The 56266-nt window shown below is 68.3% G+C and carries 59 protein-coding genes, 2 pseudogenes and 1 CRISPR repeat array (2 of these 62 only partly in view); of the genes and pseudogenes, 39 read left to right on the forward strand and 22 right to left on the reverse strand.

The window, feature by feature from the left end; translation table 11 throughout:
* The 5 genes in view from cas7e to cas2e are tightly spaced (at most 6 nt apart) and all read left to right on the forward strand, a layout consistent with a single transcriptional unit that may run on beyond the window.
* On the forward strand, window positions 1–34 hold the 3' end of the coding sequence (gene cas7e, locus ACQP1N_RS04220; protein ID WP_433229210.1) for a type I-E CRISPR-associated protein Cas7/Cse4/CasC. Its footprint begins 1106 nt before the window's first position; 34 of the gene's 1140 nt are visible here — the last part of the coding sequence; its start codon lies beyond the left edge, outside the window; its stop codon occupies window positions 32–34.
* Window positions 34–828 (forward strand): type I-E CRISPR-associated protein Cas5/CasD, encoded by a 795-nt coding sequence (gene cas5e, locus ACQP1N_RS04225; RefSeq protein WP_433229212.1) that lies wholly within the window; start codon window positions 34–36, stop codon window positions 826–828. Before cas7e ends, cas5e begins: the two co-directional genes overlap by 1 nt.
* 6 nt (window positions 829–834) lie before the next feature.
* A complete protein-coding gene (cas6e, locus tag ACQP1N_RS04230; RefSeq protein ID WP_433229214.1) occupies window positions 835–1587 on the forward strand; it encodes a type I-E CRISPR-associated protein Cas6/Cse3/CasE in 753 nt (250 codons plus the stop codon).
* A gap of 3 nt (window positions 1588–1590) precedes the next feature.
* Window positions 1591–2610 (forward strand): type I-E CRISPR-associated endonuclease Cas1e, encoded by a 1020-nt coding sequence (gene cas1e / locus ACQP1N_RS04235; protein WP_433229215.1) that lies wholly within the window; start codon window positions 1591–1593, stop codon window positions 2608–2610.
* Window positions 2607–2918, forward strand: a complete 312-nt coding sequence (gene cas2e, locus ACQP1N_RS04240) for a type I-E CRISPR-associated endoribonuclease Cas2e (protein WP_433229217.1) — start codon at window positions 2607–2609, stop codon at window positions 2916–2918. The genes cas1e and cas2e overlap by 4 nt, the downstream gene beginning before the upstream one ends.
* An 18-nt stretch (window positions 2919–2936) precedes the next feature.
* Window positions 2937–3893: direct repeats of the CRISPR family, unit length 28 nt; unit sequence GTCGGCCCCGCGCCCGCGGGGATGGTTC.
* Window positions 3894–3902: 9 nt separating this feature from the next.
* Here the strand turns inward: cas2e and ACQP1N_RS04245 are convergent.
* Window positions 3903–4346 (reverse strand): annotated as a pseudogene (locus ACQP1N_RS04245) (transposase).
* 254 nt (window positions 4347–4600) lie between these two features.
* Here ACQP1N_RS04245 and ACQP1N_RS04250 point away from each other — a divergent pair.
* The 14 genes and pseudogenes from ACQP1N_RS04250 to ACQP1N_RS04315 all read left to right on the forward strand — a co-directional run bounded on the left by ACQP1N_RS04250 (window position 4601) and on the right by ACQP1N_RS04315 (window position 17158).
* Window positions 4601–5227 carry an HAD family hydrolase gene (locus ACQP1N_RS04250; RefSeq protein ID WP_433229219.1) on the forward strand — a complete coding sequence of 209 codons (627 nt, stop codon included), beginning with the start codon at window positions 4601–4603 and terminating at the stop codon, window positions 5225–5227.
* Between the two features lie 62 nt (window positions 5228–5289).
* Entirely contained in the window at window positions 5290–6474 is a 1185-nt protein-coding gene (locus tag ACQP1N_RS04255; protein WP_433229221.1) for a helix-turn-helix domain-containing protein, read from the forward strand.
* Window positions 6475–6523: 49 nt separating this feature from the next.
* The gene (locus ACQP1N_RS04260; RefSeq protein ID WP_433229223.1) at window positions 6524–6757 is read left to right on the forward strand and encodes a hypothetical protein; all 234 of its coding nucleotides are present in this window, start codon (window positions 6524–6526) and stop codon (window positions 6755–6757) included.
* Between the two features lie 97 nt (window positions 6758–6854).
* Window positions 6855–7679: an SAM-dependent methyltransferase gene (locus ACQP1N_RS04265; RefSeq protein WP_433229225.1), complete on the forward strand. Its 825-nt coding sequence runs from the start codon at window positions 6855–6857 to the stop codon at window positions 7677–7679.
* Window positions 7676–9151, forward strand: coding sequence for an ATP-binding protein (locus ACQP1N_RS04270; RefSeq protein ID WP_433229227.1), 1476 nt, complete (start codon window positions 7676–7678; stop codon window positions 9149–9151). Before ACQP1N_RS04265 ends, ACQP1N_RS04270 begins: the two co-directional genes overlap by 4 nt.
* Window positions 9152–9200: 49 nt before the next feature.
* Window positions 9201–9716 carry a roadblock/LC7 domain-containing protein gene (locus ACQP1N_RS04275; protein WP_364545351.1) on the forward strand — a complete coding sequence of 172 codons (516 nt, stop codon included), beginning with the start codon at window positions 9201–9203 and terminating at the stop codon, window positions 9714–9716.
* A gap of 2 nt (window positions 9717–9718) precedes the next feature.
* Entirely contained in the window at window positions 9719–10174 is a 456-nt protein-coding gene (locus ACQP1N_RS04280) for a DUF742 domain-containing protein (protein WP_433229230.1), read from the forward strand.
* Entirely contained in the window at window positions 10164–10805 is a 642-nt protein-coding gene (locus tag ACQP1N_RS04285; protein WP_433229232.1) for a GTP-binding protein, read from the forward strand. The genes ACQP1N_RS04280 and ACQP1N_RS04285 overlap by 11 nt, the downstream gene beginning before the upstream one ends.
* A complete protein-coding gene (locus ACQP1N_RS04290; protein WP_433229233.1) occupies window positions 10802–11395 on the forward strand; it encodes a GAF domain-containing protein in 594 nt (197 codons plus the stop codon). The genes ACQP1N_RS04285 and ACQP1N_RS04290 overlap by 4 nt, the downstream gene beginning before the upstream one ends.
* Before the next feature lie 74 nt (window positions 11396–11469).
* On the forward strand, window positions 11470–12699 hold the full coding sequence (locus ACQP1N_RS04295) for an acyl-CoA dehydrogenase family protein (RefSeq protein WP_433229235.1): 1230 nt from the start codon (window positions 11470–11472) through the stop codon (window positions 12697–12699).
* Window positions 12700–12787: 88 nt separating this feature from the next.
* Window positions 12788–12946: pseudogene (locus tag ACQP1N_RS04300) on the forward strand (BldC family transcriptional regulator); the annotation flags it as partial.
* 297 nt (window positions 12947–13243) lie between these two features.
* A complete protein-coding gene (locus tag ACQP1N_RS04305) occupies window positions 13244–14173 on the forward strand; it encodes an SAM-dependent methyltransferase (protein ID WP_433232573.1) in 930 nt (309 codons plus the stop codon).
* A 74-nt stretch (window positions 14174–14247) separates the two neighbouring features.
* On the forward strand, window positions 14248–14844 hold the full coding sequence (locus tag ACQP1N_RS04310; RefSeq protein WP_433229237.1) for an NYN domain-containing protein: 597 nt from the start codon (window positions 14248–14250) through the stop codon (window positions 14842–14844).
* Between the two features lie 130 nt (window positions 14845–14974).
* A complete protein-coding gene (locus ACQP1N_RS04315) occupies window positions 14975–17158 on the forward strand; it encodes a hypothetical protein (RefSeq protein WP_433229238.1) in 2184 nt (727 codons plus the stop codon).
* Window positions 17159–17202: 44 nt separating this feature from the next.
* Here ACQP1N_RS04315 and ACQP1N_RS04320 read toward each other — a convergent pair whose 3' ends face one another.
* The 14 genes from ACQP1N_RS04320 to ACQP1N_RS04385 form a co-directional block, all read right to left on the reverse strand.
* A complete protein-coding gene (locus tag ACQP1N_RS04320) occupies window positions 17203–20004 on the reverse strand; it encodes a BTAD domain-containing putative transcriptional regulator (protein ID WP_433229239.1) in 2802 nt (933 codons plus the stop codon).
* A complete protein-coding gene (locus ACQP1N_RS04325; protein WP_433229241.1) occupies window positions 20001–20456 on the reverse strand; it encodes a pilus assembly protein TadG-related protein in 456 nt (151 codons plus the stop codon). Before ACQP1N_RS04325 ends, ACQP1N_RS04320 begins: the two co-directional genes overlap by 4 nt.
* Window positions 20453–20845, reverse strand: coding sequence for a TadE/TadG family type IV pilus assembly protein (locus tag ACQP1N_RS04330; protein ID WP_433229243.1), 393 nt, complete (start codon window positions 20843–20845; stop codon window positions 20453–20455). Before ACQP1N_RS04330 ends, ACQP1N_RS04325 begins: the two co-directional genes overlap by 4 nt.
* Window positions 20846–20901: 56 nt before the next feature.
* On the reverse strand, window positions 20902–21297 hold the full coding sequence (locus ACQP1N_RS04335; protein ID WP_433229244.1) for a pilus assembly protein: 396 nt from the start codon (window positions 21295–21297) through the stop codon (window positions 20902–20904).
* On the reverse strand, window positions 21294–21506 hold the full coding sequence (locus ACQP1N_RS04340; protein ID WP_433229245.1) for a hypothetical protein: 213 nt from the start codon (window positions 21504–21506) through the stop codon (window positions 21294–21296). The genes ACQP1N_RS04335 and ACQP1N_RS04340 overlap by 4 nt, the downstream gene beginning before the upstream one ends.
* 31 nt (window positions 21507–21537) lie before the next feature.
* Window positions 21538–22434 carry a hypothetical protein gene (locus ACQP1N_RS04345; RefSeq protein WP_433229246.1) on the reverse strand — a complete coding sequence of 299 codons (897 nt, stop codon included), beginning with the start codon at window positions 22432–22434 and terminating at the stop codon, window positions 21538–21540.
* A complete protein-coding gene (locus ACQP1N_RS04350) occupies window positions 22431–23312 on the reverse strand; it encodes a type II secretion system F family protein (RefSeq protein WP_433229247.1) in 882 nt (293 codons plus the stop codon). The genes ACQP1N_RS04345 and ACQP1N_RS04350 overlap by 4 nt, the downstream gene beginning before the upstream one ends.
* Window positions 23309–24667: a CpaF family protein gene (locus ACQP1N_RS04355; protein WP_433229249.1), complete on the reverse strand. Its 1359-nt coding sequence runs from the start codon at window positions 24665–24667 to the stop codon at window positions 23309–23311. The genes ACQP1N_RS04350 and ACQP1N_RS04355 overlap by 4 nt, the downstream gene beginning before the upstream one ends.
* Complete coding sequence (locus tag ACQP1N_RS04360) at window positions 24664–25434, reverse strand: hypothetical protein (RefSeq protein WP_433229250.1); 771 nt, start codon at window positions 25432–25434, stop codon at window positions 24664–24666. Before ACQP1N_RS04360 ends, ACQP1N_RS04355 begins: the two co-directional genes overlap by 4 nt.
* Before the next feature lie 46 nt (window positions 25435–25480).
* Window positions 25481–26179, reverse strand: coding sequence for an SAF domain-containing protein (locus ACQP1N_RS04365; RefSeq protein ID WP_433229251.1), 699 nt, complete (start codon window positions 26177–26179; stop codon window positions 25481–25483).
* An 8-nt stretch (window positions 26180–26187) separates the two neighbouring features.
* Complete coding sequence (locus tag ACQP1N_RS04370; RefSeq protein WP_433229253.1) at window positions 26188–26718, reverse strand: hypothetical protein; 531 nt, start codon at window positions 26716–26718, stop codon at window positions 26188–26190.
* A gap of 136 nt (window positions 26719–26854) precedes the next feature.
* Window positions 26855–27493 carry a hypothetical protein gene (locus tag ACQP1N_RS04375; protein ID WP_433229254.1) on the reverse strand — a complete coding sequence of 213 codons (639 nt, stop codon included), beginning with the start codon at window positions 27491–27493 and terminating at the stop codon, window positions 26855–26857.
* A gap of 250 nt (window positions 27494–27743) precedes the next feature.
* A complete protein-coding gene (locus ACQP1N_RS04380) occupies window positions 27744–28538 on the reverse strand; it encodes a hypothetical protein (protein WP_433229256.1) in 795 nt (264 codons plus the stop codon).
* 657 nt (window positions 28539–29195) lie between these two features.
* The gene (locus tag ACQP1N_RS04385) at window positions 29196–29432 is read right to left on the reverse strand and encodes a hypothetical protein (RefSeq protein WP_433229257.1); all 237 of its coding nucleotides are present in this window, start codon (window positions 29430–29432) and stop codon (window positions 29196–29198) included.
* Window positions 29433–29547: 115 nt separating this feature from the next.
* Between ACQP1N_RS04385 and ACQP1N_RS04390 the strand changes: the two genes are divergently transcribed.
* The 3 genes from ACQP1N_RS04390 (at window position 29548) to ACQP1N_RS04400 (ending at window position 32807) form a co-directional block, all read left to right on the forward strand.
* Window positions 29548–32043 carry an NACHT domain-containing protein gene (locus tag ACQP1N_RS04390; RefSeq protein WP_433229259.1) on the forward strand — a complete coding sequence of 832 codons (2496 nt, stop codon included), beginning with the start codon at window positions 29548–29550 and terminating at the stop codon, window positions 32041–32043.
* A 187-nt stretch (window positions 32044–32230) separates the two neighbouring features.
* On the forward strand, window positions 32231–32629 hold the full coding sequence (locus tag ACQP1N_RS04395; RefSeq protein ID WP_433229261.1) for a DUF6928 family protein: 399 nt from the start codon (window positions 32231–32233) through the stop codon (window positions 32627–32629).
* Between the two features lie 40 nt (window positions 32630–32669).
* Window positions 32670–32807: a hypothetical protein gene (locus ACQP1N_RS04400; RefSeq protein WP_433229262.1), complete on the forward strand. Its 138-nt coding sequence runs from the start codon at window positions 32670–32672 to the stop codon at window positions 32805–32807.
* 105 nt (window positions 32808–32912) lie between these two features.
* On the opposite strand, the gene ACQP1N_RS04405 is transcribed toward ACQP1N_RS04400, so the two are convergent.
* Window positions 32913–33839 carry a phosphotransferase gene (locus ACQP1N_RS04405; protein WP_433229264.1) on the reverse strand — a complete coding sequence of 309 codons (927 nt, stop codon included), beginning with the start codon at window positions 33837–33839 and terminating at the stop codon, window positions 32913–32915.
* 1 nt (window position 33840) lies between these two features.
* Entirely contained in the window at window positions 33841–35358 is a 1518-nt protein-coding gene (locus ACQP1N_RS04410) for a helix-turn-helix domain-containing protein (RefSeq protein ID WP_433229266.1), read from the reverse strand.
* A 223-nt stretch (window positions 35359–35581) separates the two neighbouring features.
* Here ACQP1N_RS04410 and ACQP1N_RS04415 point away from each other — a divergent pair, with 223 nt between their 5' ends.
* The 13 genes from ACQP1N_RS04415 (at window position 35582) to ACQP1N_RS04475 (ending at window position 48933) form a co-directional block, all read left to right on the forward strand.
* Entirely contained in the window at window positions 35582–36154 is a 573-nt protein-coding gene (locus ACQP1N_RS04415) for an ATP-binding protein (protein WP_433229268.1), read from the forward strand.
* Window positions 36155–36159: 5 nt separating this feature from the next.
* Window positions 36160–36549, forward strand: a complete 390-nt coding sequence (locus tag ACQP1N_RS04420) for a hypothetical protein (protein ID WP_433229269.1) — start codon at window positions 36160–36162, stop codon at window positions 36547–36549.
* Window positions 36550–36706: 157 nt separating this feature from the next.
* Window positions 36707–37003: a hypothetical protein gene (locus tag ACQP1N_RS04425; RefSeq protein ID WP_239067770.1), complete on the forward strand. Its 297-nt coding sequence runs from the start codon at window positions 36707–36709 to the stop codon at window positions 37001–37003.
* A gap of 64 nt (window positions 37004–37067) precedes the next feature.
* Window positions 37068–37526, forward strand: coding sequence for a DUF6879 family protein (locus ACQP1N_RS04430; RefSeq protein ID WP_433229271.1), 459 nt, complete (start codon window positions 37068–37070; stop codon window positions 37524–37526).
* Between the two features lie 23 nt (window positions 37527–37549).
* Window positions 37550–38407, forward strand: a complete 858-nt coding sequence (locus ACQP1N_RS04435; RefSeq protein ID WP_433229273.1) for a helix-turn-helix domain-containing protein — start codon at window positions 37550–37552, stop codon at window positions 38405–38407.
* 158 nt (window positions 38408–38565) lie between these two features.
* Window positions 38566–38742 carry an FxLD family lanthipeptide gene (locus tag ACQP1N_RS04440; RefSeq protein WP_364545425.1) on the forward strand — a complete coding sequence of 59 codons (177 nt, stop codon included), beginning with the start codon at window positions 38566–38568 and terminating at the stop codon, window positions 38740–38742.
* Window positions 38743–38825: 83 nt separating this feature from the next.
* On the forward strand, window positions 38826–41909 hold the full coding sequence (locus ACQP1N_RS04445; protein WP_433229274.1) for a lantibiotic dehydratase: 3084 nt from the start codon (window positions 38826–38828) through the stop codon (window positions 41907–41909).
* Window positions 41906–43174 (forward strand): lanthionine synthetase C family protein, encoded by a 1269-nt coding sequence (locus ACQP1N_RS04450; RefSeq protein ID WP_433229276.1) that lies wholly within the window; start codon window positions 41906–41908, stop codon window positions 43172–43174. Before ACQP1N_RS04445 ends, ACQP1N_RS04450 begins: the two co-directional genes overlap by 4 nt.
* Window positions 43156–44781 carry a methyltransferase, FxLD system gene (gene fxlM, locus ACQP1N_RS04455; protein ID WP_433229278.1) on the forward strand — a complete coding sequence of 542 codons (1626 nt, stop codon included), beginning with the start codon at window positions 43156–43158 and terminating at the stop codon, window positions 44779–44781. The genes ACQP1N_RS04450 and fxlM overlap by 19 nt, the downstream gene beginning before the upstream one ends.
* Window positions 44778–45323, forward strand: coding sequence for a hypothetical protein (locus ACQP1N_RS04460; RefSeq protein ID WP_433229280.1), 546 nt, complete (start codon window positions 44778–44780; stop codon window positions 45321–45323). Before fxlM ends, ACQP1N_RS04460 begins: the two co-directional genes overlap by 4 nt.
* A gap of 176 nt (window positions 45324–45499) precedes the next feature.
* Entirely contained in the window at window positions 45500–46477 is a 978-nt protein-coding gene (locus ACQP1N_RS04465; RefSeq protein ID WP_433229281.1) for a hypothetical protein, read from the forward strand.
* A gap of 195 nt (window positions 46478–46672) precedes the next feature.
* The gene (locus tag ACQP1N_RS04470) at window positions 46673–47104 is read left to right on the forward strand and encodes an ATP-binding protein (RefSeq protein ID WP_433229282.1); all 432 of its coding nucleotides are present in this window, start codon (window positions 46673–46675) and stop codon (window positions 47102–47104) included.
* An 809-nt stretch (window positions 47105–47913) separates the two neighbouring features.
* Window positions 47914–48933 (forward strand): winged helix-turn-helix transcriptional regulator, encoded by a 1020-nt coding sequence (locus ACQP1N_RS04475; RefSeq protein ID WP_433229284.1) that lies wholly within the window; start codon window positions 47914–47916, stop codon window positions 48931–48933.
* Window positions 48934–48965: 32 nt separating this feature from the next.
* Here ACQP1N_RS04475 and ACQP1N_RS04480 read toward each other — a convergent pair whose 3' ends face one another.
* Window positions 48966–49115, reverse strand: a complete 150-nt coding sequence (locus ACQP1N_RS04480; protein ID WP_433229286.1) for a hypothetical protein — start codon at window positions 49113–49115, stop codon at window positions 48966–48968.
* 166 nt (window positions 49116–49281) lie between these two features.
* Between ACQP1N_RS04480 and ACQP1N_RS04485 the strand changes: the two genes are divergently transcribed.
* From ACQP1N_RS04485 to ACQP1N_RS04500, 4 genes are all read left to right on the forward strand, one after another.
* Entirely contained in the window at window positions 49282–50289 is a 1008-nt protein-coding gene (locus ACQP1N_RS04485) for an AAA family ATPase (protein WP_433229288.1), read from the forward strand.
* A 57-nt stretch (window positions 50290–50346) separates the two neighbouring features.
* Window positions 50347–52272 (forward strand): hypothetical protein, encoded by a 1926-nt coding sequence (locus ACQP1N_RS04490; RefSeq protein WP_433229290.1) that lies wholly within the window; start codon window positions 50347–50349, stop codon window positions 52270–52272.
* A gap of 163 nt (window positions 52273–52435) precedes the next feature.
* Window positions 52436–52813 (forward strand): hypothetical protein, encoded by a 378-nt coding sequence (locus ACQP1N_RS04495; RefSeq protein WP_433229291.1) that lies wholly within the window; start codon window positions 52436–52438, stop codon window positions 52811–52813.
* Window positions 52810–53244, forward strand: coding sequence for a hypothetical protein (locus ACQP1N_RS04500; protein WP_433229292.1), 435 nt, complete (start codon window positions 52810–52812; stop codon window positions 53242–53244). Before ACQP1N_RS04495 ends, ACQP1N_RS04500 begins: the two co-directional genes overlap by 4 nt.
* 53 nt (window positions 53245–53297) lie before the next feature.
* On the opposite strand, the gene ACQP1N_RS04505 is transcribed toward ACQP1N_RS04500, so the two are convergent.
* The 4 genes in view from ACQP1N_RS04505 to ACQP1N_RS04520 are tightly spaced (each overlapping or abutting the next) and all read right to left on the reverse strand, a layout consistent with a single transcriptional unit that may run on beyond the window.
* A complete protein-coding gene (locus ACQP1N_RS04505) occupies window positions 53298–53921 on the reverse strand; it encodes a DUF2637 domain-containing protein (protein ID WP_433229294.1) in 624 nt (207 codons plus the stop codon).
* Window positions 53918–54913, reverse strand: a complete 996-nt coding sequence (locus ACQP1N_RS04510; protein WP_433229295.1) for an NlpC/P60 family protein — start codon at window positions 54911–54913, stop codon at window positions 53918–53920. Before ACQP1N_RS04510 ends, ACQP1N_RS04505 begins: the two co-directional genes overlap by 4 nt.
* On the reverse strand, window positions 54913–55827 hold the full coding sequence (locus ACQP1N_RS04515) for a replication-relaxation family protein (protein WP_433229297.1): 915 nt from the start codon (window positions 55825–55827) through the stop codon (window positions 54913–54915). The genes ACQP1N_RS04510 and ACQP1N_RS04515 overlap by 1 nt, the downstream gene beginning before the upstream one ends.
* Window positions 55824–56266, reverse strand: the end of a protein-coding gene (locus tag ACQP1N_RS04520) for a type IV secretory system conjugative DNA transfer family protein (RefSeq protein WP_433229298.1). The gene runs 2092 nt beyond the window's last position; only the last 443 of its 2535 coding nucleotides appear in the window; its start codon lies off the right edge, out of view; its stop codon occupies window positions 55824–55826. Before ACQP1N_RS04520 ends, ACQP1N_RS04515 begins: the two co-directional genes overlap by 4 nt.

A 56266-nucleotide genomic window follows, 5' to 3' on the forward strand; every position in this document is an offset into this window, starting at 1 on the left:
GAACGTCCTTGTCCGAACCTGGAAGCAGGCGTGATGCCCAGAACCCACCCCGGCACCACGGTTCTAGCCCTGCGCCTGGCCGGCCCCCTGCAATCGTGGGGCGACCACAGTGTCTTCAACCGCCGTGAAACACGCCCGGAACCCACCAAGTCCGGCGTCCTCGGCCTTCTGGCAGCTGCTGCCGGACGCCCTCGCGAGCATGCGCTGGACGACCTGATTGCGCTGCGTCTGGGCGTCCGGGTCGACCAGCCCGGCACCATCTTGCGCGACTACCACACCGTTAGCGACCATCGAGGGCGCCCGCTCCCTCAGTCCGGGGTCACCACCAAGGGTGCCCAGAAGCCCACGTCCCCGGCCAAGTACACCCATGTCACACAGCGCTTCTACCTGCAAGACGCCGTCTTCGTTGCTGCCGTCACTGGTGACAAGGCCCTCATCGATTCCCTGGCCCAGGCGGTCACCAACCCCGCGTTCCCATTGGCACTCGGCCGTCGCGCCTGCGTCCCCACCCAGCCGCTCTCTCTCGGCCTGCACCACGGCGATCTCGAGGAGGTGCTGACCACGCTGCCCTGGCAGGTGTCGCAGTATGCCCGGGGCAAACACGCGAGCCGCTACGGGAACCCGTCCCACATTCGGCTGCCCGTCACCCTCGAGGCCGACGACGGCGACGATATCCAGCATGACGTGCCGCTGTCGTTCGACCCGCGCGGCCGCCAGTTCACTAGCCGCCGCGTCCGGCACGACTGGGTATCGGTCTCCACCGGCTTCCCCGCCTCTTCCTCCGCAGACGGCGGCGGCCACGATCCCTTCGCCCTGCTGGGCTGGTGAAATGCGATGACCTACCTCTCCCGCATCCGGATCAACCCCCTGCGCGCCGAAAGCCGCAAGCTCCTCGCCAGCCCACGCGCCATGCACGCCTCCGTCGTCGGCGGGATCCCGACACCGCCTGACGCCGAACGGGCCCTGTGGCGGTTGGATACCGACAACCCTCACCGGCCCATGCTGTTCGTCCTCAGCGCATCCCGTCCCGACTGGACCCACCTGGTCGAGACCGCAGGCTGGCCCGACGCCGAGGGCGAGCACGCGTCCGTCCGCGACTACAAGCCGCTGCTCGCCCAACTCGCACTCGGCCGCGAGTTCCATTTCCGCGTCACCGCACACCCCGTACAGAACACCTTCAAACCGATAAAGCCCACGCCAGCTCAACGCGAACGCACCGCCCGCGGTGACCGGCGTGCCCACCGCGTCCCCCACCGCACTGCCGCCGCACAACTCGGCTGGTTCCTGGAACGCACCGCCAAGTGGGGCTTCAACATCCCCGAAGCCCGCACTGATCTCGCGGCGCCCGGGCTCGACGATCAGCCACCCCGACCGGCTCCCGACATCCGGATCATCGCCCGCGACCGCCAGTCTTTCACCAAGAACGGCCGCGGCGCCCCCATCACCCTCTACACCGCAACCTTCGAGGGCAGACTCCGCATCACCGACACCGACCAGCTCATCCAAGCACTGCTAGCAGGTATCGGCCCAAGCAAGGCATACGGCTGCGGACTCCTCACCCTTGCGCCTCTTACCCCAACCGGATGAGCCGTGCCTGACATCTGGTGGAAAGCCCACCCACACGACCTGCACCGCCTCCAAGACCGCGTCTCCAGCGTCTACGTCGAACGCAGCCACGTCGACCGCGACGAGAACGCCGTCGTGGTCATCAACAAACGCGAAACCGTCCGCATCCCCGCAGCCCTGGTCGCCGTCCTGCTGCTCGGCCCCGGCACTCGCATTACCCACGGCGCCGTCAACCTGCTCGGCGACTCCGGCACCGCCATCTGCTGGGTCGGCCAGCAAGGCGTCCGCCTCTACGCGACCGGACTCGGCCCCGCCCGCGGTGCCGGCCTTCTCCAGCGGCAGGCCTATCTGGTCACTAGACCCAAAGAACGCCTCAATGTCGCCCGCGCCATGTACGCCATGCGCTTCCCCGGAGAGGACGTCTCCACCGCGACCATGCAACAACTCCGCGGACGGGAAGGCACCCGCATCCGCAAGCTCTACCAAACCCACGCCCACCGCACCGGTGTCACTTGGAGCCGCCGCGAGTACAAAGCCGGCGACGCACACGCCGCCGGCGACGACCTCAACCGGCTGCTCTCAGCCGCCAACGCCGCCCTCTACGGCATCTGCCACGCCGTCATCGTCGGCCTCGGCGCCAGCCCCGGACTCGGCTTCGTCCACACCGGATCGGCGATCTCCTTCGTCTTGGACATCGCCGACCTCTACAAGGCCGACTACACGATCCCCCTCGCCTTCGAGTTGGCAGCCCAAGGACTCACCGATGAACGCGATGCCCGAACCGGCCTCCGCGACCTCATCGCCGAAAAGCGCCTCCTGGGACGCATCGTCCACGACGTCAAAACGCTCCTCGCCCCCGACGAAGCCGCCCGGATCCCCATCGACGAAGACATCAACCAACTCTGGGACGAACACGCCGGAGCGGTCTCCGGTGGCGTGAACTGGTCAGGAAGCGAAGACCTCATCCAACCCGGTATGGGCGACCAGCACGTGGCCATCATCGGCCCCGAATTCGAACCACCCACCAACGGCGCCACCACATGACAACCGTCATCGTCCTCATCGCCGCCCCCGAAGGACTCCGCGGCCACCTCACCCGCTGGATGGTCGAAGTCCACGCCGGAGTATTCGTCGGCAACCCCAGCCGCCGCATCCGCGACCGCATCTGGGAGCTACTCGCCACCCGCATCGGCGACGGCCAAGCCATCCTCGTCGAACCAGCCACCAACGAACAAGGCTGGTCCGTCCGCACGGCAGGCAAGGACCGCTGGAAACCCGTCGACTTCGACGGCCTCATCCTCTCCGCCCGCCGCCGAAACCAACTAAACGAAAACCCGCCCACCCCGAGATAACACTGCAGGTCAACAAGTGTCGGCCCCGCGCCCGCGGGGATGGTTCGTAGCGCGGGACGACCGGACACAGGACCAGGTCGTCGGCCCCGCGCCCGCGGGGATGGTTCTGTGGCATAGGTGGCATGAGTGGCCCGCCGCAGGTCGGCCCCGCGCCCGCGGGGATGGTTCTGGCTGTTGGGAACGAGGGGGGCCGGGCTGTCCGTCGGCCCCGCGCCCGCGGGGATGGTTCGTACACGGGCGCCGACCTGTCCTCCCTCACCTCGTCGGCCCCGCGCCCGCGGGGATGGTTCGCCGTCGCCGGACAAGCCGCGCGACGCGGGGGGGTCGGCCCCGCGCCCGCGGGGATGGTTCCTTCACCGGCGTCGTCCCGAACGTCACCTACGAGTCGGCCCCGCGCCCGCGGGGATGGTTCCGTCCGGGACATGGCGCGGGTGCCGGTCGGCGTGTCGGCCCCGCGCCCGCGGGGATGGTTCCCGATCGGCTCACCGGGACGGTGGGCCGGCCAGGTCGGCCCCGCGCCCGCGGGGATGGTTCCTCGGTCAGGGCAGGAAGCACTTTCCCGCCCACGTCGGCCCCGCGCCTGCGGGGATGGTTCCGCCACGACGTGCGAGCGCGGGACGGTGAGCGCGGGACGGTGAGCGCGTCGGCCCCGCGCCCGCGGGGATGGTTCGGCCAAGGGCGGGGAGAAGGCACTCGACAACCCGTCGGCCCCGCGCCCGTGGGGATGGTTCTCCACGATCAGCGTGTAGCAGGTGGCGTGCTGGGTCGGCCCCGCGCCCGCGGGGATGGTTCCAGGTCTGCGCGGAAGAACGACGTCGCGATCCGGTCGGCCCCGCGCCCGCGGGGATGGTTCCGTCACCGCGACCAGGGCGTCCCAGCGCCATTCGTCGGCCCCGCGCCCGCGGGGATGGTTCTCGACCGGACCGTCTGCGTCTTCGGACCCTCCGGTCGGCCCCGCGCCTGCGGGGATGGTTCGGCGGGGTGTCAGACGCAGTTGATGCCCACCGCCACATAGACCGGGCGATTGGCCACGTTGCCCTCACGGATCTTCACATAGAGCGCATCGATCGGCACCACCGGATACACCGCATCCAGCGGCCGCTCCAGCTCGGCCATCACCTTGTCGGTAACCCGCGAGATCAGATCCCGGGAGCCCTCGACGTGGTAGATCTCGGCCAAGTGCGCTCGGATCTCCCGGCGGTCAGGCCCTTGGCATACAGCGACACGATCAGCCTCGTCGAACCCCTCGACCCGGTGGGCGTGCTTGGGCACGATCTGCGGCTCGAACTCACCAGCGCGGTTCCGCGGCACCTGGATCTATACCGGCCCGACCTCGGTCGACACCGTCTTGGCCGAGCTGCCATTGTGGTGATTGCCCGTCGGCTCTGCCGGGCGTTCTCCCCGGTCACAGCCCAGATGCTCGGCCATCTCAGCCTCCAGCGCCGTCTTGGTGACCCCAGCCAAAAGCCCGTCCGGCCCGACCAGCGACACCCCCTCGACCCTGGCCTTCTCGATCAACTCAGCGGCCAACTGGACCTCCAGCCCACCGCTCTCGCGTGATCTTCCCGGCCGGGGCAATAGCCCCACCCTTCCGGATAACCCCCCCACGATCTTCACTACAGTCCCGGACGCCGACTGCTGGTGGCGCCTGCACTACGTACGCTGGGCGTGTGATCCGGTGTGTGGTGTTCGATGTGGGCGAGACGCTGGTGGACGACACTCGCGAGTGGCGGGGGTGGGCGGACTGGTTGGGGGTTTCGCTGCACACGATGTCGGCGCTTGTGGGTGCGGTGACGGCGCAGGGGCGGGACAACGCTGATGCGCTGCGGTTGGTGAGGCCTGGGCTGGACGTCGTTGAGGCGCGCCGGGCTCGTGTTGCTGCTGGACATGCTCTGGAGTTGGTTGAGACTGATCTCTATCCGGATGTCCGGTCGGTTTTGGAGGAGCTTCGGCGACTCGGGCTCTGGGTCGGTATTGCGGGGAATCAGACGGCACGTGTCGGAGCTCGACTGCGTGAGCTTGAACTTCATGCGGACGAGATTGCTACGTCGGAGGAGTGGGGCGTGGCGAAGCCGGATTCGGGGTTTTTCGGGCGGTTGATCGAGTGGGCTCCGGGGGAGCCGGACGACATCGTCTACGTGGGTGACCACCCCGCCAACGATGTGGTGCCAGCGCGGGCGGCTGGGCTGCGGACGGCGTTGGTGCGGCGGGGGCCATGGGGCCATCTGTGGGCGGACGAGTTCCGTGGTATCGCGGACTGGGTTGTGGATGGCCTGGCTGAGCTTCCAAGGTTGTTGACTTCGTCCTGAAGGCCGCGCTCGTCGGCCGTCTCGGCTACCTTGCCGACACGATGGATCGTCGGAGAGCGCTAATGAGGCCGGAGAACTCGGTCGGCGACCGTATCGCCGCTTCCCGTACGGCGCGGCGGCTTACACAGCGCCAACTGGCCGCGGCGGCGCATGTGTCGTTGAGCCTGCTACGGAAGGTCGAGCAGGGTGAGCGTCCGGTGACCGATCGGACGCTGACCGCGATTGCTGAAGCGCTTGGTACGGAGCCGGAGGTCTTGGCGGGCCAGAGGCGCTCGACCGACAGCCGGGTACACGCGGCGGTACCAGATCTCCGGAGGGCGATCAACGCCTATGACCTTCCCGAGGATGGACCTGTCCGGCCGTTGACGCACTTGCGGCGGGCCGCTGGCGAGGCGACTCGGTGGCGGTTATCGTCGCAGTACACACGGCTAGCGGAATCGTTGCCCGCGCTGCTGGGAGAGCTGACGCGTTGTCGGCTCGCCGAGGACGTTGACCAGCGGGTGGCCGCAGCAGGGCTTCTGGTTTCGGCGTACCGGGCGGCTGACGCTGTTGCCTACAAGTACGGGTACTACGACCTATCGGCTCGGTTGGTAGAGCTGATGCGGGCATCCGCCGAGGCAGTGGAGGACCCGGCACTGCTCGCGACGGCCGCCTACGTGCGGACCGAGGTGTTCTTCGCCAGCGACAACCTTGCTCCAGGACTTCGACTGCTGGAGAAGGCACTGGACGACGCACCGACTCCGAACAGTTCGGAGTTGCGGGCAGCCGTGGGCGCTCTGCACATGCGAGCTGCGGTGGTCGCCGCCCGGATGACCAAGGACTTGGCGGCGGCAGACGAGCACTTCCAGGATGCTCGTCGGCTCGCGGAGGCTGTGCCCGAGGGTGTCTACAACGGGACCGCGTTCGGCCCGGTGTCTCTGCATGTGCACGAGGTCGCGCTCTCGGTGGAGCGCGGTGATGCGGCGCGTGCTGTGGAGATCGCCGGAGGCGGGGCTGGGCTGTCAAGCTCCTTGGAGAGGGTGCCGGAGGAACGGCGGTCCCACTACTACATCGACGTGGCGCGGGCGCAGTTGTGGCTGGGACGGCGGGACGAGGCGTTCCGGTCGTTGCAGGCGGCCAGGCGCATCGCTCCTCAGCACACTCGTGAGCATCCTTACGTGCGGGATGTGCTGGTGAGGCTGCTGCGCCTCCATGCTTCGCCACCGCACGCGCTGGTGGTGTTCGCGGAGTGGGCGCGCGCGATCTAGCCGGCCCCAACCGGGGTGCCACGAGATGTGGCAATCGTGCCTCTCGCGAATGGCGAACATCATCGCCATGTCCGCATCGAGTCTGCGGCGCGTGGACGCCGTCAAGTCCGAGCTGGAGAAGGCCTTTCCGCCGTGGCGGATTCTTGTGACCGATCAGGGCCGTTGGTGGGCCCTGCGCGGACCGATGCCTCCAGAGCGGATCAACGACGTGGACACGGTCGAGGCCGACACCGCTGAGCAACTGCGCGGCAGACTCGAGGAGTTGGCGGCGGTGGTCTCGTGAGCACGCTCCTAGAGCCTCGGCTCGGCGTCGTGGCGCCAGCGGTCATGTACGACGTGTTCCGCGGCGGCCTGCGCCCGACAGCGGAGCCGGGGCTGATATGACCGCCTCGCGTGCGTACGTCGCATCCCCGCAGATCGACACCGCCGCGCCCCATTCGGCCAGGATCTGGGACTACTGGCTGGGCGGCAAGGACAACTATGAGGTGGACCGAGCTGTTGGCGACGCTTACCGGAAGGTCTTCCCAGGCATCGTCGACATCGCTCGTGCCCAGAGGCTTTTCCTCTGCCGTGTCGTGCGGTTCTTGGCCGGCGAGATGGGCGTGCGTCAGTTCCTGGACATCGGCACCGGCTTGCCCGCCTCCGACAACACTCACGAAGTAGCCCAGCGGCTCGCCCCGGATGCGCGGGTGGTCTATGTAGACAACGACCCGCTCGTCCTGGCCCATGGACGCGCCCTCCTGACCTCGATGCCGGAGGGGGCCACCGACTTCATCGACGCCGACGTCTGCGCCCCGGACGTCATCGTGGAACAGGCAGCGGCCACACTGCTGGACCTGCAGCGGCCGGTCGCGGTCCTGATGCTGGGCATCTTGGGACACATCGGCGATGACGAGGCCCACCGGCTGGTGCAGCGGGCGATGGCACCGCTAGTGCCCGGTTCCTATCTGGCCGTCTGCGACGGCATCGTGACCAGTGCCGCGCGGGCACAGGCGCACGGCCTCTACAACGAGTCTGGTGCCGCCCCTTACACACTGCGCACCTCCGACCAGATCGCCAGGTTCCTGGATGGGCTGGAGTTGGTCGACCCCGGCGAGCACGGCACCGGCATGGTAGCCCCGCACCTTTGGCGCCCGGAGCTCGCCTTCGTCGAGCGCGTGATCGACGTAGAGGCCCGCGCCGGAGTCGGAAGGAAAGTCCGGTGACCGGTGACGTGGACTTCCGTGCCCAGGCCAGCAACAGCCAGGCGCCCTCGGCACCGTCTGAGCAGGCGCGCAAGCATGCCCTCGAACTGGCCGATCGCCTCACCTTGCGGGGGTTGCGCGCTTCGATGGCACCACTCATGGGGAGCCCCGCGGGCGCGATGACGGTCGCCGTGCAGCGTGTGGACGTCCATCCGTACGTGGGCCGGCTGGTGGTGCTGCTGCCCGGCCCCGGCGGTTCCGGCGAGTTGTACTGGCATTGGCAGCGACCCTTCTCCAGTCATCCGCAGGTGGGGGCTCGCTGGTTCCAGCCGTTCAGCCCCGCTGACGCCTACGACGAAACGGCGGATCGGATCGCCGCGGTGATCGCAGCTGATCTGCGTGCCCGTGCCCGTCTGCTGCACGCGTCGGCCGCGCGGGTGGATGCGGCGGAGGAACCTGACGGCGAGGTTCTGGTCTACGTCGGGCATCGCGTGCACGCGCTGGTGAGCCGGATGCTGGAGCGCCTCAAGGCTATCGAGAACGATCTGGAGGATCCCAATCTCCTCGCGGATCTGTACGGGATCGATCACCTGGCGACCCAGTTGCGCCGCGCCGCCGCGCGGTCGGCGGTGCTGGGAGGCAGGACCGCACGGCGCGCCTCCGCGCCGTTGCCGATCTCGACGGTGCTACGTCAGGCGATGGCGGAGGTTGAGGCGTTCCAGCGGGTGCGGTTGGCGCTGCCCGATGACGATGTGGAGATCCCCGGGTACGCGGGTCCAGATGTGATTCACATCCTGGCGGAGCTGGTGGAGAACGCCACCCGGTTCTCTAGTGCCACGGTACGGATGACGACGGTCCAGACGCCGGCTGGCATGGGCGTGGAGGTCCGCGACGAGGGCGAGCTGGCGCTGTCGCCCGAGCGACTTGCTGGACTGCGTCGGATTCTGGAAGCACCGTTCCAGGTCAGCCTGCGTGAGCAGGTCCGGCAAGGGCAGGTCGGTCTTCTGGTCGCGGCCCGGCTGGCCACCCGGCACGGCATCCGGATCGAACTGCGTCCGCAGTCGCCCGGAATGCAAGCACTGGTGCTCCTACCTCACACCCTGCTGACCTCCTCAACCCGCGCCGGAACGCTGCCGCGGGTGTCCCTCCGGCACCGCATCCCCGCCCCGACCAACCCTCCGGCATCCCTGCCAACGCGCCCGCCACCGACCGACCCGGCCCCGTCCGGGGCCGCCAAGCAGGCGTCACCGGCGAGGGAGCGTCCTGTGCCATCCGCCCAGCCAGCGACGCCGAATGGCCGCCCCCCACTTCCGCGACGTCGCAAGAACCGCCCCGCTTCGGGTGCTCTGCCACCGCCTTCCACCGACCCCACTCCGGCGCCGGAAGCTGTGCAGCCTCCATCACCGGAGCTGATGGCGCGCTTCGCCACAGGGGTTCGGCGCGGCCAGGGCGAGCAGCAGCATCGCCACCTCCAACAGCCGGAGATCGGCTGATTCCCCTCCCGGGACATCGGTCGCCTCACACCTACGGAGAGATTCGCGAATGACACCCCCCACGCCTCCACCCACCACTGCGACCGCAGCCTCACCCCTTCAGGTTTCATCGATACCGGCGGCTGATGGCTCGAGCTGGCTTCTGCAGGAGTTCGTCGGCCGGGTTGCGGGTGTCACCGGCGCTTTGCTGGTCTCACGGGACGGCCTGAAGATGGCGGTATCGGGCTTGGAGACCGCCGGGGCGGACCGAGCAGCCGCATGGATGTCCAGCCTGCACTCCCTGGCACGGTCTGCAGCCACCCTGATCGGAGCCCGGGACAGCGGATTTCGGCAGGTCATCATCGAGGACGCCAGCGTCTTGGTGTTCGTCGTGAGTGCCGATTTCGCCATCACAAGCACGCCGGGTGCCGAGCCCGGCCTGGTCGGCTGCGTGCTCGGTGTTCTGGCCGAGCCGGACGCAGACCCCGGCGTGGTCGGCTACGAGATAACTCTGCTGGTCAAGAGCGTGGCCGAACACATGACCACCCCGACCCGCGGTGGTCGGCACACCGCAGGAGGGCAGTGACCATGCCCGGACTAGCAGGCCACAGCTCGCGCCGCCCTCCAGGCCCCTACACCGTGGCGGCCGTAACCGGACCGGCCGGTGCTGTCGAGTGGGACCAGGCGTGGGAGACCTACGACGCCGAACACGTGCGCCCCTACGCGATCACCGGCGGCCGGACCCGTCCGCAGCACACGATGCGGCTGGTGACCCTGCTGGAGACCGCGGACAGTGCACCTGTCCAAGGGCTCGGCCCCGAGTCGTCCCAAGTGGTCGAGCTATGCCGCAAGCAGCCGTGCCCGGTCGCCGAAATCGCAGCTCGCCTTGGTCTCCCCGTCCAGGCCGCCAAGATCATCATCAGCGACCTGATCGACTGCGGCGCACTGGTCATCGCCCTGCCCGACCCCGGGGTTTCCGATCACCTGCAAGTTCTAGAGGCGCTGCGTTCCGGCCTGGAAACGAGGCTGTCCAATGTCGCCTGACCGTATTGAGACAACCGGACCTGGTCGATGCGATCCCGCACCCTTAACCGCGAAGATCATCGTCAGTGGCGGGTTCGGGGTCGGCAAGACCACCATGATCGGCGCGGTCAGCGAAATCGACCCGCTGACCACCGAGGAACAGCTCACGGTGGTCAGTGACGGCGTCGACTCCCTGGCGGGGGTGGAGGACAAGACCACCACCACCGTCGCACTGGACTTCGGCCGCCTCACTTTCGACCAGCAGCAGATGGTGCTGTATCTGTTCGGCACACCCGGCCAGGACCGCTACTGGTTCACCTGGGATGACCTCACCTACGGCGCGGTCGGCGCCGTGGTGCTGATCGACACCCGTCGGCTGACCGACAGCTTCGGCCCGGTCGGCTACTTCGAGCAGCGCGGCATCCCGTTCGTGGTCGCGATCAACGAGTTCGCCGACGCCCCGCACCGCTACACCCCGGCCGAGGTCCGACACGCTCTCGACATCCCCGACGACGTGCCGATCGTGCACTGCGACGCCCGCGACGCGCGCTCGGCCATCACCGTGCTGCTGACCCTGGTCGACCACGCGCTCTCCCGCCCGCACCAACCTGAGCGGCCGCACCAGCCCATCGTCCAGGGAGCCTCCGCATGAAGTACGACCCCGACTCCGGCCTGCACGTGCCTACCTGGCACGACACCGCCGAGCAGCGTATGAAACTGCTCGCCGAACTCGGCCTCGCCATGAACCCGGACGCCGAGTTCGACCGGTTCGCCGCCCGGATCTCCGGCACCTTCGCCGCCGAACTCGGCGAACACGGTCAGAACCTGTACGCGATGGTGAACCTGTTCACCGAGCAGGAGCAGACGTTCGTCGGGCTGCACATACCGCCCGGCATGCGGGCGGTGGACCGGACCATGCGGCCCGATCACGGGTTCTGTCCCGAGATGCTCGACCGCACCAAGGCGCTCGTTCTGTCTGACGTGTGCGCCAACCCGCACTTCGCGTCCAACCCGGTGGTCGACAAGTTGGGCGTCCGCACCTACGCCGGCGCGCCGCTCGTCCACGAGCCCACCGGAACCGTGCTGGGCACCGTGTGCGTCATCGGCACCGACCCGCTCCCCAGGGAGACCGGGCAAACCTCGCTCGCGCTCATCAAGCGGCACCGCGACGCACTCATGGACGCGCTCGCGCAGCGAGCCGACACCAGCGGCCGCCACAGTCCCGGTGACAGAAGCGGCTGAGATCAGCCCGCGGCGATGACTTCTGCCGGACCCGACCGTCCGGCAGTGGTGGGTCCAAGTGGAAGGGATGGTTCGTGTTCGAGACCGACGACCACAAGAGCCTGAGGGAAACGGTTCGCTCCTTCGCCGAGGGAGAGATCGCCCCCCGCGTGGCCTGGATGGAGTCCGCGCAAACCGTTGATGTCCAATCCTCCGCCCTGATCGCCCGGCAGGGGTGGCTCGGGGTGACCATCCCTTCCGAGTACGGCGGCATGGGCGCTGGCCACCTCGCCAAGACGATCGTGATCGAGGAGCTGGCGAGAGTGTCGGGCGCGATGGGCGCCATGGTCCAGGCATCCCAACTCGGCGCCGCCAAGATCATCCACTACGGGACCGAGGAGCAGAAACGCCTGTGGCTGCCGCGAATCGCGTCGGGTGACTGGCTGCCGACGATCGCGGTGACCGAGGAGGAGTCGGGCGGCAATGTGCTGGACATGCGGGCCAGCGCCCGCCGCGACGGCGACTATTGGGTCCTGAACGGCCGCAAGAAGTACGTCGGCAACTCCCACCTCGGGGGTCCGCATGGCGTAGTCGTTCGCACCGGGGCCGAGGCGGCGGGGTCCCGCTCGCTGTCGGCGTTCCTGGTCGAGGACAATCGGGTCGGCTTCCAGGTGGTTCCGCATCAGCCGTCGCTGGGGCTGCACGGTTTCAGCTTCGGTGACCTGGTCATGGACGACGTACGGATCCCGGCCGACAACATGATCGGCAGCGAGGGCGACGGACTCGCCGTCGCTTACAGTTCGTCCATCCTGTACGGCCGCCCCAACCTGACCGCCGTCGCGCTGGGCATCCACCAGGCCTTGCTGGAGGAGACCGTCCGGTTCGCCAAAGAGCGCCGTCGCCGGGACGAGCCGCTGGCCAAACTGCCCACCATCGAGCAGCGGATCGGGCAGATCAACGAGCGGTTGATGACCGCCCGCACGCTGGCCTACCAGGCCGCGCACATGCTCGACCACGGCCAGGCCTGCGACGACGAGCTGATCAGCGCCAAGTACCGGGGCGTGGAATCGCTGATGGAGTCCGTTTTGGCCACGATGAAGATCCACGCGGCGGCCGGACTCCGGCGCGACCGCTGCATCGAGCGTCTGGTCCGGGACGCCTTCCACATCGATGCACCCGCCGGTACCGGTGACATCCAGTTGCGCCGCTTGGGCGAGTCCGCGCTGGGCCAGGGCAAGGGCCAGTGGTCGTGTCGCCTGGTCCACGTGACAGCTCTGCCCCCGTCGTCCGTCCCGTCCGAAGCTGCGCAAGAGCCTGCTGCCTGACCTGCGATGCGGCCTCCGGGACTGCCGAAGGCCCGTTCCCGAGGCCGCACCGCATCCCCCTTCCCTCCGTCGAAAACCAATAGCTCCTATGACTGCACCTGATCTGCTCACGCCTGCCGAGGTGGCGGCGCTGTTCCGCGTCGACCCGAAAACGGTCACCCGATGGGCAAAGGGAAACAAGCTCTCTTCGATCCGGACGATGGGCGGTCACCGCCGCTACCGGGCCTCCGAGGTCTACGAACTGCTGAACGCCGAGCGCCGCTCCACCCGGTACACCCAGCTGGAGACGCTGGTCGACGACTACTACGGCGCCGACCCCACCGGCGTGCTGCTGGACCTGGCAGACCGGTACGGCCTCGCCGTCACCGTCCTGGACCGCGCCTGGTTCACCCGCTTCGCACAACGTGACCTCACCGACCTCGAGTGGAAACAAATCGCTGCACAACTCGGGGACTTCAGCCGCGAGCTTCATCAGGCTTGCGCCGGCCACCTGCTCGACTACGCCTCCACGGTGTTGGGCGCCGCAGGCATCCCCCTTCCGGACATGACCGGCCTCGAACTACCGTCACCGCCCATTGCAGACCGAGAGAGCCAGGCCACCGAGGGCAGCGTCGCGGTGCTAAGCGCGACGTCCGGCACTACAGCGCACGCGGAGCAAGACTCGTTGGCCGCTGGCGTACCGGTCCTCATGTTGGACGATGTCGACCGGCTGGTGCCCCAGTCAGCCCGGGTCTGGAACTACATCCTGGGCGGCAGCGACCACTACGAAGCCGACCGGCAGGCCGCCGACACCTTCCAGGAGGTCTATCCCGACCTTGCACACCTGGTGGTGAGTCAGCGCGGCTTCAAGCGTCAGGCGATCGAATACCTCGCCAAGCAAGACGTGCGGCAGTTCATCGAAATCGGCCCTGGCCTCCCGTCCCCGAAAGACCTCACCGACACCCACATCGTCGCGAGATCGGGAGCCTCCGACACCCGGACCGTCTACGTCGACAACGACCCGCTCGTGACCATCCGCATCCAGGAGTTGCTGAACAGCGAGCCGGGCTGCCGGGCCGCCCTCGTCCACGCTGACATCGCCGACACCGAAACCGTCCTGGCAGGCGCCGCCCGCCACCTGGACCTCAATCAACCCGTCGCAGTCCTACTCATCGGCGTGATGGGCCACATCGACAACACCGACGACGCGTACGCGATCGTGCGCCGCTTGGTGGAGGGCCTGGCACCGGGCAGCTACTTGGCACTCAGCGATGCCACCACCACAAGAACCGCACTCACCTGGGCGCAAGAGACCTACAACGGCACCGGCGCTGTGCCCTACCGGCTCCGCACCCCTCCCCAGATAGCCGAATTCTTCGCCGGTCTGAACCCCGTCCAACCGGGCCTGGTGCCACCCGCACTCTGGAGGCCGGGCCAGCCCCCGTCGAGGAGCGTCAACACCGACGCACGATGCGCAGTGGCTAGAACGTGCTGACCCCGTCCCACCACTCGGCCCATCCGTCTGGTACCACACCCGCCGGAGCCCTCCGTGAGGAAGACGTTCCACGCATGCCCCAGGCCCCAATCCGTATCGGTGTCTTCTACGACGGCGCGTTCTTTGCTCCGCTGGCGCACTACTACCAGCAACACCACCAGACGCGTCGGCGCATCGAGTTGGAGGGATTCCACGAACAGCTCTGCCGATACGCGTCCACGGTGTTCCGCCGGCACATCGATGAGATAGAGGTCACCGAAGCCCACCACTTCCAAGGGCTTGGCCAGCCCGCCCCGGCCGCGTTCACCGCCGTGCTGGACTGGCTGAAGATCCAACGCCACGAACTGCCCTTCGACCACGGCAAGAACGGTGGCGGACCCGAGGGCCTGGCCGTGGAGCTCGCGCTCACGTGTCACGAAGCGGCCGCCGAGGTACCGCTCGACATGGCGGTACTGATCACCGGCGATCCCGAGTACGTCCCGCTGGTCGACTGGCTGGCCGAGGACCACGTTCAAGTCGTCGTCCCCAGCGTCTACCTGACGTTCCCCAACCGTGCTGGGCATCAGCAATGCCTGGCCACGGCCCCGCGTCTTCTCGAACGCGCTGGCCACACTCCCGCCTTTGACACCCTGCTGCCCCGCAGACGCGAGTTCGGCGGTGAACGGCCGTGACCCCACACTGTCCCATCACGTTTCGCTACCGCCGAGGCCAGCAAGGTCCTGTAGCGAGTTTGGGCGGGCCGTTTTGCCAGCCTCATCCCACCGTCGCGTCGCTGCGGTCACAGCCTTGCCCGGACGCCGGATGAACGAGAATGCCGAGCGGATCGGGAACCAGGTCGACGGCTCCGGGCAGATAGGAACCGTCGTGCAGGCCGCCGCCGTGCACGGCGACGTACACCTGCACGCCCCCGTGCTCAGCGTAGGACGGCCGGTGATGATGCTGCCCGCGCCGCCCCACCGGATCCTTGATCGGGTGGCTGAACGCGCCGTCCTGAACCGGATCGTCGGCTCGCAGCGTCGATCGGCACGGCCGAGCCTGCTGGTCATCAGCGGCCCGGCCGGTGCAGGAGCCACCGCCCTGGCACTGGATGCCGCGCACCGAGCCATGCGTGCCGGTGCCGCTCCAGGCGGCGCATTGTGGGCGGACCTGACCCAGGGCGCAGCCACCGGCCGGAACCGGGGCCAGGCCGACGAGCGCTGTAGCCGTGTCGCCGCTGTGCTGTCGTGCTGGCTGCGGGCCCTGGGGGCGCCCTGGGTGCCCGATCATCCTGACGAGGCCGCCGCGCTGCTGCGGTCGGTGACCGCGTCCCGGCCGGTTGTCGCGGTGATCGAGTGCGCCGCCACGGCCGTGCAGGTGCGGGCACTGCTGCCCGCTGCAGGTCTGGTCGTGGTGACCAGCAGGTTCCGGCTTGTGGACCTGATAGCCGACGGCGCGGAACACCTCGATGTTCCGCCGCTGCCCGAGGAGGCGGCGATGGACCTGGCCGCCGACGTGATCGGTGAGCGCGCGTCCGACGAGCCCGGTGGAGTACGCGCGCTGGTGGCCGCATGCGGCGCGCTCCCGGGCGCGGTCGTCGCCGGCGCGGCCTACGTGGCCGCCCGCCCTAACCGTCCGATCCACGAACTGGCCTCCCGGCTGACCCGGCCCCCAGCCCGGCAGCCGCTCCGCCCCTCCACCATCAGCCAGCACCCGACCGTGAGCACCGACGAGGAGATCATCGTGAACACAACACTCGGTGCCGTCTACAACGGGTTCCCGCCGGACCTACAGGACGCTTACCGGCGCCTGGCCCTGATGCCGAGCCCGTTCAGCACCGCCGCAGCAGCCACACTCCTCCAACTCGGCGACGAGGCCACCGACACGGTGCTGGCTGATCTCCGTCAGGCGCACATGCTGCAGTACGAACGAGAGCACGATCAGTGGCAGATGCCTACCCCCGTCCTCACTCACGCCACCAGCCTCACCGAAGACCTGCCCGCCGACGAGCGGATCGCCGCGGTGGCCCGTATCGCGCGTCACTATCTGATGTGGGCCGCCAAGCTCGACACCGTCATCGTGCCCGGCCGTCGCCGCTACGCCGCCGTCTTCGGGTGGCTCCCGGAGCGCTCTGCCTCGGTCTCTGGGCCTCAGGTCGCGATCGCCTTGATGCAGACCTGGGTCCCGTCTCTGCTCGCTGCCCAGGCGGCGGCTGCTCACGCGGGTCTGCATGGCCTGGCCTGGCAGTACGCCGAGGCGCTCTGGGGCTATGTGACCCATCGCCAGGACTACGCCGCTTGGCGGCAGCTCTGTAACGTCGCGCTGGACTCCGCGACCCGCGCCGATGACCCTGGCGCCATGGCGCGCGTGCATTGCCTGGTCGGGCTCCTGGACCGATGGCTGGGACGCTTCGATGACGCGGCGCGCCATCACACCGAGACCGCACGCCTGGCCCGGCAGTCCGGTGACACCCTGACCGAGGCGTCCGCCGCCGAGCACCACGGCGCCACCCTGATGCGGATGGGACGCCCCGAAGATGCCCTCCGGGTCCTGCGAGACGGGCTGGCCCTTTACCGGGCCGTCCCGTCTCACCCGCGAGGGGAGGCCCTGCTGCGGCGCCAGCTCGGCATTGTCCTAAGCCAACTCGGATACCACGACGAAGCCGAAACCGAGTTTTCCGCAGCCGAAGCCGTTTTCAACGACCTTGGCGAGCCCTACCCCCGGTCCCGCCTCGCCATCAACCGTGCCGAAGCAGCAGCCAGAACCGGTCGCTTGGCCGAGGCATTGGCCCACCTGGACCGGGCTGAAGAGATCCTCCCTCAAAGGCCAGCTCCCCACGACGCTTACCTTCAATACCTGCGCGCCGACCTGCACGGCCGCACCGGCGACCACCAGGCCGCCCACCAGGCCCTGGCGGCCGCCATCAGGCTCGCCGACCGGCTGCCCACCGGTCACCCCACCACACTGCTCATCAAGGCACTGGTGGACGAGCGGTCCCGCTCCATCTGAGCAGACGACCAACAAGCCGACCACCCCCCGTAGGTCCGTTGCCCTCACCGCTCCCGTCGCGGCGACGGCCGGGCATTCCGGACGTCGGGCTTTGGGCGGCTGAGGGCGGCCATGAGTTGGTGGGTGTCCTCGTTGGGTTCTGCGTCGATCTCGTCGAGGCGGCTTCCCAGGAGTTGGTAGGTCCGCCGGACGGCGTCCGGGCGGCCGAGCCGAGCTTGGAGGCGCATGACCTCACGGTAAAGAGGCTCGGAGTATGGGTCGTAAGTGATTGCTCGTTCGAGGGTGGCGAGTGCTCGATCCGGCTGCTCTTGCTGCGTGAGTTGGACGAAGTTCCCGAGGGCATCGATGACGGCGCGGCGAAGGTATTCGCGGTGAGCATTGGCCCACTCGTACTCGAGACCACTGGCGAACTCCCCGGTGTAGAGATCGCCAACCAGGGCGAGAGCGTCGATGCGTTCGGTGTTGTCGTCGGCCTGTTCGGCGTCCATGAGGGTGGTGGTCAGCTGCCAGAGGTCGACGTCGATGAGGTCGGGGTCGATGCGGTAGTGGCCGGCAGTGTGGAGAACGTACTTGGGCTCGGCGAGGCCGGTTGCCGCGCGCAGGGCCTTGCGGATGTTGGTGGTGGCGGTGTTGAACTGGATGACCGCGGATTCGGGTACGAGATCGGGCCACAGAGCGCCGATGGCTTGGTCGCGGGTGGCGCCCTTGGGATGCAACGCGAGGTAGGCGAGTAGCTGTTTGGCGCACTTGCGCATGCCCGAGGTGATGGGGCCGTCCGCGGTATGGAGGAGGACCGGTCCGAGTACCTGAAGTCGGGCGGGAGCTTGGCGGCCTTCGACGGAGGGGCGGGGCGGCGGGACGAGAGAGTGAGCACTCTCTGGGGCGGGTTCAGGCGGGGTGCCGGTGCTCCCTACGGGTGCGGGAAGGATGGGTTCGCTACCGGTGGCGGTCTGGATGGTCTGCAGCATGTCGTCGGCGTCGTCGGCAGTCAGGTGGAACAGACGCGCTCCGGTGAACTGGTCGGCGCAGGGGCCGTTGGCGACGGTGACGGTTCCGTCGTCGGCGAGTGCTAGGCCGGTACCGTCTTTCCAGGGGCCGAGTAGCAGTGCGCCGATGCTGTGGCGGCGGCCGAGCATGGCGAGGGCGTGCACGGTAGCGGAGTTGTACACCGCCGTCGCGTCGTGCGTGGGGGCCGCTGCCACCAGAAGCATCGTCGGCAGCGGTTCGGCGGGGTCGTCGATGCGCAGAGCTGCTACGTCGGGCAATTCGGCCGTCTGGCGCATTCGGCTGCGGCGCAGGAGTTCGGCTTCGAGGTGTTCGACGGCTTCGTTCAGGGACGGCGTGATGATCAGGCCCTCGACTGCCCGGGCCAAGCCGGTGATGTCGGTGCCAGGGAAGAGTGCTTCGGCGTCAGCCTCGGGGATGACGATTTCGGCGCGGTAGCGGCGGGACTTGGGCAGGAGTTCGGTGGTGATGGCTCGGGCGGCGGCGTGCGCGCCATCTCCGGATAGGCCAAGGCTGAGTCCTGCCAGCGGGATGGTGACGGCTTGGCCGTCGCGGGTGCCTACGACTAGGTGGTCGGGTTCAGGGGTGAGCAGGTCCTTGCGGACGAGTTCTGGGTCGGATGGGACAGACGCCTCACGGTCGGCGTAGGTATCCAGGTGAGCCTTGTGGGCTTTGAGGACGGGGGTCGGGATCGGGGGTTCGGGAACGTACTCTGCGGCATCGGGATCGCTTTGCAGCGGACGCCGGCGGCGTCGGTGCAGGCGGGTGGCGGCTACGGCCACGCTGAGCGCGGCGGCGAGACCGAGGCCGATGAGCGAGCCGGACGGCAGGGAGATCGCCAGGGGTGAGCCCGCATCGTCCTGGTCGTCCGGTGACGAGGGCGGCGGGCTGGCGGAGCGGTCGGCGGGCGGTGCCACGACTGGGCTAGGCACCGGCGACGTGGTCGTTCTGCCGGACGTCGAGCTGGGCGGAGCGGGCGTGCGAGTACTGCTTTGCGTCTCTTGTTCGGGCGGGGTGTTGTGCGGCTTCGGCCGCGGTGAGGCTGCTGGCGACGGTGAAGACGCCTCGTCCGGCGTGCTGAGGCGCGGAAGCCGGACGAGCTGGCCGGGGTGGATAACGTCGGGATCGGTGAGGGCAGGGATTCCGTTGGGTTGGTCGATGTTCCGGCTCTTCTCGAAGATTTCGGGGTAGCGGTCGCCGGAGCCGTAGGTGCGGCGGGCGAGGTTCCAAAGGGTTTCGCCTCGCTTGACGACGTGAGTTCGCGCCTCGTGATGATCGGACTTCGGCCGAGCCGGGGGCTCGTCGGCAAGGAGCGGAGTCCACTCGGATTCGGCTGACCCCTGCGGTGGTGCGTCTTGCTCGGGAGATAGATGCCCTTGTCCGCCGGATTCGGGACCGGCAGCGGCATGGACCCCGGTCACAGCGTGCATGGTGGTTGCGGCGGAGGCCGAACTGGCAAGAGAAGCGGCGGCGCTGAAGGTGAGGGTGGCTGTGGCAACCAGGTTTCGGACCAGTTCTTGGAGCGGTCGGACGGGGCGCGACGCGGCGGCCCTGGACCGTCCGGCCAGATAGTTCACCGCCTCGGAGCAGACGGTGACGATGAACAGGCACCACGCGCCCCAGCCGATGAGGAAGAGCGTGGCCAGGAACACGCTCTGGTCGGTGTCCTGCCGCATCAGGGTCGCGCTGATCTCCTCCCACGACGGGATCCGGTCCGGGATGGGCGAGCCGCCCATGGCGTACATCGCGACCGGACATCCGACCAGGAAGAACAGGAAGACCACGAGAGCGGTGAGCCCCCGCGCGAAATCGGCGAGGCGGCTGCGTCCGGTGTAGGTCACGGCTGGTGAGGTCCTTCCACTCCGGTGGTCAGGTTCGCGGTCGCGGCGCCGTCGGCGCGGAGGTGGTCGATGCCGATGACAGGCAGGAACAGTGCGGGCCGGGTGATGGTGACGTGGACGTGGATGGAGCGCGTTCCAGACGTCGTCACCGTGCCGGTGTAACCGCCTGCCCGCAGGTAGTCCTGCGCAGCGCGGATCGCGGCACGGCGGTCGACGGTGAACTTGCCGTCGCTGTAGGCGCGATTGAGGTCGACACGTCCGGCTCCGGCGCGGGCGGCTTCTTGGGCCGCGGTGTTGGCGTCCTGGCGGGCTTCGAGTTTCTGCTCGAAATCGACGACGGCGCCGAAGAACATCACCACGACCAGGGTGAGGATGACGGCAAATATGCTCACGCTGCCGGCATCGGTGAGACCCTGCCGACGACGGCCGATCCATGAGCCCAAGTCGGTCACCGGGCTTTCCCTCGGTAAGGGTCGATGGGAGATCGGTGAGTCTTGGTCACGGTTCGTGATCCGGGCATGCCCGGTAGCGCCACGTCGGCGAGCCGGATGTCACAGGTGACCCGCGCCGATACCGTCCCGGCTTGACCCACCGGGCGGCGGAAACCGGATAGGTCGAGCTTGACGGTCGGGCGGCAATGCAGTCCGCGGTCACCCAGCGTCGCCATGGCGCTGGCTGTCGCGTCCGTGCGGGCTTGGGGGGCGGTGCGTGCGATGGAGGCGTGCCTGGCCGCGTCGGCGGCGGCCTGGGCGACGACGGCGCTGCCGTGCTGGACGCGCATCACCAGCAGCAATCCGGCCAGGAACGTGATGAACAACGGGGCGAGGATCGCCACCTCCACGGCTGCGTTCCCCGCGTCCCCGGTGTGCAGCGGCGTCCTGCGCCTGAGACGGTTCCTCATGGCTGCTCGGTAGTGAAGCGTTCTCTTGCGCCCCGTGCCGTGCGGCTGACGGCGATGTCCACGCCAGGCAGAATCGAGGGAGCACTTCCGGACACCTGGACGGCGATGGTCGTACCCCCGGACACGGTCACCTCCGGTGCACGCAGAACAGGTTCGGCACGGGCGAAGGCGATGGCGGCGGAGCGGCCGTTGGCCGCGCTGCCATGACGGGCGCGAGCCGCACGAAGTCCTTCCTCAGCGGACGACAAGGCAACGTCACGGGCGACCGAGATCATGACCGTCTGCAGCAGCGCCAGGAACAGCACGCCGACGGCGGGGAAGACGATGGCGGCCGTGACGGTCGCCGATCCCGTGTCCCGTCCGGGGCTCCTGGTCAGGTTGTGCCGGGTCATGGGCCGCTGGAGCCGGGGATTTTGCTGATCCAGCCGTTCACCTTCCCGGCGACGGCGAGGTAGACGGTGAAGGCCAGGCCGGCGAACCCGGCCACGATGATGATCGTCTCCACCACCCCCGACCCCCTGTCGCGCCGGACGTTGAGATCTGCGAGTCGGTTGAGAAGAGCGATCGCCAAGCGTGCTGCAGCGGTGTTGAGCGCGTTCATGGTCCCCCGAGTCGATGATGCGAATTGCGCGTCAGCCAGATGAAAGAAGCTTGGAGAAGAACGGAAAGCCGATCAGGATCACGAAGCCGAGCATCAGCAGAGAGGTCGGCACCCACATCGCAGTGGTGCGGGCATTGGCCTCGGAGCGCGCGGCGGCGGACGCCTCGTGCCGCATCGAAGTGATCTTGGCGATGAGCGCGTCGTGCATCTTGGCGCCCTCGGCTCCGGCGATCTCGGCGGTGTGGGCCAGGTCGATCAGGTCCCGGACGTCGATGTCGGCGCCGAGGTCGGCGAGCGCACGCCAAGGCTGCTGCTGTGCGTGCCGGGCACGAGTGAGGGCTTGGTGGATGCGCTGGAACGGCCATCCGTCAGTGATCTTCGCGGGGTTCTCCAGGGCGGAGTTGAGAGCGGCGCCCGCCTGCCGTTCTAGGACGACCAGTTGCAGGTAGGAGGTGAAGGCGTAGCGGAAGTCCCGGCGCCGCTGCCGGGCCTGGGACCGAACGCTCCAGTCCGGGATCAAGGACAGCACCGCCGCGAGCATCAGCCCCGCCAGCATCGGCAATGACCAGGGCAGCGAACCTCCGGTGAGAGCCACTAGTGCGCTGAGCACCGCAGGGGCGGTCAGACCGGTGATGAACAGAGCCAGTTTGTCGAGCATGAACCGCTCAACGGATCGTCCTAGCAGGGCGAGATCGGCTCTGGGGACGGCCACTATGCCGGTCGGCCGCGCGACCCGTTCGGCTAGCCACCGTCCCACCCGCTCGCCCGGCGTCGGGGTGCCAGTCGAGACAGCGGCAGGCGGGAGCGGTACGGCCTGGAGACGGGCCAACGCCGTGTCTAGGCGCGGCGGCGCAGGCCGCAACTCCCGGACGAGCACGATGAGTCCGGCGGCGCCCAGGCATGCGGCGAAAGCGGCGATGAGCGTCACCGTGCCGCCCCCTGTTCGACAGTGCGGCGGGTGACGTGCAGGAATCTGGAGCCGGTCGACAGCACGGCCAGCCGCCGCATCCACCACAGCCCGGCCGCGTAGATGCCGGCGACGACCGCCAGGACGGTCTGACCCAGCGGGGTGTCATAGGGGCCGGCAAGCGTTTGCGAGGACGCGAACAGCACGCTTAGCGCCCCTACGGAGGCGACGATCACGATCAGGGTCGTCCGCAGTCCGGCCCGTTCGGCCTCGACGTCGCGGCGCACGATCACCTCGTGCTCGACCGCGTCGGCTAGCAACCCCAACGCCTCCCGCGTACCTGGGCCACGGCGGCGGGTGGCCAGAAGCAGAGCACAGGCAATCAGGTCGGCAATGGGGTCGTCGAGCTGATCGGCGAACGCCCGCAGCGCCTGCTCGGTGTTGGCGTGGTTGTTCAGGCGTCCGGCCAGCAGCGCGACCGGTTCGCGGATCGTGGCGGGGGCGACTCGCGCGCTGTCGGCCAATGCCTGCTCCAGGCCCCTGCTGGCCCCGATCATCTCCGCCAGCCGCCGTGACCACTGCGCGAGGGCTTCCAGCCGCGCGATGCGTCGCTGCGGCGCGCGGCCCGACAGCATCGGTGGCAGCGCGTACACCGCGGCTCCGACCGCCAGCGCCGCCACCGGCCATCCCGACAGCAGCAAGACCGCTGCCGCGCCGGCGATAGCGCCGAGCAGCCGGTTGCGACGCCCAGGCCATGCCGGTGACCGCAGCATCGTCTGGAACCGGGACGGCGGACGGTCGTCCTGTTCGCCGAACCCGACGCCCCGGACTGCGCCCACGAGCGCGAGGACGCTTCCAGCGGTGCACAGGCCGGCGAATGCGGCCAGCAGCCCCGTCATGCCCAACCCCCATCCGCTGGTGCGGGTGTCAGGAGCTCGGGGTCGAAGCCGTGCTCAAGGAGTTCGTCCAGCAAGCGGGGGCTGATGTGCCCGCCTGCTGGTGCGGCACGTCCGTCCGGGCCAGGAGTGAACACGAAGTTGCGAGTGGGTTCGGCCGAGTCCGCGGGCGGCCCGATCTCCATCACCTGGGACACGTATCTGCCGTTGCTGGCTTGGTCGCGCTCCAAGTAGACGATGAGGGGTTCGGCCAGTCCGAACATCAGATGCACGTCGTCAGCGCTCAAGCCGAGGTCGGCGCGGCGGCCGAGCTGGATGACGCGGCTGAAGACGTGCTCTGGGCGGTGGACGTGCAGCGTGCACATGGAGCCGCGCGCCCCGGAGTACATCACCTCCAGCATCGGAGCGAGTTCCCCGTGCCGGGCTTCACCGACGATGACGCGGTCGGGGTTAAGACGCAGGCAAGCCGGCACAAGATCCTGCAACCGCACCTCGCCCGCGCCTTCGGAGTTGGCCTGGCGCGCTTCGAGGGCGACTACGTCGTGATGCCGGTGGGCCAGCCTCGGGTCGTCCAGGAACAGCTCGAAGTCGCTTTCCAGGGTGATGATTCGCTCCTGCGGGGCGATCTCGCCGGCCAGAGCCCGGACCAGGGTGGTCTTACCGGTGTTGACCTCTCCGCACACGATGATGTTGCGGCGCGCGGCGATCGCGGCTCGCAGGAACTGCTCCAGCGGCGGTGTGAGGGTGCCGAGTCCGGTGAGTTGCCGCAAGGAGATGTCAACGAGGCGGTGCACTCGGATCGCCAGATGCGGCTGCCGGGACACCCATCCGACCACGGCGAGCCGGAGCCCGTCGTTGAGTGCGACGTCCAGCAGCGGGGACGCGTGGGAGAACTCGCGGCCGGTGTTGCCGCGCCGCGCCAGCAACTGCACCCACTCGATCAGGTCCTCATCGGTTTCCGCGACCGGTGGGCCCGGCTCCTTCGCGCCGTTGGTGTAGCTGATCCAGGTCTGGCGGCAGCCGTTGACCACGATGTTCTCTACGTCGGAACGTTCCAGGTAGGGCTGCAGGGCCCCGAGCCCGAAACGGCGGTCGAATACCAGTCGCGCAACCTGCTGCTGCTCGGACGCCGACACGACCCGCCCGGCGGTCATCTGCTCATGGGCCCATGCCTGGACTTGCGTATCGATCAACTGCCGCGATCGAACCCGGTCGACTCCGTCACCCAGGACGTCGACGAGCTGCGCCGACACCTCACGGACCGCTGCCCACACGTTCGCTTCGCCGTTTCGCTGCAGAGGAAGCGCGAACGGTACCGAGGTGTCGATTCCGGTGGGGTTCCAGCCGGGCGCGGTCACTCGTGAGCCCCCGCTTCTGCTAGCGGCTTCGACCGCGCTGCTCGGCTCCTCGCAGAGGAGCCCATCGAGTCCGAGGAGCCGACGGCCGTGTGGAGTCGTCGTCCCAGGTGTTCTAGCGAACGGACCAGCAGCGAGGTTCTGAACGTCAGCCGAGGACGCGCACCATCCGACAGCACCCTGGCGTCCACCGGCGAGGACGGAAGCTCGGCCAGTACCGGGACGTCCAGGGCACGTTCGACCTCGGCTGCCCTGTAAGGCCCATCGACGATCAGACCCAACCCGAGTGTCACGTGCTCACCGACCAACCCCTTGAGCGTGTCCAGCCGCGGGTTGGCCGCATCAACCTGCGCCAACGTCGGCTTGAGGATCATGACCACGGCGTCAGCCGCCTTCAGCAGCTCGGTGGGCGTGTCAGCACCGCCGACTCGGCCCAAGTCGGCGATCACATCGCCGTCCCAAGCCGTCAGCGCCTCGGCCAGCCTGCGCCACACCGGAGCCAACCGCGTTCCATGCCGCGGATCACGGACACCATGCAGCAGCTCCACGTGCCCGTCGTCCACGATCGGCACCACGTACTCCTTCAGCGGTATCGCCGCTTCTTGGCCGACTTCGACCGCCATCGCCAGCCCGAGCAGCCCCGGACCGGCTGATTCACGCATACGGTCCGCCATGAACCCCGGCAGTACACGGCGTCCCATCGGGTCGCATTCGGCCAACAGCACCCGCCCCGGCCACAGCAACGACAGACCGAGGGCCGTGGTGGACACCCCGGGAGCACCACCGGGAGAGATCAGGCAGCACAGCCCCATCGCTTCAACCTCTCCTTTCGGTCACCACGAGCACGACCGATCCGGCTGCTGCCTGCCGAGCCACCGTGCTGCTGTCCGAATCGGCCACAAGTAGCGATACCGCCACCGCTCCCTCGGCGTCGGGGCGCTCCACCTGGTCGACCACGCCCGTGACGTCCCGCAGCACACCGACCTGGACGCGGCTCCGCACCGAACCGGCATCAGCGCTCTGCTCGCCGGAGGCGAAGACCACGCGGACGTGCCACCCAGGCGCTAGGCCTGACGGTACGGCGCCGGCCTTCAGCGGCACCGTCACCAGCGCCTGCCCGCGCTGCGGACTCTGCTGGGCTGTCAACTGTGAGGCCGCCAGGAACGTTCCCTTCCGCAACCCCACGGCGGCGCGCTGCCCGATCACCTCCCGCAGTTGACGCTGCGGAATCGTCGCCCCGGGCGAATCCGTCGCCACCCGTACCACGTCCAGATCGGCTTGGACGATGCTGTGCCCTACAGGAACGTCGCGTGCCACTCGTACCACCGGCATCCGCTCTCCGGCTGAACGGAACAGGTAGACATTCGCCGCCATGGCGAACACCAGCAGCATCACCCCGGACGCGATCCAGCCGGGCCGCCGCTGCCGCGCCAGTCGCTTCGACGACGTGGGCAACGGTCCGCCGGTCAGCTTCGGAACCGCCGGCTTGGGCAGCGTGCCGCCGCTGAATCTCATCGTGCTCCTCATCCGTACAGACCCTGTGCCTCGGCCACTCGCAGCCGGAAACTCGTTGAACGCGTCAACGGCGGCAGCGCCCCGCCCGACCCGTCGGAACCCCGCCACGTACCGCCCCACGTCACCGTCACCCGCACTCGATACGCGCCACCCGGCTCATGCGCCGACGACCGCTGGAACGTGTACGAGCAATCGGTGCGCTGCGCTGACGCCGGACGAGACTTGTCGTACGCCGTGCCCACTCCGACGCAGCGCACGACGCGATGTCCGTAGCCGGGATCGATCGTCAGGCTCTGCGGCCTGGCCGTCACTTCCACCCACACGTCGCGCGCTGTCGTCCGGCCGCTGATCGGCCGGGAATTCGTCACCCAGAACCACTCCGGCAGACCCACGAGACCGGCTGATCGGCGAGGTGGTGCCGTCCGCACCACCGGCGTGGGGATCGGCATCCGCGTCCATCTACTCAATGCCAACTCCGCCGGGGACACCTTCGCGGACTTCTTGCGAACCGGTGTGCATACCTCCACGTCATCGCTCAACGTCCGGCAATCGTGCGGTCCGATGTCGTGCGATTCGTCGACGGGGGCACTTGCCTCGGTCGGGTGCGAGCCGGATTTGCTGCTCCCAGGGCGCCCATCATCCTGCGCTCCGAAGCCATATCCGTTCAGGTTGGCTTCAGGAGGAATCGGGTCGCGGGGCGGAGGAGCCAAAATAGGCTGCATCAGGAGTGCGCCACTGGTTAGCACAGCAGAGGAGACGGATACCATGGCAGCAGCCCTCGCCCAGGACAACGTACTTGCTGACGCGCCACTTCCCATCGGCGGACCTAACCAGGTACGCCTTGGTGTTTCCCTTCTCGACCCCTCGGTTGATCTTCTTGCGCGTGCCCTTGTTCATGATGCCGGCCTTGCTGGAGTCCTGACAGTCACGCAGGGTCGCATCATTCCCGGTGACATCCACGCTCGTGATGTGAACGATGACCTTCCCGTATGAGGTGAGGTTCTTGCTTTCCAGTTCCTCGGCTCGTTTCAGAACGCGCGAAAGCTGGGGCTCGACCATCAGTGTGGTCAATTGCTGCTTCCGAGAGCTCTCGGGAAGGGAGTCGGCATGGTCGAGTATGGCGATGAAGGACGTGTAGACGCGCTTGACCGCCTCGTCTTCCGAAACGGGAGACTGTGGGGAGGCGGGCACGTTGCTCGGCGATGGCAGGGCGACGGCCTGACTATCGCTCTTACAACCCGCCAGCGCTAGCACAGCGCATGCGGCACCGATCCAGCAGAGCCGATGCGCTGCCTGTCGATCGATTCCGGTCAACGTCACACCTCCATGTTTTGGGTCACCCGCCGGTGCTGTCGCGATCTTCATAGCAACGGCACCGGCAAGGCGACGTCGAGCGATCGTAGGCGCAAGCGAAGCATTTTGACTCCGAGTCACGCCGCGATGAGGGTAAATCCCCGCACATGCGAGGCCAAGAGACATTGGTCGGCTTGACCATCTGTCCCATATGGTCGAAATGCGTTCCGTGCGCCAACGAACCGGCACCGGAAGAGGTCCTCGTTGGAGTTCACATTTCCGCGTCAGGAGCGATGGACATCGCCGAGATTCGGCCATCCCGAAATGCAGCCAGGAGACGGTCCTCCGCAGCCTGCCGCCGCTTGTACAAGCGGCTTGCCGGCACCCCGCTGTCCTTGGCCAGGCACTGGACGGACAGACCGTCCAGCCGCGTCGCGATGATGAGCTCAGCGGCGGCCGAAGTGATGATTTCCTGCCGCGCGGCTTCCAGCAGCAGGACGACCGGGTCGACGTCAGAGACCGGTGGGAGAGCGGGCAGCTCGCTCGGGTCGCAGGGGACCTGGCGGGCGTCCCGTCCGCGAGCCCGCAGCGCTCCCTTGCGCGCCCACAGCATCAGCCGCGCTGCGATGTGCGGACGGTCGATGTCGATGCGCGCCAGCTGCGAGACGAACTCCGTGAGCAGCTCCGACACGATGTCGTCGACGAGCCGGCTCGGGCTCGACCGGATCACCCGCGCGGCGGTGCTCTTCAGACCCGGCATCGCCACACCGACGCAGCCCACCACCCACGCGGGGTCACCGGACCGCGCCCTGTGAACGAGCTCCCGCCACGTGGCGTCCTTGAGCTCGTCCGATGCGGACTTCTCCAGCAGCAGCACGCGGAGTTCGCTCAGGTCGATGGCCCGAGCGGGCAGGCCGTGCCCGACGGCTTCACCGTCGACCGCCAGCGGGCTCGGACCGGTGGTCAGCAGCTGGAAGGATCGCTCGGCGATGCTCAGCGCGTTCTGGCCGTACACGCCGGCGGTCGCGCGGATCGGACGCTGGTGGTTGCTCTGGTGGTTGTTCATGACGCCCCCGAGGGTCGTGACGGATCGATGGCGTCAGTTGTCCGCCCCGCCATGAGCACTTCATGAGCACTTCGTAGGCCCCCGAACGTGCTTACGAAGTGCTCATGGACTGCTCAGAATCGCCCTGACCTGCGAAGACTTAGGATCGAGCGCCAGTTGCAGCTTCGAAGGTAAAGCCGTCTTCCGTGCTCAAAAGCCGCCTGACCTGGTCACTCTCCCGGTATCGGGACTTCGTCATAGGCTTGGCAAACCTGGCTAGAGAGGCGGGTGCGCTCCGACTACCACCTCGCCTAGTGCAATGCTCGGCATTGCGAGGGTGATAAGTCTGCATAACCGAATGCGCCGCTGGGCTGGACCCGGTAATCCCCACCGTTTCCCATCCCCTTGAGGGCGGGGTCCGCTTAGCCGATCATTGGGGCACCGAAGCCGTGCGGATCGGAACGGGCGCGGTGGAGCAGGTGGCACTGGCCACCGCGCAGGACGTCAACGTCACCGAAGTGACCTTCGCCCGTGAGATGTCTACTTCAACATGGTGCCCGAAAGGTGCACGCCAGGTTACGACGTATTGTCCCGAAGCTACCACTCACAGGCATTACGCCAGTAAGGTTGGGTTGAGTGCCGCAGCATGCAACTACTGCGGCACCCACCCGATGGAGGCTACTTGCGACGACCGTTCCGACGCTCGTGCCGGCGCCAGGCCCGGAGGCCAGATGGGGGCATGAAGCGCAGGCACTCAGCGAAGCTGTTGAGCAGCACCGGACGTTCGTCCGGCGTGCTGTCGCGCAAAACCAGTGCCAGCGCCACGACGACCGTGAGCCGCTGGAGCAGAGCACGACCGAAGCCGAGTGCCAGGAGTACCAGCAGATGCATCTCGTGGGGGTTGAAGACGTCCACCTTGTCACCTTCTCGCGTGTTGGATGGGAGGCCGGGCCCGACCGGTGCCTTCAGGTCTAGACGCATGTGACGGTTGCCGGAAAGACGCTCTGACCAGCAGTGAATGAGTGAATGGATGAAGATGTCCGCAGAGGAGCCGCGTCGGCGGATCAAGGGCCGTGGTGGCAGGAGGCCCAAGGGCATAAAGCGGCCTGAACCCGATGCCGGCAACCGGGCTGCCGCGCCGTGGGGCGCCCTGGCTTGTCTCATCTACGACGAGCTGTACGACCCCCTCCAGCCAGCGGATCGGCTCGGGCAGAACGAACTCGGGAAGAAAGCGGCGGTGTCGGCTGCCCACATGTCGAATGTCTTCTCGGGCACGAAGAGCTTCAGCTGGGAGGTCTGCCAGGCGATCGTCGTGGCGCTGGGCGGCGATCCTGTTGTCTGGAAGAAGCGTTGGGAGGGAGCCAACCGCCGTTACGAGCAGGGCTTGGAACTTGGTGAATACCTGCCTCTGCCAGGGGTCGACCTGGACGAGGCAAAGGTGGACATCTCTGCCCGCTCGGTGGCGGATTGGGACTTGCGCCGAATGTTCTCTCGTTTCGGCGCGCGCAGGCCGTTCGCGGTGGCGTGTATTGCCATCGCGATAGCAGCACCCCTGCTTCTTTCCGCTCCTCTTCTTAGCGAGCTCGAGTATGTTTTTCCTGTTGCCATCGGCCTCATGATCGCAGCGGCTGCTATCTGGTTGCTGTGGCGCCGCAGAGTCAATATCGCGAGGCGACAATATCGAATTATGCTGAAGAAAGTTCGCAGACGGGCGCAGGAAATTGCCGATTGGGCGGAGCGCCCACTCTACCTCGCTCCAGCATTCACTCGCCTGGCACCAATTCCCGGCGGCCCGGCTAGGTCGCGCGGCATGGGCGGAGCCGCAGGCGAACTTCCCCGGCAGGAACTCGGCTGGCCAAACATAAGGGCGTTGTATGAAGATGCGGACGACGGGCTGGTCCTACTCGCAGAGCCCGGTTGCGGAAAATCTATACAGATGGCTAGGCTCGCCTATCAACTGGCCGATGAGGCTATCATTGGCCTTGACGATTCGGGCCCGGAGCTAAAGGACCTGTCGGACTGTCCGCCTATCCCGATCCTACTGAGCCTTTCGAGCTACCGCGGCGAGCCGCTTGCGGACTGGATCATAACCGAAGTCCATCGCACGTACGGCGGGATAAATAAGAGGATCCTTCGGGCCTGGCTTGACGAAGCAATGATTTTGCCGCTCCTCGATGGCCTAGATCGCGTCCCTCAAAAGCATCGCAGGGAATGCGCTCGACAAGTACGGCGCCATCGAGAAGAATGCAAGGGTATCGTAGTCAGTGCGCGAAGCAGGGACTATCGTCTGACACGTAAAATAAATTCCTCCCTCTATGTCGAGATCGATAGGCCCACCCGGCAACAAGTCCAGGACTATCTGGCTACCAACGCGGAGGCACTGGCAGGTGTATTCAATGCACTGAAAGTGAACCAGAACCTCTGGGAACTCCTTCGCTCTCCATTGATGCTCAATATCGTCTATCACACTTACTCGGGGGAGCATGCGGCCGAACTCCGGTCCGGGAACGCCGACCAATGGGAACGCAGAGTTTTCGACGCCTACCTCCGCCGAATGCTCACTGAACACTCAACGAAATATAGCCCTCGTCAGACGGTAGAGTGGCTCACCTGGCTCGCACGGACCATGACCAGTCGAGACGAAGACATTCTCTACGTAGAGCTGCTGCAGCCCGAGGTACTAGCCATTCCTGCTGATCGCCAGAAGGTGCGCGATTTTCTTACGTTTAAAGTCACTCTCTGGCTTGGAACGATCGTATCATTCTCGTGGCTGTTCGCTACTCAAGCTCCAATCTATATGATGTTAATAACAACCGTCATGCTGGTCTCCTTGTATCCGTATCTCGTGGGCAAGTTTAGGGCAAGTCAATTCGAGAAAGAGATATGGACGTCAAGGATTGAACCGCTCGACAATCTTAATTGGGAATTCTCTCGAGCGACTGTTATTCCATTTACGTGCGGATGGATCGGCGGATTCATCTTCACCTGGGGCTCCGGCTGGAAAATCTCGATACTCGCCGGATTCGCCATGGCGTTATGGGCGACGATGGAGGTGGCCGCAAGGCAGGAGCCCAGTGCGAGTTTCAACCGAACGCGGCCCAACCAGGCCATGCGCCGGGTTGGCTTTAATGCCGTAGTGGTACTGGTGCTCTCTTTATTCGCATCGATCGCCGCGGGCATCCTGCTGGCCACCGAGTTCTCATATGAAGAAGAAGTAGTCGGATCGCCCCTGGTAATCCTCCTGCAGGTATTTCTCACCTGGTGGATTCCCTTATCCGTCATGACCTATGGTGGGGAGACGTTCCTTCGGCATTGTACTTTGCGCTGGCTGCTCTATCGAAGGGGGAATGCGCCTCTCCGATATGTGAGATTCCTCAGCGAAGCTGAAGGGCAGACGCTGGTCCGCCGGGTTGGCTGCGGATTCGCCTTTCCCCATCGCCTCATTCAGGAGCACCTCAACTCCAGAGCGGACACACTCTTGAGACGCCTCGCCCTAAACGCTGATGGCGATCACGTCGCAGCCTGACACAGCCCATCGGCTCCTTCGGCCTTGCCGTCCAGGAGATTGAACACGGGGGCTCCAGAGGGCATGTTGTCATAAGTTCCGGTCCACCTGCTCCTGCACCGACGACGGCAGGGCCCGATTCCGGCACGAAGAGTCCTGAGGAGCAGCCGCGGACAGCACCCTCGATAACACCTACCCGCCCGACGATGTGACCTATGCTGCCGCACTGCCCGGAGCCGATCTGGTCGTCGACCGTAGGCTCGTGCACAACTACCCGTCGGCCCTGCCCATGCACCTCTTCCGGCTTGGTGAGGCCCGGCGGATCATCATGCACGGGATGCACTCGGTCGTCGACTGGCTGGCGTTCGCGATCTGGGAGAACGGGACTCTGGTGCGGTCGCTGAGCCTGTCCCCGGACAGAGGGATCATGGAGAACATCGGCGAACCACTGGAGTTCGAGCGGCCCTACTGGGCGGGTGAACGCGCTGTCGAACTGGATCCGGAGTGGGACGAGGACCCGTATCCGCTGCCGTTCCATTCGCTGGAGATGGGGGAGGGTGCCCTGCGCGCCCTGTCGGTTTCGTCATCGAAGGTAGCCCGAGGCTGACGACATCGAAGGCGATGAGATCCCCATGCACGGGTTCCGAGTGACTGACCCGCTCGGACGCGAACAGGCCGGACGTGAAGCCGCCTATGCCGAGGCAGTCAAGAACATGGGTCCGATCAAGGCCTTCCAGGCAGGGCCGGATGGGAAGATGCACGAAGTCAGCCTTGATGACCTTTGACCCCATCAGTAGGTGTGACGCCAGCAGAGATGCTCCACGATGATCAGATGCGGGAGCCGTTCGAATTGGATGTCGACCATCGAGGCTCGCAAAGTCCGCTGTGCTTCACAGGTTGCTGCCGTCTTTCATATGCCAGCGGGTGCGTGTGTCGTCAACTCTTAGGCAACTGAAGCGGTGGGCTAGTTCTCGGCGGGAGAAGGGGTCGCCGGGGGCGTTGCGGATGTGGATGCCGATGGCATAGATGTCGCGGATCTGCATGAGGGTTTCGTAGCCGTCCCACTCGCGGAGGTCGTCGCCGTAGGCGGTGGCGAAGTCGTTCACGTCTGTGGGTGAGAGGCCGAAGCGGCGTTCGCCGTGGTAGCTGTGGATCAGGTCCCACTCGCGGGGGCCGAGGGCGACGCTGTCCCAGTCGCCGAGGATCACGCGGCCGTCCTCGTGGCGGAGCAGGTTGTCTATCCACGCGTCGCCGTGCAGAAGTGCCGGGGGCTCGCGGAACGGCAGGGCGAGCCAGGCGTTGGTGAGGTCGGCGATGCGGTCGGTGAGCCAAGCTCGATCGTCGTCGTTGAGGACGCCGAGTTGGTGCTGGACGGTTGTGCGGATGCTCGCCAGCGGATCTGTCAGTTTCCGGAGCTGAAATGGTGGCGTTGGGCCGGTGTGGAGGGCTCGGAGTAGTCGGCCGAGGTCGGTTGTGGTGGCGGGGGCCGGTGCGGTGGGGACGTAGTGCCAGAAGGTGACGGTGGCGCCGTCGACGTTCATCGGTTGACCGATGATTCCGTCGGCTGGCCGTACGGTCGGGAAACCGCGGTCGGCGAGCCAGCGCGTGACCGCTAGGACGGTGGGGAGCCGCTCGGCAGCGGTGGGGGCCGTGGCAATCCGAGCGATGATTGGCGCGCGGATTTTGAATACCGCGTTGCTGCGCAGCCGTAGGAGTTCGGCGCCGGTCGGGTCGAGGCCGGCTCGGTTGCAGGCGTCGTCGAGTATCTGGTGGGCGCGCTGGCGGAGGTTGGTCGCACCGGTGAGTTGGTTGGGCATCTCAGTGACCGGGGATCGCGGCGGTGTCCAGGGCCAATGCCTCTTCAAAGGTGTTCAGGGCCTTGTCACGTCGGCGGCTGGAGGGGATGGCGGAGCGGACGTCTCGGGCGCGAACGAACACGATGGTCGTTCGCTGTTCCGGCGGCAGCGCCAGGAGGGTCTGCGTCGCGAGTTCGCATGCCTCGGCCTCCCTCGCACTGCGGGCGAGTGTCGTCGCCCGGTCGAGTCTGATCAGTGCGGGGTCGATTCCCGGACTGGTCGGGCGGCACAATGCCGAGGCCGTGTCGTGTACTGCTTGAGCGCGTTGCAGGTCGGGTAGGTGCGCGTGGGCGCCGCTCATGTACAGGTAGAGGCGCTGCTCGGTGAAGTCGAAAGCCAGCGCCCCGGTGTTGCGGCCTTTGATCTGGGAGAAGAGCCGCTGGGCCTGGGCGAGCGCGGCGGTGGCGGCCTTTTGGTCGCCGATGCGGGCCAGAGCACGCCCTTCGGCGGCTGCGGCGAGTGCCGTGGGCGACGAGGGCTTGGCACGACCGAGGGCTTGGGCCTCTCTCGCGAGGCTCACCGTCTCGGCTGGATCGCCGTAGTAGTAAGGCAGCATCGCCTCCTGCGCACGGACTAAGGCGCGGAGTTGAGGGTCGCCGGTGTCGTCGGCGGCCGTCTTGGCGGTGCCGTACCAGGCGCGCGCTTGGCGGATGTCTCCCAGCTTCATCAGGGCGTCTGCGCTGAGGATCGCCAATGTGGCGGCGACCCGCGAGAGCCGGCATTGGATTGGGCCCGATTGCCGCTGGGAGGCGAGGCTGCGGACATCGCTGAACTCCAGCATGAGCTGGCACAGCATCGGCAAGGGCGGCGTGGTCAGGTAGTCACGGCGGCAGCGCAAGACCGTCTGCTCAAGATGGTCCATCTGTTCCTCGGTGACGGTGCCGGAAGCCAGGGTCCGGTCCATCTGCTGCCGAAGCGTGTCCACTTCCGCCATCAGGCGCCCGCGGGAGACCCGGGCGTTCCCGATCATGACGTCGTTGAACAGAGCTCGCCGACTGGTCTCGTCCTTGGGTTCGTGGAGCGGCCCGGGATTATGCAGGGCGCTGGGGGTGAGCACCGGTACGTGCGGGGTGGGAAGCGAGGGTGGTGGAGTGCGTGGGCCGGGGACGATTGCGGCCTCGTCGGCGACGGCATCGTCTGAATAGTCGGCGGCCAGGCCGAGGCGGATGGGGTTCGCCCGGTACAGCCTGGAGAGCCGGTCGACGGTCTCTGGCCGTGGGCGGCCTCGGCCGTTCTCCCACACGTTCAGCAGATCGATGTTGGCATGCGGCTCTCCGAGGTGCTCGTGTTCGCACAGCTCGGTCAGGTGGTCGATGGCGGCTTGGGCCGTCCAGCCATGGGCGAGGCGATGGGCCTTGAGCAGGCTCACTCCGCAGCAGCGGTGGATGGCCTGCACCAGTTCCCACGTCCGCCATTCCTCGGCCTGGGCCCGCTCGCGCCACCGGCGTGCGCAGGACGGTGCATGCTCTCCTCGCGCCATTCGCTTCTCCCCATGCTGTTCCGCTGAGGCCGGGTGCCAGTGCCTTCAGCGTAGACGGCCCTGATCGGCCCGAACCGCTGCCTGACCGGCGCGCATGGTGGTCTGGCGGATCGTCCACGGGTTCGAAGTCGGTTTCCGTGTTTGCTCCACGGTTTCTGCGGATTCGTGGATTACCCGCGATTGGAGATCCGCTGACTCTGCGTCACTGTTCTAGCACTCAGACATGGTCAGCGGGCTGCGAGGCAGCCAGAACCGTTCAGGAGGTGTGGTTGTGGCGGAGTCCCCCGGGTCCGAGCGGGAGGTGATAGCCGAACAGACCGACGAGCCCGTGATCGAGGGGACGGAGTGCGCCGGTCTCCGTCTGGAGGCCCATGGCCTTCCGGACGAACGGACCGCGCGTCACGCTAGGGCGGCGGTCCGGGAGGTCCTGCGGAACGTCGGTGCGGACGAAGGCGATGTCGACGATGCCGAGCTGGCCGTTGGTGAGCTTGCCGCCAACGCCGTCTCCTATGCCGGCGGGCCTTACGAGATCCGCTTCGTGATCGTCACCGGACGTCCGGCCTGGTGCGAGGTCGTTGATGGTGATGCTGGACTGTTCGGCATTCCGGAGATCTTCGAGAAGCTGCGCCGGACCGAGACGTCGGACTGCGTTCCGGACGAGGTGCCGCAGGAGAGCGGCCATGGCCTGGCCATCGTCCACCGGATTTCAGGCGGCCGATGCAAGGCGTATCCCACTGTCGTCTCCTCAACCGGGCGACCGGGCAAGGCCGTGGCCTTCGCGCTGCCGGGGAGTTGAGCGCTGTGGGAAGGCGTTACGACCTGGGAGCCGGTGGCGGGTGGCCGATCCGTGAGCCTCGGTTCGGTTCGCCCGACCGTTTCGAATTGGCGCGCGATCTCGTCGACAACCTCAGCGATGCTGGCCTGTGCGCGGCCAGCACATGGGAATGGGCGCCGTCCACCGTCTCGGTGTCGGCCCGCCTCGTCGGCACCGATCCGCGTTCCAACCGGACCGTCTGGTGCCTGCCGTGGCCCGGCCGACACGTCCTGTACTGGCAATGGAGGCGAACGGCGTCCCGTGGCGGCGTCGTTGTCGGCGGTTGGTTCGAGCCGCTGTGCCCCGTCGCTGACATCCCGGGGGCCGCTTCGCATCTCATCGCGGCCGTCCGCCTTGTCCCCGATCTCTCGCCGTAATTAGTCCATCCGACCTGGGGTTACGTGGCTTGAGGACCTCGTCTTCCGCGCTGCCCGATTGCCTTACGAGTGTTCCACGACGGTTGCAGGGTCCGTCCGTCTGGAGACTTGACGGTGTTCGGGGTGCGGGTGAAAGTCGAGCAGGCGGGCGTCACCCTTGGTCACACTCGCGACGCTGGAGGCTGTCGTGCGACTAAGTTTCGTTGGTATCACGCCGGACACCCCGACCAATGAGTGCCCGGCCGTCTACGTCGATGAGGACACCGGCGACGTCTGGTTCCAGGGCGAGCAGGTCACCGACCCGCGAGCGCTGGCCGAGGTCGCTGGGCACAGCCCGATCGGCGAGCACGAGGTGGTGGTGAAGCTGCCGCCGGTGATGAAGGACATCATCCTGGAGGCGATCAATGGCACGTACGAGCGAGGGAGGCGCGGGCCAGGCCGCCACGGCGAATGAGGAGACCGGAGCGTCGGTTCCCGAGTCGTTCACCTCTCTGCTGACCGGGTGCCGGTTCTCCGCCGTGCACTTGGAGCAGCGGGATGTCTACACCCCCGCTAATCCCGACTTCCTGAGGTGGCGGGACGGCGATCGCTTCGACCCGATCGAGTGGGGACGCGACTGGATCGACCTCGTGGCGCCGTTGGTCGCGCGTGGCGTGTCTGTTCGCCGTGCCCGGATCGTCTCCGAGCCGGTCACCGACTACATCTGGTTCGAGCACGGCGTCACGCCGATGAACGTGGCCGCCGGTGAGCAGGTGCGGTGGTTGCCCCGTCGCCGTGCGCTTGATCTGGCCGTGCCGCTGAACGATTACTGGGTGTTCGACGACCGGGTGGTGCAGTTCAACCATTTCGCCGGGGACGGCTCGTCGCTCAAGCAGCCTGAGAATCGCGACGAGCCGGTCCTGGTGTCGTTGTGCCTGACGGCGTTCGAGGCCGTGTGGGAACGGGCGATCCCGCACGAGGACTACCGGCCGGCCTGACCGATACCACTGGACCCGCCATCGTGCCCAGCTCGCCCTCGTCGTCAGCACAGGCCGCCCGGCAGGCGCTCGCCGATCAGCTGAAGGAGATCCGCACCGATGCCGGGCTGACCGCTAAGGCGCTCGCCGCGGAAGCCGGATGGGATCGGACAAAGGTCTCCCAGATCGAGCATGCTCGCCGCCCGCCGTCCGCCGAGGACATCAGGACGTGGTGTCGCGTGTGCCGGGCCGACGACCAGGCCAGCGACCTGGTCGCGTCGTTGCGGACCGCCGAGGGCATGTGGGTCGAGTGGCGCCGTATGGAGCGCAGCGGGCTGAAGCGGGCGCAGGAGTCCGTCCTCCCGTTGTTCGAGCGGACCCGCGTATTCCGGTCTTACTCGTCGTGGTTGCTCCCTGGCCTTCTCCAGACCGAGGACTACACCCGGGCCGTGTTGCGGGCGGTGCGGCGGCGCCGCGGGCTGATCGACGATGTCGAGGCCGCTGTCGCCGTCCGCATGGAACGCAAGCAGCTCCTCCACCGGCCCGGACGTACGTTCGCGTTCCTGGTCGAGGAGTCGGTTCTGCGGACGGGGGTCGGCGGCATGGACGTGATGCGGGAGCAGCTTGCCTACCTCGCTGAAGCGGCCTCCCAGCCGGCGGTGTCGCTGGGGATCGTCCCGATGAGGCCGGACCGCGAGATTCGCCCGGCCGAGGACTTCTGGATCTACGACGGCGAGCAGGTCAGCGTCGAGCTCGTCTCCGGCTACCTGACCATCACCAACCCGCGGGAGATCGCCATGTACGGGCAGGTCTTCGGCTCGCTGGCGGACGAAGCCGTCTACGGGGCACACGCCCGGAGGCTCCTCCAAGACGCCGTCGAATTCCTGGATGACCAGAAGTGACCTGTCACATCTGGTCACACTCATCGCCGCGCCGATTCCACTGCTCTTAACGTCGCACTGCATCGCCCAGCGGCGACCGAACAGCGGCCATCACCGACCGTCAGCGGCACCGGGGGCCTGTACCTACCGAGCGTTCCAACGAACGGAAGGACCAGCAGATGAGCCACAGCACGATGGAGCCCCTCCCGTCCGCCGGGCAGACGGCGCACGAGGACCCGTTCGACTTGGACATCCGGATCCTCGAGTCCAGCGATGCCGCCGCCTCCCTGATCAACCTGACGGACGACAACTGCGGCAGCTCCTGTCCCAAGGCCTGCGCCACCAACGTCGGCTGAAGCCGACGCACCGGCACCAGGGAGTTCAGGCTCTCGGCGGTACCTGGGCCAAGGCATGGATGTTCGGACGAGGAAGGGGCACGGTGGACGGCCGGTTGTATCGATGCGACGACTCTGCGTTCCTGCGTGCCGCCGCGTTGACGGAACTACCGGTGCCAGCGTGCCCTGATCTCTCTGTGGACTCTCCGAGACATGTTGCCCAGTGGCTCACGTGGCTGCGGAACGTCTGGGCGATCGACGCGGTCACCGACGCGATCGGCCACGCCAGCCCTGTGCTCGCGCAGGAAGTGCGGACGGTATTCGCGGCGGAGGCTCCCGATGCTCGACGGGTACGGCGGGCAGCGTCGTCTGTGGCTCGATACGTCCTGCGGATGACGGGCCGGGCCACCCCCTTCGGCCTGTTCGCCGGGGTGGCCCCGGCATCGTTCGGCGAGAGACTGACCTGCCGCTGGGGCGATCATCACCGCGTTGTCGCGCGTCCCAGCGGGGCTTGGCTGGCGGACGTGATCATGCCGTTGGAATCGTGCCCGGAACTCTTCCTACGACTCCACTTGGTGACCAACGCCCTGTGCCTTCAGCGCGGCGATCGATTGATCGTGCCGTATCCGTCTCGGAACTATGACCGGCGCCGCCCTCCTACGGCCGAGGTCTCAGTTCGACACACGACGGCAGTCCAGTTGGCCGTCGAAGCTGCCCGGTCGCCGATTCGGTGCGGCCAACTCGCCGCGAGACTCGCCGCGGAGTTTCCTTCGGTGTCGTTGCCATCGATCGCCGAGATGCTTGCCGACTTGGCGAAACAGCACGTCCTGATCAGCAGCCTCCGTCCGGCTTCCACGGTCGTCGACGTGCTCGGGCATGTGATCGGGCAGCTCGACGCTGCCCCGGTGGACGACATTCCGCGGGCAAGGGACCAACTGGCTCGGCTACGCCAAATCCAGGGTGAACTCACGCGGCACAACGACACTGCCGAACCTGCGACCAGGCGACGCACGCGGACCGATGCCACGTCCCGGATGAGGGATCTCAGCGCCGGGCCTGCCCCGCCGATTGCCTTGGACCTGCATCTCGACAGCCGCCTCGTTCTGCCTCGTCACGTCGCATGCGAGGCTGAAGCCGCAGCTTCCGCGCTCGCCCGGTTGACCGCCCATCCGCATGGAACACGGGCATGGCAGACGTACCACACCCGCTTCTTCGAGCGTTATGGCATCGGCACGCTCGTGCCCGTCTTGGAATTGGTGAATCCGGACGTCGGGCTCGGGCTCCCGGCCGGATATCTAGGCGCTGCGACCCAGCCTCGTCCGCGATTGTCCGAGCGTGATGAGCGAATGATGGCGCTGGCGCAGGCCGCCGTCCTCGACGGACATGACGAGGTCGTCCTAGACGAGCGGGCGCTCGAACAGCTTGCGTCGGACGAAACGCGTCAATGGTCGGCCCACCTGGAGATGTCCTTTCAGCTGCGTGCGGCATCGGTGACGGCGGCTAACGACGGTGACTTCTCCCTCGCCGTTACCGGCGTCTCCCGAGGCGCGGCCACCATGACCGGCCGGTTCATTGGCACGCTCAGCCAAGCCGACCAAGCACCTCTGAGGCGCGCGTTCGAGAAGCTTCCAACGCAAGAGGCCGATGCGCTGCCCGTCCAGCTCTCGTTTGCCCCGCTCAATGACAGCGCTGGAAACGTCAGCCGCGTCCCCGAGTTGCTGCCATACGTCCTCAGCCTGGCCGAGCACCCAACGGGAGCCAGCACGCACGTTCCGCTAGACGGCCTTGCGGTCGGCTGCGATGGCGAACGGCTCTACCTGACCTCCAGGAGTCTCGGGCGGCTTGTTGAACCGGTGGTGCCTCATGCTCTCGACCTACGGGCGCACACGCCACCGATCGCGCGTTTCCTTGCGGAGATCAGCAGAGCACAGACCGCCGTGGTCACAGGGTTCGACTGGGGCTCGGCCGGTTGCCTGCCGTTCCTGCCGCGGATTCGATACCGGCGCACGATCCTCTCGCCAGCGCGCTGGACCCTCGATGCGGCGGATCTCCCTGCGGAAGACGTCCCGTGGCCACAGTGGAAAGCCGCCTTCCAGCGGTGGAGCGCCCGTCGGCGGCTTCCTCGTGCGGTTCTGCTGGTGCAAGGGGATCGCCGGCTGCTGCTGGACTTCGCTGACCGAGGCCAACTCGCGCTGCTCCGTGCCAGCCTGCGGACGGCGAGGAGGGTGCTCCTCGATGAAGCCGCAGAATCCGATGCCTACGGATGGTGTGACGGACGCGCCCACGAAATCGTCGTCCAACTGACAGCCACCCGCGCCACGAAGGCGCGCCAGCCCATCGGCGTGCAGGTGGCCGGACGCGGCGATGGGCATGTTCCCGGAGCATCGGCCTGGCTGCTCGCCAAGCTGTACGGGTCTCCAGAGCACCAATGGGAACTGATGGCCCGGCAGGTTCCCGCCCTTCTTGCCACTTGGGATGAGCAGCCCGGCTGGTGGTTCATCCGCTACCACACCCCTGAGCCGCACGTACGCCTCCGGATCGCCTTGTCCGACGCGTCGGAGTTCGGGCCGGCTGCCGCCCGCGTAGGCACGTGGGCGCAGCAACTTCGACGCCTTGGCCTTCTGCGTGACGTCGAGTTCGCCACCTACTACCCCGAGACCGGACGCTGGGGAGTCGGACCGCTGATGGCAGCGGCAGAGGCCGTGTTCAGCGCCGACTCGCACGCTGTCATAACCCAGCTCACCGAACGGTCCGGAGCCCACCCTCAAGCCCTCACGGCTGCCCAGTTCCTGGCGATAGCCATCGCTTTCACGGGCAGTGCGGAACTCGGGGCATCATGGGTGGCGCGGCACGCGACGGCCAAGGCACCCATGCCGACACCTCGCGACGTCCTGAACGAAGCCGTGCGCCTTGCCGACCCGACGGACGACTGGGCAAGGTTGCGTGCGCTTGCCGGCGGCCGAGCCATCGTCGGCGCATGGAGATCTCGGGATCGGGCGTTGGCGGCGTACCGCGCTCTTCTTCACGAGACCGAAAGCGTCGATCCTGACGCCGTCCTTGCTTCACTGCTGCACGCCCACCACATGCGAGCTGTTGGGCTTGATCCCGACGATGAACGCACTTCTCTTCGGCTTGCCCGCGCTGCTGCCCAAGCGTGGACGGCTCGCCGCGTGAGGCGACAAGCATGATGCCGCTGAATAGGGAGGCGGCCCAAGCCGCAGCCGACGGCATCGCTGAGCGGCTCTCCTCACCTTCCGTCGTCCGCGCTATGGGACTGCGTGGCGGGTGGTGGCCCCAGTCCCTCGCGGTCGGCGCGGTCGGTGTCGCGCTGCTGCACATCGAACGTGCCTACGCCGGGCTGGGACCGTGGCAGCGGGCCCACGAGTGGCTCGACGCCGCGGCGGTCGACGGTGTCGATGCGGGCAACGGCTCCCACCTGCACTACGGGGCACCGGCGGTCGCGTTCGCCCTACACGCGGCCAGCAGAGAACTCGGCAGTTATACCCGCGCCCTGGAGACCCTCGACCGTCACATCGCCGCTGAAACGCGCCGCCGCCTGGACGCCGCACATGCCCGCATGGACGCCGGCCAGCTTCCCGCCTTGGCCGAATTTGACGCCATCCGTGGTCTGACCGGCATCGGCGCGTACCTGCGGCAGCGCGATGTGAACGGCCAGCTACTCGCCGAGACATTGGCCTACCTAATTCGGCTCACGGAACCCGTCCAGGATCACGACGAGCCGCTGCCCGGCTGGTGGACCACCCTCGCGCCCTCGGGACACCTCTCCGCCGAGTTCCCGGGCGGGCACGCGAACACCGGCATGGCGCACGGGATCGCCGGCCCACTCGCGTTACTCGCGCTGACGATGAGAGACGGCAACGCTGTGGACGGTCAGGCCGAAGCCATCATTCGCATCTGCAACTGGCTCGACCGATGGCGACAGGGCGACGCCTCCCGCCCCTGGTGGCCCTACTGGGTCACCCGTGCGCAGTTGAGCGGCGCTCAGCCGACTCCGTCGAGCCCGTCGCGCCCATCCTGGTGCTACGGAACCGCAGGCGTAGCGCGTGCACAGCAGTTGGCGGCCCTCGCCGTCGGTGACCAGGAGTGCCGGGGGATGGCTGAACGCGCCATTGTCGGCGCCCTAACCGATCCACTACAGCTCGCCGCGATAACCGATGCGTCACTGTGCCATGGCCATGCGGGCTTGTCCCATATCGCGAGCCGTTGTGCAGCTGACGCGAGTATCCCCATGTCGAGCTTCCAACCGTCGCCACTGCAAGCGCTGATCGAGGACGACACCGATGCGCAACAACTCGCCGCGGAACTCCTCCAGCCACCAGGTGGATGCTTCGGATTCCTCGAAGGGGCCGCAGGCGTTGCTCTCGTCCTCCACGCAGCATCGTCCGACTTGCCGCCCGTCTCAGGCTGGGACTCATGCCTACTGATCGCCTGACCAGTGCCTTCGAGGAAGGAATGACCATGGACACCGGCGACTGGCCGCAGGTCGTCATCGACTTCCCCGACTGGCGCACGGCAGAGGACACCGCAGTGAACGTCCTGCGCCCCGCACTGTCCGGTGCAGAAGAACACGGCCTGATCCGCCGCTGGTTCTTCATCCGCAAAGCACCGTCCTGGCGAGTTCGCTACCTCCCCGCTGACGATTCCGTCCGGACGTACTTCACGGACGTTCTGAATCGTGCGACGTCGGAGAACCGGCTCTCCGGCTGGAGGACGGGCATCTACGAGCCTGAATCAGTCGCGTTCGGCGGCGAGGCTGGCATGCGAGTCGCCCACGAGCTGTTCCATCACGACAGCCGCCACGTCCTCACGCACCTGGCGCGACCGCCGGCCAGCCGCACTCTGGGGTGCCGGGAGTTGGGCGTCCTGCTGTGCAGCGTGCTGATGCGCGCCGCCGGACAAGACTGGTACGAGCAAGGAGACGTCTGGAGACGCGTCGCCCGGCAACGTCCCATCCAGCTCGGCCGCTCCCCGTCCGCGCAGCTGAGGATGGCCGTGCACAAGCTCATGACCGTCGACGTCGGACCAGGCAGCGACCTCGTCAATGAAGGTCCTCTCGCCGACATCGCCCCCTGGATCTCGGTCTTCGAGCAGGCAGGACAACGGCTGGCCGAACTTGCCGGGCATGGAGCACTCGAACGCGGGCTGCGGGCCGTCCTGACCCACCACGTCATCTTCCAGTGGAACCGCCTTGGCCTGCCCTACATCGATCAGCACACTCTGGCTCTACTGACAAGCGAGGTAGTCATGGGAACCCTGCACGACGGCGCGTCAACGCCAGGCGCGGACGGCGGCGACCCTAGTGTCACCGAGGTGGACACCCAGACCCGCCGAACGCCCGACCTCAGCGAGGAAACCGCGACCCGTCTGCGGAACGCCCTCGTCGACAAGCTGCGCGACGAGGGGACGGTGCGCAGCGAGCGAGTCGAGGCCGCCCTCCGCGCCGTTCCCCGGCACGCGTTCGTTCCCGGCGTTCCGCTTGAGCAGGCTTACGCCGACGATGCCGTCTACACCAAGCAGGACGGTGCCGGCGTCTCGATCAGCGCCGCGTCCCAGCCGACGGTCGTCGCGATGATGCTCGAACAGCTCCAGCCGGCGCCCGGTCAGCGCGTCCTCGAACTCGGAGCCGGTACGGGATACAATGCGGCTCTTCTCGCGCACCTGGTAGGGGACGAAGGCCACATCACCACGATCGATGTTGACGAGGACATCGTCACCGGTGCCCGGAACGGCCTCGCCGCCGCCGGAACCAAGAACGTCCAAGTCCTCCTCGCCGACGGCGCGCTCGGCCATCCCGAAGGGGCACCCTACGAGCGGATCATCGCCACAGTCGGAGCGGGTGACCTGCCCCTGCCGTGGCTGGACCAACTCGCCCCCGGCGGCCGGCTCGTCGTCCCGCTGCGGCTGCGCGGAGGCGTATCCCGTTCGATCGCCTTCGATCACGGCAGCGACGACGGGCGCTGGCTAAGCCGCAACAGCCTGTTGTGCACGTTCATGCCCCTGCGGGGCATCGCCGACGACGCCGCCGCATTATCCGGGTGACCGCCGACGGAACGGTGTGCCTTCACGCCAACCGCGAGCAGGCCGTGGACGAGTCGTTGCTGAGCGGCGTCCTGGAGACCCCGCGCAGCGAGGCGTGGACAGGAGTGCTGTTCAGGGCAGACGAATCATTCGAATGGCTCGACCTTTGGCTCACGTGCGTCATGGACAACGCGTTGAGCCGGATGCCAGTCGAGCATGCGGCGATCGACGAAGGCCTGGTTCGCCCCCAGTTCGGCTGGGGCGCTATGGCGGTGACCGACAAGGGCGACCTCGCGTATCTCACCCTCCGTCCGCAGGATCCGGACGCGCCGAGCGGCAACCGCCGGATGTACGAGGTCGGGGTCATCGGTCACGGCCCGACCGGACGCGCCCTGACCAACCGTGTGGCGGACGCCATCGGTACCTGGGACCAGGACTACCGATCCCGGCCCGTCGAGTTCGAGATCGAGCCGGTCGAAGCGGCGGCGCAGGCGGTGGAGCCGGTACCCGGCCGGTTCGTCTTCGAGCGTCCGAACACACGCCTCATCATCACCTGGCAATGACACTCGCGCTGAGTCGGGCCGCACGGGCATTCCCTCTCGTCGCTCGCCCCAGGCCAGCGTGCCGGCCGCTTGAGGAACGAATCCGTGAGGTCACGGGCTTCGCGCGAACCGCAACCGGAGCGGCTGACGCCGCTGATCGGCTCGCGGCGGCTGCGGCAGCACAGAACCGTGCGGCCTTGATCGCCAGCGACTGCGGCATGCCCGAACTCGCTGGCTCCCTGTGCCGACAGCAGTTCGAGCTGTTCATGTGCGCTCGGCCGTTGACCGCACGAACGGCAAGATACGCGCTGGAACCCCTCGTCAATCTCTCACGGCTCCGGATGCGTGCTGGAAATCCGGAGGCGGCCTGTAACCAGCTCGGAAAGTTGTATCGAGCCGTTCGGATGAGGGAAGCCGCAAGGATCGACGGCCGGGAGCTCCCGCTCGGCGAGCTGACCGGTCCGGGGGACGAGCACCGCGACCTGTGCCAATGGTTATGGGGCGTCGTGCTCGCCGACGGCATCCGCGCCCTGGTCGCGGCGGGCAGGTGGGAGCAGGCGGCCGCATTCGCACAGCAGCATCGGGGTGTCGGCCGCCGGCTCCTGGACGGACGGCAGGCCGCCATCGTCAGCCAGGCGCTCGGTGGAGACCCGGAGGCAGCGTTGGCGACCCTCGAGCAAAGCACTGCCCCCGAGGCGTGGGAACAGGCCGTGGCGGCGTGCCTGACCATGTTCTGCTTGCACGCTGCCGGACACCCGCCGAGAGCCACAGACACGACTCCGGCCGAGGAGTACCTGGCCCTGGAGCCGAATCCGGGACTTGCGACCTTTCGTGTCCGCATGGCCCTTACTGCAGTCTGCCTCCGTGGCGCTGAAGAGCCCGCTTACGGCGAACCAATAGTCAGTCGCATTGTGAGTGAAGTTCTGGACGTCGAGGACGGCTACGTTGCGCGAGACCTCCTACGACATCACGATCTCAAGGGAAAGCTCACCGCAGCTCAAGAGGAACACCTTGCCTCAACTGTGCAGTCTGCCGGCCTTGGCCGAGGTGCCATACCAGAACCACTGAGTACCGAAATGTCCGCAGCGGTCGAAGAGAGTAGGCGCGCTACGGCAGAAATTCTGTATAGATCCAAGCCGCCCGGCTCCTCTAAAGATGCGCCCCTTCTTCGCTGAACCCTGCCCCCACCGGACTAGTGGCGGTAGTCGACACTTGACCCGGCGTGAGAGGTGCTCGTTAATGGGCGCTGTCGATCACGTCATTCGGTTGCGTCGCCGTACTCGGCGCAGCCGAAGAAGGGAACGGGGAAAGTGGAAAACGGAACTTGGGGCTTGTGTTCTCCCGGTGAATGGCTGCGGGGTTCGGGGCCGATGCGGTGGCGTCGGGTCTACCCCGGTCGGCCCGATCAGGTGCGTGTGGCGCGGGTGTTCGCGGCGACGCTGTTCGAGGGGACCGGCCGTGAGGAGGACGTGGCCGTGGTGGTGGCCGAACTGTCCACAAATGCGGTCCGGCACTCGCGGTCGGGCAGCGACCGGGGCTGGTTCGGCCTGGAGGTCACGCTGTCCGAGGTCGCCTACATCGCGGTGACCGACCTGGGTGGGGGCTGCGTGCCCACGATCCGGTCGGAGACGCCGGGGTGCGAGCCGCGGTTGGGCGGCTACGGCCTGCTCACGGTGTCCAAGCTGGCCCTGACGATGGGAGTGCACGGCAGTCCCGGCGACGGCTTCACCGTGTGGGCCGACATGGACCTGCGCCGCCACGCCCAGAACGGCCCGGGGCAGCAGGTGACGCTGGCGTCGTAGGGAGGGCCCAGCCTGTCGGTAGCAGGCTGGCCCCTCGGGGACAGCGTAGAAGACGCTGCTCGTACCGGAGACTCCGTCCCGCAGGCCCGCATGAGCGGGTCTGCGGGACGGGGTCGACGCGCTCCTGAACCGGCTCGCGCGGGGTGAGTGCTCGGCCTCGGGGGGCCTGCCTTCTCAGGCTTCTTCTCGGGGTTCTTTTCGATCTTCTTTTCGGGGTTCTGTCTATGAACAGAAGGTGCTGCTTACGGCGTCTGGGCAGGTCGCAGCGGGTGGTGCATATTCTGTTGGTGGCCCCGACTCGTCACCAGGACGACCCCTGGTAATAGCTAGCGATGTGGGTCTGGTTCTTCTCCGGCCTCTACCTATTTCCTCTGGTCGACTTGCCGTCCCTCCCTCTCTCATCGATACATCAGCTGCATGCCGGCCCGCCGGCGGCAGTTTAGCGCTAGACCCTTTGCGCCCGAGGTGCGAGGTCGCCGTCGCCCGTGAGTCGAAAAGGCGGGAAGAGGCGTGAAACGCCGCGCATGAGGTGCCGTCGGGCCGCGCCGCCGCGCCTTTTGGTGCACGGGACTCCGAAAAGGCGCGCGCGTGATGAGGTGCCCGGGTGTGAATTGGTGCAAATCTGCTTTACCGTCGGGCGGGTTTAGCGGGCGCGGGTGGGATTGGTTAGGTTGTTCAGCCGTTGAGGTGACTAAAAATGTGGCCGAAGGTGCTTGCCTAGTGGCGCGGCATCGAGAAATGGTCGAGCTCCCGATGAACGGGAACGGCGCCGGGAAATCGGCCGCCGGGCACACCAAATGGGAGACGAAATGGCCGCGAAGAACATCACCGGGAATGGCGCCATCGGGAACGGCGTCACAGGGACCGAGAACGCCGGAAACGGCGCCGCCGCTGTCACGGGCGGGGCGCGCCCGTCCGGTGCGGCTGGGGACGTGTGGGACGCACTGACGGGCAACCCCGGCGCGACCGTGACCGCGCTGGCCGAGGTGTCGGGTGTCAGCCGCGCCACCGTCACGCGGACGCTGACCGCCCTGGAGCGCGACGGGCGCGCCGCCCGGACGCGCGGCGGGCGGGACGGCGGGAAGCGCCAGCCCGACACCTGGCACCCGGTCACGGCCACCACCGCCGACGACACCCCGGCCACCGACCACACGCCGGACGCGTCCGCCCCGGACGCGCCGACCGGTGACGCGGACGCCACCACCGACATGCCGGTCAGCAGCGACGCGCCGACCGCCGACGACACCGCCACCGGGCAGGACGCGCCGACCGAGGCGCCCACCACCGACCAGGACACCGCCGACGCGCCGACCGGCACGGACACCGCCCCCGTCACCGCCCCCACCGGTGACGCGCCCGCCACCGAGCCCACGGACGCCGGGGACGCGGGGGCGGGGATGGACGCGGCGGCGGTGGCCGAGGCGCGGGACGCGCTGACCGCCCTGCAGGACGCCATCGGGGCGGCGTTGACCGCGCTGGACGCCGGGGACGGTGCGGGGGCGCTGTCGGCGGCCGAGGGCGCCTACAGCGGGTCGGGGTTGGTGCGGCGGCTGGTGCGCGCCGCCGCCAACGGGCGCCCGCGCACCGCGTCGGGCGCGCCGCGTTCGGCGCCGGGTGAGATGCGCGCGAAGGTCGCCGCGCATCTGACCGGGCACCGGGGCGCGGCGTTCACCCCGCACGAGATCGCCAAGGTGATCGGGCACTCGGCGGGGGCGGTGTCCAACGCCCTGGACCGGCTGACCGAGGCCGGTGAGGCCGAGCTGGTGTGTGAACGCCCCCGCCGGTTCACCGCCACCACCGGCCGCCGCGCCGGGCGCGCCGCGCGCTGATCGCCCCGCACCGACCGCCACCCGGGGGCGGGTCACCGCGCGACCCGCACCCGCCCCCGGCGTCCCGACCATTCACGCACGCCAAGGAGCCATGCCATGACCACCGTTCCCACCACCCCGACCACCACCGCGCCGACCACCGCACCGACCGCGAGCACGCCGACCGGCAGCACCCCGGCCACGTGCCCTACCGTCCCGGCGCCCGGTGGCACCGGTCGCCTCGGGTCGGGTGAGTTGCGCCGCAGGGTTGCCGCGATTCTGATCGACAGTCCGAGGGGGACGTTCACGCCGGGTGAGATCGCCCGGGCCCTGGGCCGGTCGGCGGGTGCGGTCGGTAACGCGCTCACGGTGTTGGCCGAGCGTGGGCAGGCCGAGCTGGTGGCGACCGGGCCGCGCCGCTACCGGGCCACCGCGACCACCGGCGACGCCCTCAACGGCGGTGCGCCCGCCGCCCCGACCGTGCGCCGCCTCGCCGCCGCGCCCGCGCCGAAGTCCGCCCACGCGCCGACGTCCGGCACGTCGGGCGCCTCGGGGGCGTCCGGGAAGGGCGGGAAGGCGCCGGTGGGGCCGGTGGTGCGGCCGAACGGGCAGACCTACCACCCGCGCCGGTTGGCGGACCTGCCGGACGTGGCGGCGCTGCAGCGGCTGCGTGAGGCGTCCATCCCCGCGCTGCTGTACGGGCCGCCCGGGACGGGGAAGACGTCCCTGGTCGAGGCGGCGTTCCCGGACCTGATCACGGTTGCCGGGGACGGTGACACCGCCGTCGCCGATTTCGTCGGCGAGTACACCCAGGCGCCCGGCGGCGGCTACGAGTTCGTCTACGGGCCGCTGATCACCGCGATGACCGAGGGCCGCGCCCTGCTCATCGACGACGCCACCCTCATCTCACCGAAGGTCCTCGCGGTGGTGTATCCGGCGATGGACGGGCGGCGGCAGATCACCGTCAAGGCGCACAAGGGCGAGACGATCACCGCCGCCAAAGGGTTCTACGTGGTCGCCGGTCACAACCCCGGCGTTCACGGCGCCGTGCTCACCGAGGCCCTCGCCTCACGGTTCGCCGCGCAAATCCGGGTGTCGACCGACTACGACCTCGCCCGCACGCTCGACATCGAACCGCGCGCCGTGCGCGTCGCGCGCAACCTGGCCCGCCGTCAGGAATCCGGCGAGATCGGATGGGCGCCGCAACTTCGCGAACTGATCGCCTTTCAAAAGGTGTCCGGGGTCCTGGGCCCCGAGGCGGCGGTCGCCAACCTTCTCGGCATCGCGCCCGAAGAAGACCGCGACGTGGTCGCCGAGGTCGTGTCCGCCGTCTACGGGCGCGCCGTCGCCCCGCTGGCCCTCGGCCAGCAGATCTGACCCGCACCCGCCAGCACATCACCGCACCGCGTCCGCACGCACCCGCACGGAGGAACCATGGCAACGCACGTCATCCCCACACCCGCCCCCGCCGCGCCGTCCGGCGCCGGAACGGCCACCACCGCCCCCTCCTCACCCGCCCCGGTTCCGGTGCCCGCACCGGCGCCGGTGACCGGGTTGGGCGGGGAATGGCTGCGGCTGTCGGCGGCGTTCACCGACGCCGTCACCGACCTCACCGACCGCGAAGACCTCACCGTGCAGTGCGCGCCCGGCCTCGGGCAAGGCGCGCCCGGTTGTTTCGTCCCGTCGCTGGCCACCATCGAACTGGACGGCAGGCACCTGCGCCTGGACCCGGCCACGTGCGACCCGTCCTGGCCCGCCGACCGCGACCGCTACCCCGCCATGTGGGGCGTGCTCACCCACGAGGCGGCGCACGCCACCCACACCCGCTGGGCGGTCCCGGACGGTGCGCCCGCCGCCGCAGCCGATGCCGCGATGGCGCTGGAAGAGTCGCGGATCGAGGCGGCGCAGGTACGCCGCCGCCCCGCCGACCGCCGCTGGCTGCGCGCCTCGGCCACCAGCCTCATCCTGGATGACTTCACCACCCCGCCCACCACCCCACCCGCCCCCGCCACCGGGCCCGCGCCGTCCGGCAGCGCCCCGACCGGCGCCCCGACCGGTACCTCGGCGGGTGCACCGGCGACCGCGCCGACCGGCGCGCCGACCGCGCCGCCGGTGACGACACCGCACGCGGCGATGACGCCGTGGAACGCCGGACGCGCCGCCGCGCTGATCCTGGCCCGCACCGACGCCGGAATCCTCGAACCAGCCGAAACCCGGCCTCTGGCCGAGGCCGTCCTCAACGTCCTCGGGCCGTCCCGGTTGAGCGCGCTGGCCGCGCTGTGGCACCGCGCGCACGCCACCGCCGACGACGACGCCGAGGCGATGATGGACCTGGGGCGGCGCTGGTGCCGGATCCTGGACGTCAACCCCGACCGGCCCGCACCGCCCCCGCCGCCCGGAACACCGGGTGCCTCGGGCGATCCGTCCCCGCTGGCCGAGGCGATCGGCGCCACCGTGGTCGCCGTTCACGCCACCGCCGCCATGCCCGCACCCGGATCGCCCGCCCCGGACCCGACCGACAAGCGGCGGCAGGAGAGGGACGCCCGCGAGGCCGCTGACGACGCCGCGCGCCGCGTGTTCGGTGCCAGCACCGACGCGACCGGACCGCGCGGCGGTACCCGGGCCACCTGGACGCGCCCGCCCCGCCCCGGCGAGCAGGCCGCCGCGCGGCGCCTGGCCCGCCGGTTGCGTGCCGCCGCGCACCGCGGCCGCGTCACCACCACCCGCACTTCACCCACCCCGCCCGGACGGCTGTCCATGCGGGGCGCGCTGGCCGCCGACGCCCAGCGCGCCGCCGGAACCGTCCCGACCGCCGAGCCCTTCACCCAGACGACCCGCCGTCACGTTCCCGCGCCGCCGCTGCGCATCGGCATCGCCTGCGACGTGTCCGGATCTATGAAAGCCCTGGCGCGGCCGGTCGCGTCCGCCGCCTGGATCATGGCCCGCGCCGCCGGGCACGTCCCCGACGCCGTCGCGGCCACCGTCATCTTCGGCTCCACCGTCCGCCCCATCGTCCACCCCGGGCACGCCCCGAACGCCGTGACCGACTTCGCCGCGAACGACTCCCGCGAAGACTTCGTCCAGGCCGTCGACGCCCTCGACTCGGCCGTCGAGTTGACCCGCCCCGGCGCCGCCCGCCTGCTGGTCATCGTCTCCGACGGCAAGTTCAAGAAGGACCAGCCCAAAGACGGCCAGAAACGCCTCGACCGGCTCACCGCATCCGGATGCGCCGTGCTATGGCTGGCCCTGACCGACGACGCGCGGGTCATGAACGGTGCGCACCCGATCACCCTGACCGACCCCGCCGCAGCCGCGGACGCCATCGGCACCGCCGCCGCCCGCGCCCTACGCAACGCCTGACCACCCCGCCCGATGCGCCCCGGCGTGGGCGCACCGGGCCCGCAGCCGTACCCGCCAACCCGCTACCACGCGCCCCGTGACCGCCTGTCCTGCACGGAAGGCGGCGGCGCTGGCATCGCCAAGAAAGCTCCAACACCGACAGGAGAGCCGCACCGTGAACCGCATGGAGTCCTACATTCGTGACCGCCACGACGACGCCCACCAGCGGCGTTGCGAGGCAGAGGCGAAGATGCTCGCCGGCCTCGACGAAGGAGAGGACATCGCCGCCGCCGTTGCTGCCGTCGCCGCCGCCCGCGCCACCGCGTCCTGGTGGGACGAGCCGGTCACCGGCATCGACCACGAGGGCCTGGACCCCGTCGAGGCGCTGTGGCGCGCCCGCGACACCGCCCGCCGTGAGTTGACCGACCACAGCATCCCGCGCCACGCCGACCCGTTCGCCCAAGGCTTCGCCGTCGCGTTCATCGAGGCCGCCCGCACCTTCTACCGCGACACCGCGCACCTGGACGCCCTCACCACCCGCACCGAAAGGACCCACTCGTGAGCAACCTTTCAGCAGCCGTCACCCGGCCCGAGGCGACCGGCGCATGCCTGGTCTTCGAGTTGTGCGCCCTCATCGACGCCACCGCCAAACTCGACGAGAAGCCCCGTGACCGGCTGCAGGCGGTGCATGAGTTGGTCGCGGTCGCCTACCGCGTCGCTGAGGCGGCCGAGCCGATCCTGGACAACGAGGCCGCGCTGCTCACCGCCCTGCGCGAGGCCGCGACGGCCCGCCCGCCGATCCCCGAGTCCTGCCCCGGCTGCCAGAAGATGGACGGTGGCCGGTGCGGACACCACGCCGGAAGCACCGACGTCGCCGAGACCTACCACGAACTCGGCCACGCCCTCAGCGGCCCCGCCTACGGCCCCTCGTGCGGACCTTCCCGCCCTGACGGCCTGGCACCGGCAGCCGCCGCCGACCGGCCCTCACAATGACCAACTGACGAAGAGGCGTGATGACCGCGACCGTTCCGCTTCGGCGCGCGAGATCAAGGCGTACTGGGTGAAGATGGCGCAGGGCTCTGGGCGCGGGCGATGATCTGCTTGACCTTGCGCCGATCGATGCCGTGCTTGTCGGCCAGGTACCGCTGCGACAGCGGACGCCCCGGCCCGTTCAGGCTCGCCAGATACTCCGCCAGCACGGCCTGCTCCGGCGTCTGCTCCACTTCGGCGCACGCGGCCTCGGCCCGCTCCGTTGCGGTGCGCCCGCCCGCCTCACCCGGCGAGGACGGGCGCGCGTGGCGAGTGAGAGTCATCAACAACTCGAACGAGCCGACCAGCGCCAGCGCGGGCCACGCGCTGACCAGCGCGCCGATGGGGCCGTGCGCGGCGCCGTGCGCCACGTTGGCGCCGACGGTGGCGCAGATGCCCGCCGCCAGGCTCCACCCGGCCAGCGCCGGGATAGGCCGGTCGCGGCGGCTGGCGTCCAGGATCACCATCGACGCCGCCCAGATCAGCCCATCCACCGTAAACGGAACCAGCCGCGCCGTAACCCCGGCCTCGCCATAGGAGCGGACCAGGTCGAGCATGTGCGCGTAGGAGATGAGCGCGGCCACAGCGGCGACCGTCACCACCGCCAGCGCCGTGGTCGCCCGGATGAGGCGGTCGGTCACCGGCCGGCTCCTCTCGCCCTAGTCTCTACTCTCCGGTGCGCGGTGGGTCGGGTGAAGCCGAGCAGGGTGGAGCGGCGGTAGGACTGGACCTGCACCACGGTCCCCGTATGCGGCGCGGCGATCATCTTCCCGCCGCCCACCACCAGGCCGACATGCCCTGGATTGTTGGCGGCGGTGCCGGGACCGGAGTCGAAGAAGACCAGATCACCTGGCTGTTCTCGGCCGTGCGGGACGCGGGGGCCCTGCCGCCACTGCGCACCGGACACGCGCGGGATGTCGACTCCGGCGGCACGGTAGGCGGCATAGGTCAGCCCAGAGCAGTCGAAAGCGCCCGGCCCGGTGGCACCCCACACATAGGGTTTGCCGAGTTGCGCGCGGGCGTAGGCGATCGCTTCCGCGGCAGCCTTGCCGGGAGGCAGCGCCGCAGAGAAGGCGCTGGCGGCGCACTCGGCTGGACTCGTCTCGGCATGAGCCCCGCCTTGGGCGTAGGCGCGGGCTTGGCGGAGGACCTTGTCCACGTAGGCGCGCGAGTGGTTGTACTGGAACAGCGCGGCCCGGACGCGTTCGGGTGCGCCGCCGTGCTTGAGGTAGCGGGCGGCGGCCGGGATTGCGTCGGCCGGGTCGTAGACGTCTCTGCGGCCGTCGTGGTCGCCGTCGACTCCGAAGGCGGCCCAGGTGGCGGGCATGAATTGCATGGGTCCGGCGGCTCCAGCAGGGTTGCGGCCTGAGGAGATGCCGGGGCCGGTGCCGCGCCCGTGGTCGGACTCGACTTTCCCGACGCCCGCCAACAGGTGCCACTCGATCCCGTATCTGCTCCCGGCCGCGTGGTAGAGCCTCAGATAGGCGGTCGGGATGTCGCTGACGGACTCGCCGGCAGCGGGCTGGCAGGCCCCGCTTTGGGACCCGGATCCGGGGAGGATCGCGCTGAGGACGGCGACGAGCACCGCGACCAGGCCGAGCAGCGCGGCGGCCGCTCCGACCACCAGCGGCATCAGCCGCTCTCCGACTCGTGCCGGGGCACCGTTCCCCAGAAGGTGGCCAGGTCGGCGAGCCGGAGCCTGCGGCCGGTGGTCCCGGCGGGCAGCCACACGGGCCCGGCGGGGCCGTCGGGCGAGGCGGCGGGGGTGTGGACGGCGGTGGCGACCGGAACCTCGGGAGCGCCGAGCAGGGCCCGAAGGTTGGCTTCCCGTTTGGGGCTGGGGAGCCAGATCAGGACGGGTGTGGTGGTGCCGGTGGCTTCGGCGAGGTCGGCGTAGCCGCCGAGTTTGCGGGCGACGCGGGCGAGGGTTTCGGTGCCGGTGTCGTGCTCGAGGAAGAAGTCCACCGTCGTTGCGGTGCTGCCGGGGCCGGGCTCGGTCCAGCGGCCGAAGGCGTCCGGGCGGGCCAGGTCACCCCAGTGCGCGGCGCAGCGGTGCTCGGACCACCATTGGTCCAGGGCCGTCCCGTCGCTACGTTGTCGGGCGTGGGAGTGCAGGCGGACGAAGAAGTCGTTGACGCCGACCTGATGGGCCAGGCGAGGCGAGACGGCGATGCCGGTCGCGGCATCTTGCCGGTATCCGAACTCGCTCAAGGTCTGGCCGTGCTGGACCGCCAGCACGTGCGCTCCAGCGGGTCCGAGCACCCAGTGCCAGGGCCCGGACCCGACCGGCATCCAGGTCCGGAACCGCAGCAGCGCATGCAGCCGGTGGAGCTGGTTGAGGCGCTGGCGGGCACGCTCAGGGCTCGGGAAGAACAGGGCGGTGAGCTGCCCGGTGGTCAGCACGCGGTGCTCCCACACCAGGGCGAGCAGTTCCCGGTCCCGGCCGGTGAGCCGGTAGGCGACCTCGGCCACCAGCTCGGCGGTCATCCGGGGCGGCCGGATCTGCGTGCCGCGCTGCCTTATGGACGTCTTCGGCCGCCGGGTCACGACTCCACCTCGACATCCGCACCGTTCGCCGGGCCTTCCGCCGCGCGGTCTTCTGGGCCGCCGGTCTCGGCCGGCGTGGACGAGGCTCCGGCCAGGTCCCGCAGCCCAACGGCGGGGATGAGGCGTTTGCTGCGTCCGGCGGCGTATTGCTCGCGGGAGGCGCGGCGGACGGCTGCGGCGCGTCCGGGGACCGGGTCGGGGAGCGGGCGGGTGCGGAAGGTGAATGCCGGGGTCGGGGCGTTCCCGTCCATCAACCGCGCCGCCGCCTGGTAGGCGCCCAGGTGGGACAGGTCGTGCGGGGCGAGCAGGGGTGCGGTGTGGCGGGCCAGGTCGGTGGCGTCTTCGGGTGAGGCGGCGAAGTAGATCTTGTTGCGTGCATCGGCCGAGACCGCGTCGCGCAGGTCTTTGGGGAGCTGGGACAGGTGCTGGTGGGCCAGGG

Origin of the sequence: Actinomadura formosensis (genome assembly GCF_050948385.1) — a bacterium.
GTDB lineage: Bacteria > Actinomycetota > Actinomycetes > Streptosporangiales > Streptosporangiaceae > Spirillospora > Spirillospora formosensis.

What these genes read in the sequence shown, in the direction of transcription:
- cas5e (WP_433229212.1), top strand. Translation starts at nt 34, where the DNA reads ATGCCCAGAACCCACCCCGGCACCACGGTTCTAGCCCTGCGCCTGGCC.
- cas6e (WP_433229214.1), top strand. Translation starts at nt 835, where the DNA reads ATGACCTACCTCTCCCGCATCCGGATCAACCCCCTGCGCGCCGAAAGC.
- cas2e (WP_433229217.1), top strand. Translation starts at nt 2,607, where the DNA reads ATGACAACCGTCATCGTCCTCATCGCCGCCCCCGAAGGACTCCGCGGC.
- ACQP1N_RS04255 (WP_433229221.1), top strand. Translation starts at nt 5,290, where the DNA reads ATGAGGCCGGAGAACTCGGTCGGCGACCGTATCGCCGCTTCCCGTACG.
- ACQP1N_RS04260 (WP_433229223.1), top strand. Translation starts at nt 6,524, where the DNA reads ATGGCGAACATCATCGCCATGTCCGCATCGAGTCTGCGGCGCGTGGAC.
- ACQP1N_RS04265 (WP_433229225.1), top strand. Translation starts at nt 6,855, where the DNA reads ATGACCGCCTCGCGTGCGTACGTCGCATCCCCGCAGATCGACACCGCC.
- ACQP1N_RS04275 (WP_364545351.1), top strand. Translation starts at nt 9,201, where the DNA reads ATGACACCCCCCACGCCTCCACCCACCACTGCGACCGCAGCCTCACCC.
- ACQP1N_RS04280 (WP_433229230.1), top strand. Translation starts at nt 9,719, where the DNA reads ATGCCCGGACTAGCAGGCCACAGCTCGCGCCGCCCTCCAGGCCCCTAC.
- ACQP1N_RS04285 (WP_433229232.1), top strand. Translation starts at nt 10,164, where the DNA reads ATGTCGCCTGACCGTATTGAGACAACCGGACCTGGTCGATGCGATCCC.
- ACQP1N_RS04290 (WP_433229233.1), top strand. Translation starts at nt 10,802, where the DNA reads ATGAAGTACGACCCCGACTCCGGCCTGCACGTGCCTACCTGGCACGAC.
- ACQP1N_RS04305 (WP_433232573.1), top strand. Translation starts at nt 13,244, where the DNA reads ATGACCGGCCTCGAACTACCGTCACCGCCCATTGCAGACCGAGAGAGC.
- ACQP1N_RS04310 (WP_433229237.1), top strand. Translation starts at nt 14,248, where the DNA reads ATGCCCCAGGCCCCAATCCGTATCGGTGTCTTCTACGACGGCGCGTTC.
- ACQP1N_RS04315 (WP_433229238.1), top strand. Translation starts at nt 14,975, where the DNA reads ATGAACGAGAATGCCGAGCGGATCGGGAACCAGGTCGACGGCTCCGGG.
- ACQP1N_RS04335 (WP_433229244.1), bottom strand. Translation starts at nt 21,297, where the DNA reads ATGACCCGGCACAACCTGACCAGGAGCCCCGGACGGGACACGGGATCG.
- ACQP1N_RS04340 (WP_433229245.1), bottom strand. Translation starts at nt 21,506, where the DNA reads ATGAACGCGCTCAACACCGCTGCAGCACGCTTGGCGATCGCTCTTCTC.
- ACQP1N_RS04350 (WP_433229247.1), bottom strand. Translation starts at nt 23,312, where the DNA reads ATGACGGGGCTGCTGGCCGCATTCGCCGGCCTGTGCACCGCTGGAAGC.
- ACQP1N_RS04365 (WP_433229251.1), bottom strand. Translation starts at nt 26,179, where the DNA reads ATGAGATTCAGCGGCGGCACGCTGCCCAAGCCGGCGGTTCCGAAGCTG.
- ACQP1N_RS04380 (WP_433229256.1), bottom strand. Translation starts at nt 28,538, where the DNA reads ATGAACAACCACCAGAGCAACCACCAGCGTCCGATCCGCGCGACCGCC.
- ACQP1N_RS04390 (WP_433229259.1), top strand. Translation starts at nt 29,548, where the DNA reads ATGAAGATGTCCGCAGAGGAGCCGCGTCGGCGGATCAAGGGCCGTGGT.
- ACQP1N_RS04405 (WP_433229264.1), bottom strand. Translation starts at nt 33,839, where the DNA reads ATGCCCAACCAACTCACCGGTGCGACCAACCTCCGCCAGCGCGCCCAC.
- ACQP1N_RS04410 (WP_433229266.1), bottom strand. Translation starts at nt 35,358, where the DNA reads ATGGCGCGAGGAGAGCATGCACCGTCCTGCGCACGCCGGTGGCGCGAG.
- ACQP1N_RS04415 (WP_433229268.1), top strand. Translation starts at nt 35,582, where the DNA reads ATGGTCAGCGGGCTGCGAGGCAGCCAGAACCGTTCAGGAGGTGTGGTT.
- ACQP1N_RS04440 (WP_364545425.1), top strand. Translation starts at nt 38,566, where the DNA reads ATGAGCCACAGCACGATGGAGCCCCTCCCGTCCGCCGGGCAGACGGCG.
- ACQP1N_RS04450 (WP_433229276.1), top strand. Translation starts at nt 41,906, where the DNA reads ATGATGCCGCTGAATAGGGAGGCGGCCCAAGCCGCAGCCGACGGCATC.
- fxlM (WP_433229278.1), top strand. Translation starts at nt 43,156, where the DNA reads ATGCCTACTGATCGCCTGACCAGTGCCTTCGAGGAAGGAATGACCATG.
- ACQP1N_RS04470 (WP_433229282.1), top strand. Translation starts at nt 46,673, where the DNA reads ATGCGGTGGCGTCGGGTCTACCCCGGTCGGCCCGATCAGGTGCGTGTG.
- ACQP1N_RS04475 (WP_433229284.1), top strand. Translation starts at nt 47,914, where the DNA reads ATGGCCGCGAAGAACATCACCGGGAATGGCGCCATCGGGAACGGCGTC.
- ACQP1N_RS04490 (WP_433229290.1), top strand. Translation starts at nt 50,347, where the DNA reads ATGGCAACGCACGTCATCCCCACACCCGCCCCCGCCGCGCCGTCCGGC.
- ACQP1N_RS04495 (WP_433229291.1), top strand. Translation starts at nt 52,436, where the DNA reads ATGGAGTCCTACATTCGTGACCGCCACGACGACGCCCACCAGCGGCGT.
- ACQP1N_RS04510 (WP_433229295.1), bottom strand. Translation starts at nt 54,913, where the DNA reads ATGCCGCTGGTGGTCGGAGCGGCCGCCGCGCTGCTCGGCCTGGTCGCG.